The sequence below is a fragment of the Pseudomonas sp. PS02288 genome, assembly GCF_029959715.1.
In the GTDB taxonomy this organism is placed as follows: Bacteria; Pseudomonadota; Gammaproteobacteria; order Pseudomonadales; family Pseudomonadaceae; genus Pseudomonas_O; species Pseudomonas_O kuykendallii.
The window spans coordinates 1-46,567 of the sequence record NZ_JASCPA010000040.1; the positions used below are offsets into that span (position 1 = coordinate 1).

Genomic DNA, 46,567 nt, shown 5'->3' on the forward strand with positions numbered 1-46,567 from the left:
CCCACGGGCGATGCCCGGGGGCGCGTAGCCAGTGCTTATGGCTTGAGGCAGGTTACTGCGATTTGCGCACCCGCAGATACCACTCGGAGAGCAGGCGCACCTGCTTCTCGGTGTAACCGCGCTCGACCATGCGTCTTACGAAATCGCTATGTTTCTGCTGATCTTCCTTGCTTGCCTTGGCGTTGAAGCTGATGACGGGCAGCAGGTCCTCGGTGTTGGAGAACATCTTCTTCTCGATCACCACCCGCAGTTTCTCGTAGCTGAGCCAGGTCGGGTTCTTGCCGTTGTTGTTGGCGCGGGCGCGCAACACGAAATTGACGATCTCGTTGCGGAAGTCCTTCGGGTTGCTGATGCCGGCGGGCTTCTCGATCTTCTCCAGTTCCTCGTTGAGCGCCACGCGATTGAGGATCTCGCCGGTTTCCGGGTCGCGGTATTCCTGATCCTGGATCCAGAAGTCCGCGTACAGCACGTAGCGGTCGAAGATGTTCTGCCCGTACTCGCTGTAGGATTCGAGGTAGGCGGTCTGGATTTCCTTGCCGATGAACTCGATGTAGCGCGGCGCCATGTACTCCTTGAGGTAGCGCAGGTAACGCTCGCGCACCTCGGCGGGGAACTGTTCCTGCTCGATCTGCTGCTCGAGGACGTAGAGCAGATGCACCGGGTTGGCCGCCACTTCGTTGGGATCGAAGTTGAACACCTTGGAAAGAATCTTGAAGGCGAAGCGCGTGGACAGGCCGGTCATGCCCTCGTCCACGCCCGCGCTGTCGCGGTACTCCTGAATCGACTTGGCCTTGGGATCGGTGTCCTTGAGGTTTTCCCCGTCGTAGACCCGCATCTTCGAATAGATGTTGGAGTTTTCCGGCTCCTTCAGGCGCGACAGGGTGGAGAACTGCGCCAGCATTTTGAGCGTGTCTGGCGCGCAATGGGCCTTGGACAGCGAGCTGTTGATCAGCAGTTTGTCGTAGATCTTGATTTCGTCGGACACGCGCAGGCAGTACGGCACCTTGACGATGTAGATGCGGTCGATGAATGCCTCGTTGTTCTTGTTGTTGCGGAAGGTGTGCCACTCGGATTCGTTGGAGTGTGCCAGCAGGATGCCGTTGAACGGGATCGCGCCGAGGCCCTCGGTGCTGTTGTAGTTGCCTTCCTGGGTGGCGGTCAGCAGCGGGTGCAGCACCTTGATCGGCGCCTTGAACATCTCGACGAATTCCATCAGGCCCTGGTTCGCCCGGCACAGGGCGCCCGAGTAGCTGTAGGCGTCGGCGTCGTTCTGCGGGAATTCCTCCAGCTTGCGGATATCCACCTTGCCCACCAGCGCGGAGATGTCCTGGTTGTTCTCATCGCCCGGCTCGGTCTTGGCCACGGCGATCTGGTTGAGAATCGAGGGGTAGAGCTTGACCACGCGGAACTGGCTGATGTCACCGCCGAATTCCTGCAGGCGCTTGGTCGCCCAGGGGGACATGATGGTGGACAGGTAGCGGCGCTGGATGCCGTAGTCCTCTTCGAGGATGTCGCCATCCTCCGTGGCGTTGAACAGGCCGAGGGGTGACTCGAAAACCGGCGAGCCCTTGATCGCGTAGAACGGCACCTTCTCGATCAGTTGCTTGAGTTTTTCCGCCAGGGAGGATTTACCGCCGCCGACCGGGCCGAGGAGGTAGAGGATCTGTTTCTTCTCTTCCAGGCCCTGGGCCGCGTGACGGAAGTAGGAAACGATCTGTTCGATGCAGTCTTCCATGCCGTGGAAGTCGGCGAATGCCGGGTAGCGGCGGATGACCTTGTTGGAGAATATCCGCGACATCCGCGAGTCCACCGAAGTATCCAGCACCTCCGGTTCGCCGATGGCCATGAGCATCCGTTCCGCCGCGCTGGCGTAGGCGCTTTTGTCCTGCTTGCACAGGTCGAGGTATTCCTGGAGGGACAGCTCCTCCTGGCGCGTGGATTCGAAGCGTTGTTGGAAGTGGCTGAATATACTCATTACATCACCTCGCTCGATGCTCGGAGCCGATGCGAGCTCGCTCTTGCGGGCGCTGGCAATCAGTCGACAAGTCGGCCGATCAATCCCCCAGTACACCTAAAAGGTCGCTCCCGCTCCGGTAGCCGGTGGGCCGGCTTTTCCCCTGATTTGGATGGCCTGCAGTGAAGGATAGTTCGATATCGCGATGATCAAGAACGCTGAAGCTTGTCCTCATATTGCGCTCCTTCCCCGCGCAGCGGAAGACCAGGCGGGACAAGGCATTGCGTCATTGCAAAAAAATTATTCAGCGTGCGCCTGGGAGGTTTGTTCGGGATAGGTAAGCCGCCAGAGCTCGAATCCGCCATCCAGACTGTACACCTCGGCGAAGCCCTGGTTGACCAGATAGGCGGCCGCGCCCTGGCTGGAGTTGCCGTGGTAACAGGTGACGATCAGGGGCTTATCGAGATCGGCCTGGGCGATGAAATCGGCCAGGGAGTAGTTGTCCAGATGCCGCGAGCCGCTGATGTGGCCGGCCGCGAAGCTCTGCGGATCGCGCACGTCGACCACCACCGCGCCCTGTTCGCGAAGCGTCTGTGCCTGTTGCGGGGGAATGCGTTTGAACTCGGTCATAGGAGGCTCGCTGACGGTTACTGACAATCGCAATGATGGCGCTGGCCGCTGCTCAGGTCGAGTAGCGTCAGACTGCCACCCCAGACGCAGCCGGTGTCCAGGGCGAACAGGCCCGGCTCGTCGCAGCGCCCTTCGAGCGCCGCCCAGTGGCCGAATATCAGCTTCTGGCCGAGGGTCTTGCGCTCCGGAAAGCTGAACCAGGGGGCGAAGCCGGGCGGCGGGTTGTCGGCGCTTTCCTTGCTGTTCAGGTCCAGCGTACCGTCCGCGGTGCAGAAGCGCATGCGGGTGAAATAGTTGGTGATAGTGCGCAGCCGGGCGACGCCTTCGAGGCCGCTGTTCCACTTCGCCGGCTCGTTGCCATACATGCCGTCGAGGAACAGCGGCAGCAGTTGGTCGTCACGCATGACCTCCTCGACCTCGGCCGCGCGCTTGAGCGCCTTCTTCAGCGTCCATTGCGGCGGAATGCCGGCATGGACCATGGCGAAGCCGAGCGCCGGATCGTGGTGGACGAGCTTCTGCCGACGCAACCAGTCGATCAGATCCTGACGGTCGGGCGCGTCGAGGATTTCGCGCAGGGTGTCCTGCTTCTTCAGCCGCTCGACGTTGTGCGCGACCGCCAGCAGGTGCAGGTCGTGGTTGCCTAGGACGATCACCAGCGCGTCGCGCATGGCGTACAGGTAACGCAGCGTCTCCAGCGATTGCGGACCGCGGTTGACCAGGTCGCCGGCCAGCCACAGGCGGTCCTTGAGCGGGTCGAAGGCAACCCGTTCGAGCAGGCATTTCAGCGGATCGAGGCAGCCTTGCAGGTCGCCGACGGCATACACCGCCATCAGTGCAGGGCTCCGGGCACCGCCAGGCGGAAGGGCGCGATCGGTGCATCGAAGCGCGTGCCGTCATCGGCCAGCATCTGATAGCTGCCGTGCATGTTGCCGACCCGCGTGGTCATCATGGTGCCGCTGCTGTAGGTGTGGCTCTGTCCGGGTTCCAGGCGCGGCTGCTGGCCGATGACTCCGGAGCCGCGCACTTCCTGCACATTGCCGTTGCCGTCGGTGATCACCCAGTGACGCGAGAGGAGCTTGGCCGGCAGCTCGCCGGCATTGCTTAGGGTGACGGTATAGGCGAAGGCGAAACGCTCCTGCTCCGGCTGGGACTGCTCGGGGAGGAAGCGCGAAATCACCGTGACGTCGATGTGGTAACGCGGATCGGGCATGCGGAAGAACTCGAAGGTGTCTCTGGCGAGTCTAGGGTGTTAGGCGGTGCTTGTCTGCTCGCAGAGCTTGTCGGCGAGGCGAACGAAGGCGGCGAGGTCGAGCTGCTCCGGGCGCAGGCTGCCATCCACGCCGGCGGCTTCGATCGCCTGGGCATCGAGCAGGCCCTTGAGCGTGTTGCGCAGGGTCTTGCGGCGCTGGTTGAAGGCGTCGCGGACCACGCGCTCGAGCTGGCGATGATCCCTGGCCGGGAACGGCAGGACGTCGTGCGGCACCAGGCGAACGATGGCGGAGTCGACCTTGGGTGGCGGGTTGAAGGCTCCTGGGCCGACGTTGAACAGGTGCTCCACGCGGCAGTGGTACTGCACCATGATCGACAGCCGGCCCCAATCGCCGCCGCCGGGGCCGGCGGCGAGGCGCTCGACGACCTCCTTCTGCAGCATGAAGTGCATGTCGCGGATCAGCCCGGCGTGATCGAGCAGGTGGAAGATCAGCGGGGTCGAGATGTTGTAGGGCAGGTTGCCGACCACGCGCAGGCTGTGCGGCTGATCGCTCAGGCGGGCGAAGTCGAACTTCAGCGCGTCGCCCTGGTGCAGGCTGAAGTTCGGCAGGCTGCCGAAGCGCTCGCGCAGGATCGGGATCAGGTCGAGGTCCAGCTCGACCACGTCGAGCTGCGCGCCGCTGCCGAGCAGGCCTTCGGTGAGGGCGCCCTGGCCGGGGCCGATCTCCACCAGGCGCTCGCCTTCGCGGGGATGAATGCCGCGCAGGATGCGGTGGATTACCCCGGCATCGTGCAGGAAGTTCTGGCCGAAGCGTTTGCGGGCGCGGTGTTGGTACTCGGACATTGCGAAAAGGCTCCAGGCTTCGGCTGCAGGCGACAGGCCAGAGCGGAAGCGAAACGACAAAGGCGCGCAGTTTAGCAGCATTGCCCCGGGCGCCGATTCGCCGGGGCGCAGCCCGCCGGAAACGGCCTGCTCAGCGCCCCGCGGCGCGGGCTTCAGCCATCTGGTAGGCGGTTTCCAGCGCGACTGCCAGGCTGCCGCTGTCGATCCGGCCGCTGCCGGCGAGGTCCAGCGCGGTGCCGTGGTCGACCGAGGTGCGGATGATCGGCAGGCCCAGGGTGACGTTCACGGCCGCGCCGAAGCCCTTGTACTTGAGCACCGGCAGGCCCTGGTCGTGGTACATGGCGAGTACCGCGTCGCACCGCTCGAGGTGCTTGGGCGTGAACAGCGTGTCGGCGGGCAGCGGGCCGATCAGGTCGATCCCTTCCGAGCGCAGCTGCTCCAGGGTCGGTTCGATCACCTCGATTTCCTCGCGCCCGAGATGACCGCCTTCGCCGGCATGGGGATTGAGGCCGCACACGAGGATGCGCGGCCGGACGATGCCGAACTTGTCGCGCAGGTCGGCATGCAGGATGCGCGTGACGCGCGTCAGGCGCTCCGCGGTGATTGCATCGGCGACCTCCCTGAGCGGCAGGTGAGTGGTCACCAGCGCTACCCGCAGGCCGTGCGTGGCCAGCAGCATCACCACCTGCTCGGTGCCGGTAAGGTCGGCGAGAAACTCGGTGTGCCCGGAGAATGCGATGCCGGCGTCATTGATCACGCCCTTGTGCACCGGCGCCGTGATCATTCCGACGAAGTCGCCCGTCAGGCAGCCCTGGCCGGCGCGGGTCAGGGTTTCCAGCACGTAGGTCGCATTCGCGGCGTCGAGCAGGCCCGCACTCACCGGGGCGCGCAGCGGCGTATCCCAGACGTAGAGGCTGCCGGCCGGCGCGGCTTTTTTCGGCCATTGGCCCGGCCCGACGGGAATCAGCTCGACGTTCAGCGCCCGCTGGAGCGCACGTTCGCCAAGCAGCGCGAGGCTGGCGATGGCCACCAACGGATGTGGCTGCGCCTGCCCGGCCAGCAGCAGGCAGAGGTCCGGGCCGATGCCGGCGGGTTCGCCCGGGGTAAGCGCAAAAACGGGTTGAGCGGTCATTGGAGGACTCTCCGGTGGCAGGGGCACTACTGTAAACCCGAGGGCCGCGAAAACGAAAAAGCCCGGCGGCTGCCGGGCTTTCTCAACGCTGCGGGTTGCCCCTCAGAGTTTGATTTCCACGTAAGCCTCGTCGCGGATCTGCCGCAGCCAGGCTTGCAGTTCCTCGTCGTACTTGCGGTTGCGCAACGCGTTCATCGCCTGTTGCTCGCGGAACTGCGCGCTGTTGTCGGTGGCGCGGCGTCCGAGGACTTCCAGCACGTGCCAGCCGTACGGGCTCTTGAACGGTTTCGACACCTGACCGCTGGGCGTGTCCGTCATCACCTGACGGAATTCGGGAACCAGCGCGTTGGGGTCGACCCAGTTCAGGTCCCCGCCGTTGAGCGCCGAGCCCGGGTCCTCGGAGAAATTCTTCGCCAGCTCTGCGAAATCCTCGCCCGCGCGGATGCGCTCGTAGAGACGCTCGGCGAGGCGCTGGGTCTCGGCTTCGCTGCGGATTTCGCTGGGCTTGATCAGGATGTGGCGGACATGCACTTCGTCACGGACCTGGGTGTCGCCACCGCGCTTCTCGACCAGCTTGAGGATGATGAAACCGCCCGGCGTGCGCAGCGGTTCGGTGACTTCGCCCGGGTTCATCGCACCGATCATGGTGTCGAACGGCTGCGGCAGCTGGGCGGCCTTGCGCCAGCCCATGTCGCCACCTTCCAGCGCGTTCTCGCTGGCGGAATGGGCGATGGACAGCTGGGCGAAGTCGGCCCCCTTGAGCAGTTGCGCGTGCAGATCCTGGGCCTGGCGCTCGGCGGCCTGGATGGCGTCCGCCGACGCGGCGTCGGGAACCGGAATCAGGATGTTGGCCAGGTGGAGCTCTTCGGACAGCTGCATCTTGCCCATGTCGGAGGCAAGGAAGTTCTGCACTTCCTGGTCGGTGACCTGGATGCGCTCAGCCACGCGACGTTGCCGCACGCGGCTGATGATCATCTCGCGACGGACCTGCTCGCGGGCGTCGTCGAACGACAGGCCATCCTGCTTCAGCGCGGCGCGGAACTGGTCGACGGTCATGCCATTACGCTGGGCGATGGTGGTGATCGCGTCGTTCAGTTCGTCGTCGCCGATGCGGATGCCCGAGCGTTCGCCCATCTGCAGCTGCAGGTTCTCGATGATCAGCCGATCGAGCACCTGCGGGTCCAGCACGTTCTCGGGCGGTAGCTGGCCGCCCCGTTTGGTGATGGTCTGCTCGACTTCCCGTACGCGCTGGTCCAGCTGGCTCTTCATGATCACGTCGTTGTCGACGATGGCGACCACGCGGTCCAGCGATTGCACCTGGGCGTGTGCCAGGGTACCGACAAACACTGCGCCCAACAGCAGCGGGCGCAGACACTCAGAAAGCTTGGTCTTCACGTTCACGATAACCTTCGATGCCTTTGTCGAGGAAAGTCTCGACACCATTGCCAAGTACCCCACCGAGGCCCTTGAACACGATCTGGAGGAAGATGCCGCGGTCCGCTTCGTCGTTGCGGTCCGGGTTCAGGCTGGCTTCGTCGTAGTCGATCCAGTAGCGATTGACCAGACGCAGCTTCCAGCAGCAGCTGTCGTATTCGAAGCCGCCGAATGCCTCCAGCGTACGGTTGCGGTTGTAGTCGTACTGCCAGCGCGCGATGACACTCCACTGCGGGACGATCGGCCAGATGGTCGAGAAGTCGTGCTGGCTGATCTTGTAGTAGTCCTTGATGTAGTTGGCGCTGCCAGGCGTGCCGAAGTCCTGCGAGTAACCCCAGGTGCCCGACGCCTGGTCGAAGCGCACGGTGTCGGCGCGGTAGCGGTAGCCGGCGTTGATCACCTTGTTCGGGTTGTCTTCCGGCTGGTAGTGGAACATCGCGCTGCCGGAGCGGGTTTCACGCGAATCCGGGTCCCAGTTGAAGTCCGAGGTCAGGCGCCAGTCGCGGTTGAAGCGGTACATGTACTCCAGGGCGTAGGGCGATACCGAGGACTGCGATTCGTTGCGGTCGCGGTAGTCGATGCCCGGCATCTGCACCTTGCGGTCGGCGAAGTAGATCGCCTGGCCGATGCTGAAGCGCTGCCGCTCGAAGCCGTTCGGCTCGATCCAGCGGTTGGTCACGCCCAGCGACAGCTGGTTGGCGTCGCCGATGCGATCGCTGCCGGAGAAGCGGTTTTCGCGGAACAGCGAGGCATAGTTGAAGGTGCTCTCGCTGGTGTCGAACACCGGAATGTCGGTCTGGTCTTCCTCGGGTACGTAGAGGTAGAACAGGCGCGGTTCCAGGGTCTGGCGGTAGGAATTGCCGAACAGCTGGGTATTGCGGTCGAAGTAGAGGCCGCTGTCCACGCTGTAGATCGGCACGCTGCGGCTGACGCTGTCGTGGAAGCTTTCCCCGGCAAGCAGTGTGTCCCGACCCTGCTGGTCAATGTCCAGATCGTAGCGGGTATAGGCGTACTTGACCGACGGTTTGACATAGCCGAAGGCCCAGTTCAGCGGCAGGCTGACACCTGGCTCGACATGCATCCGGGTGCCGTCGGAACGGGCTAGACCTTTAAGGTTGTTGTCGTACCAGGCTTCGGGTTGGTCATCGCGGTTGGTAAAGAAGCCGCTACGCAGATCGCGGTCGAAACGGACGATTTCGGTGTTGTACGAGAAGTTCAGGCCCGCCGGCTGGAACGGCAGGGTGCCGTTCAGGGTGAGTTGCGGCAGACGCTCGTACGGGGTGATGTCGGTGACGGTCGCGCGCTCGTAGCCCTGCACGTTGAGGCGGGCGGTGTAGCTGTCGCCGCGCCAGGTCAGGGTGCCACGCTTGTCGAGGTAGTCGCCGGTGTTGATGCCGAGCTGGGTTTCCAGATCCTGGAAGTAGTAGGGGTCGCTGATCTCGGTGTAATCGACTTCGCTCAGCAGGCGAGTATCCAGGCCGCCCTTGTGCTGCCAGCTGTACATCCAGCGGGTGTCTTCGTATTCCGACTGGTTCTTGCGCTGGTCCTCCTCGTCGTTGAGGAAGGAGGCGCCGACCTGGCCCTCGGTGCTCTTGGTCAGGTAGCGGACCTCGCCTTCCATCTGCAGACCGCGCTTGGTCATCAGGGTCGGATAGAGCGTGGCGTCGTAGTTGGGCGCCAGGTTGAAGTAGTACGGCGCGAGCAGCGAGAAACCGGTGTCGCTGGAATTGCTGATGCTCGGCTGGAGGAAGCCGGACTGGCGACGGTCGTCGATCGGGAACTGGATGTACGGCGTGTAGAACACCGGCAGGTCTTTCACCCGCAGGGTCACGTTGGTCGCCGTGCCGAAACCGGATGCCGGGTTCAGGGTGATGTTGTTGCCCTTCAGGTACCAGGTGTTCTCGCCCGGTTCGCAGCGGGTGTAGGTACCGTCCTTCAGGCGGATGATCGCGGTCTCTTCACGCTTGGCGTACTGCGCGCTGCCGCGGATGTGCGACTTGTGCAGCACGTACTCGGCGTTCTCGATCTTGGCTTCGCCGTTGTCCAGCTGCAGCTCGGCGCGATCGCCGACCACCAGGGCACCGTTGTCGCGCAGGCGGACGTTGCCGACCAGCTCCCCCTTGTTTTCCAGCTGTCGCAGGTTGGCCTCGTCGGCCTCGACCTGCAGGTGGCTCTGGCGCAGCACGACGTCGCCGGCGAGGGTCGCGACCTGTTCGTTCTGCTCGTAGCGCGAGGCCTTGGCGGAAACGAACAGCGGCGCTTCGCTCAGCGGCGTCTTGTCATCCATGCCCGGGCGCAGCGGCTCGACATAGGCGCCGGCGCAGTAAGGACCGGCTTCGGCCAACTGGGCAGGCGTGAGCTTTTCACGCGGCACCCAGTCGATATGGCTGTAGTCCGCACTGCGCGCCGTCAGCACCTTGCCCTTGTTCTCCGTTACCAGGCGAGTGCTCGCGGGTTGCGCCGCAGCGGCCGTCGCGGGCTCGGCGGCCGTGGTGCCGACGGTGGAGCTGACCGCCGAGTTGCTGTGCACCGGGCGTGGAGGCAGGTTCGCCGGCTCGCTTTTGGGTGCGCAGGCCCAACTACCGGCGGAAGCCTGGCAATCGTATTGCTCGGCGGCGACAACGTATTGGGTAGCGACGGGCTGCAGGGCCAACAGGCTTGCGGACACCAACAGAGGAAACTTCTTGCGAAACGCGGGGGACTTTACTGCCATCTTATTAATCCAGGCTTCCTGCGCGCCATCGGCCGCGGGGGGCCGCACGCCTCTCGATGGGCTGAAAAAGATGCTGGATAATAAAGCATGACCCGCGCAACGGCTAGCGCCGTCGGAGAGCCCTGCAATGCCCGATGAAGATGTACGTCTGCAACAAATAAGCGCCTGGCTGGATCAGTGCCTTCCCGGGGCCTGCGCCCACCTGGGCTGGGCTCCTCCGGGAGGAGGACGGCTAACGCCCGCCAGCAGCGACGCCAGTTTTCGGCGTTACTTTCGCTGGGAAAGCGAGGGGCGCAGCCTGATCCTGATGGACGCTCCGCCGCCACAGGAAGACTGCCGGCCCTTCGTACGGATGGCGCAAATGCTCGCCGGAGCCGGTGTTCACGTGCCGAAGATTCTCGCCGCCGACCTCGAGCGTGGCTTCCTGCTGCTCGACGATCTCGGCCGGCAGACCTACCTCGAGGTGATCGACCCGGACAACGCCGACGCGCTGTTCGAGGATGCCCTGCAGGCCCTGCTGGCGCTCCAGCGGCTGCCCCTGGACGGCGATCTGGCGCACTACGACGACGCCCTGCTGCGCCGCGAGCTGCAGCTCTTCCCTGACTGGTACCTGCAGCACGAGCTGGGCGTGAGCCTCGACGGCGAACGCCTGGCGGCCTGGCAGCGCATCAGCGCGCTGCTGATCGACAGCGCCCTGGCGCAGCCGAAGGTGCTGGTGCACCGCGATTTCATGCCGCGCAACCTGATGCTCAGCACGCCCAATCCCGGTGTTCTGGATTTCCAGGACGCCGTCTATGGCCCCGTCACCTACGACATCACCTGCCTGTTCAAGGACGCCTTCCTCAGCTGGCCGGAAGCACGCGTGCGCGGCTGGCTGGAGGATTACTGGCAGCGCGCCCGCGCCGCCGGCATCCCGGTGCAGGCCGAGCTGGACGACTTTCTGCGCGCCAGCGACCTGATGGGCGTGCAGCGTCACCTGAAGGTGATCGGCATCTTCGCGCGCATCTGCCACCGCGACGGCAAGCCGCGCTACCTCGGCGACGTGCCGCGCTTCTTCCGCTACATCGAGGCGGTGGTCGCGCGGCGACCGGAACTGGCCGAACTCGGCGAACTGATCGCCAGCCTGCCGAACCCGGAGACGCGCCAATGAGGGCGATGATCCTCGCCGCCGGCAAGGGCGAGCGGTTGCGTCCGCTGACCCTGCACACGCCCAAGCCGCTGGTGCGTGCCGGCGGCGTGCCGCTGATCGAGTACCACGTACGCGCGCTGGCGGCTGCCGGTTTCCGCGAACTGGTGATCAACCATGCCTGGCTCGGCCAGCAGATCGAGGACTACCTCGGCGACGGCGCGCGCTTCGGCGTGACGATCCGCTATTCCGCCGAGGGCGAGCCGCTGGAAACCGGTGGCGGCATCTTCCGTGCGCTGCCCCTGCTGGGCGATCGTCCCTTCATGCTGGTCAACGGCGACGTCTGGGGCGACTTCGATTTCGCCGCCCTGCGCAAGCCGCTCGACGGCCTGGCCCACCTGCTTCTGGTGGACAACCCGGCGCACCATCCGCAGGGCGATTTCAGCCTGCACGACGGCCTGGTCGGCGACGCGCAGGAGGGCGAGAGCCTGACCTACAGCGGCATCGCGGTGATCGACCCGCAGCTGTTCCTCGGTTGCGAGGACGGCGCCTTCAAGCTGGCGCCGTTGCTGCGCCAGGCGCTGCGCGAGGGGCTGGTCACGGGCGAGCGGCACGCCGGAAGCTGGGTCGACGTCGGCACCCACGAGCGCCTGGCCGATGTCGAGCGTCTGCTTGCGGCGCGGGGCTGAGGTGTTCTTCTGGCCGATCACCTTTCTGGGCGCCGGCGTCGGCTGGGCGGTGGCGAGCATTCCGGGCGCGCTGCTCGGCGCGGTTCTCGGCCAGGTGCTGGACCGGCGCCTGAAGATCGACTCCTGGGCCGGCCTGCGCGAGCATCTCGGCGGCGCGGCGCTGCCACCCGAGGAGCTGCTGTTCGTCCTGCTCGGGCGGCTGGCGAAGAGCGAAGGCCGCGTGCTCGAAGTGCACATCGAGCAGGCGCGGGCGGAGATGCGCCGGCTGGGGCTGGACGCCGCGGCCTTGAAACGGGCGATCGCCGCGTTTTCGCGGGGTAAGCGCGACGAGCTGGGCCTGCGCAAACCGCTGATGCGCTTGCGCGGCGACCAGGAACGGGTGCGCGAGCTGCTACGCGCCTGCTGGCGCATGGCGCTGGCCGACGGCAAGCTCGGTGAGCGCGAACGCGAGCTGATCCTGCTCTGGGGGCGCTGGCTCGGGTTGTCCGCCGCCGAGGTGGAGGACCTGCAGCCGCCGCGCAAGACGCGTGCTCCCGGTGGCGTTTCGCCGCGCACGTTGAACACCTACGAAAGCGCCCTGAAGCTGCTCGGCATTCCCGCCGACAGCGACCTGGCGGTGATCAAGCGCGCCTACCGCCGGCTGCTCAGCCAGCATCACCCGGACAAGCTGGCCGGTGGCGGCGCCAGTGAGGCCCAGGTTCGCCAGGCCACGGAAAAGACCCGCGAGTTGCATGCGGCCTATGCGCTGCTGCGCGAGCGGCAGGGACTTCGTTAGGCGAGTTTCGCGCTGCTTCGGTGTGTGCGTTACGGTGCGCGCGGCGCACCCTACCGCTCAGTCGTTGACGGAGCGTCGCATATCGACTGCCGTGATAGGGAGGGCGCGGCGCACCCTACGGCGCGGCGCTACTTGGCCTAGGGTGCGCGCCATGCGCACCCATCAGAACGCACGCCTCACTTCTTGGCTTCCCCGACATTGCGCGTCAGCCAGCCGCGGATGCGTCGGGCGAGCTGCTCCTGCTCGGCGTCGGGGTTGGCCGGCAGGGCGTCCAGGCCGATCAGCGCGTAGGCCGGATGCTGCAGGCGCTTGCTGGCCTGGCGCCGCACGAGGGCGGCGTCGGCGTAACGGTCCTTGTAATAGATGTCGCCAGTGGCGAGCTTGAGCGGCGGCACCAGTTCCTCCAGCGGCGGTGCGTAGCCGGCCGGGACCGAGGCTTCCACCATCAGCAACTGATGGATCTGCGCCGGCTTGCGTTCGGCCAGGAAACTCGCCGCCCAGAAGGCGCCACTGCCGTGCCCGAGTAGGACGACGGTCTTCACCTGCTTGCCGGCAGCGAAGTCGAGGGCCGCCTGGATGCGGGCCATGACCCGCTCGCCGTGCGCCTTGCGCTGATCCTCCGCGGAGGCGGCGGGCGGCGTTTCCCCGGTGGCGGGCGGTGGGTCGGTTTTTGCCGCCTCGCCTTCCTTCGCCGGCTCGATGGCTTCGGGCACGCGCGCCGGCAACGGGTCGCCAAGCGGATCGGGCAGGCTCAGGCTGAGGGTGTGCCAGCCGGCGTCGGCCAGCTTGCTGCGCAACGGACCGATCACCCGCGGCCAGTCGGGGTGCTCGCCCTCGCCGGGCAGGAGGATCACCAGGCCGCTCGGGGTGGCGCTGTTGGCCGGCTTCCAGAGCGCGAGGAAGCGCTCGCCGCCAGCCTCCAACTGCTGCTGCTCTGCCGTCGGCAATTGTCGTTGCAGGGCGATGGCCTCGTCCTGGCTGCGTTCTTCCAGGGACGCGCGCTCCACCGGCGGGGCGGGCGCGGCCGCGGGTTCCGCGCCGCGAACGGCACTGGCGCCGAGCAGCAGGGCGATGCACAAGGGGGGCAGGATCGAGCGCGACATCGGCGGTCCGGACGGGCGAGTGGGTGATGCCCCAGCGTACTGGCGCGCCGGTGATTTGTCAGGCGCAGCGGCCTCTGGAGTAATCTATGCCGGCTGCCCGTCCTGGTAACCCGCGCATGATCCGCCTGCTTTCGCTGCTCCTTGTCCTCTGCCTGCCGCTTTCCGCGATCGCCGCGGCGGCGCCGGCGCACCCGCCGCTGAGCGCCGCGCAGCGCGACTGGCTGGGCGAGCATCCGCAACTGCGCGTCGGCATCGTGCTGCAGGCGCCGTATGCCGAGCTGGATCGCCGCCGCCAGCAGCTGTCGGGGCTCAACGTCGAGCTGATGAACCAACTGGCGGCGGCGTTGCAGGTGCAGTTGAGCTGGCGCAGCTATCCGGACGCCGCGGCCCTGGAGCGCGGCCTGCGCTCTGGGCAGATCGACATCGCGCCGGGCCTCAGCCAGACGCCGGCCGGGCTGCGCCTGTGGCTGTTTTCCGATCCCTACCTGCGGGTGCCGCAGCTGTTGGTCGGCGAGCGCGAGGGCGGCGCGGCGGTGGACATGGAGCAACTGGTCGGCGTCAGCGTGGCGCTGCGCCAGCCGAGCGCGGTGAGCGATTACCTGCGCGACACCTATCCCGCCATCGCCCAGGTCGCGGTGAACAACGAGCGCCAGGCGTTGCGGGCGCTGCTCGAGCGGCAGGTGGACTACGCCGTGGTCGACGAGGCCCAGCTCGGCCGGCTGTCCCGCGAGGCGGAGTTCGCCGGGCTCGCGGTGGTCGGCGATGTCGGCTTTCCGCAGTTGCTGCGCGTCGCCAGCCGGCGCGACTGGCCGCAGCTCTCGGCGATCGTCGACGCCGGGCTGCGCAGCCTGCCGGCCAAGGATCTGGAGCAGCTGCACGAACGCTGGCTGCAACCGCGCTATGCGCGGCTCGGCGAGTCGCCCGGCTTCTGGCAGAACCTCAGCCTGCTGCTCGGCATCCTGTTCTGCTGCGCGGCTTTTCTCGTCTATTGGCAGCGTCGCCAGCAGCGCGGGCTGGAGAAACGGCTGGCCGAGGCACGCCTGGCGATCCAGTTGCGCGAAGCCGCCGAGGAAGCGCTGCGCCTCACCCAGTTCTCCATCGACCAGAGCACGGTCGGCATCCTCTGGGTGAACTGGGACAGCCACATCCGCTACGCCAACCGCGCCGCCGAGGCGATGCTCGGTTATCCGCCCGGCGCCCTGCTGGAGCGCCCGCTGGGTGATTTCGATCCGCAGTTGAACATGGACCGCTGGCTCGGCCTGTGGCGCCGTGCGCGCAGCGACGAAGGCGGCGGCCTGAGTTTCGAGACCGCCTGCCGCCGCGCGGATGGCGGCTGGCTGCCGACCGACGTGTCGCTGAGCTTCCTGCGCTTCGCCGATTCGGAATACCTGGTGGTGTTCCTCAGCGACGTCACCGAGCGCCGCCGGGCCCTCGCCGCATTGCAGGAGAGCGAGGCGCGGCTCAAGGGCATCGCCTCCAACGTGCCGGGCCTGGTGTTCCGCCTGGAGCGCCCGCACGCCCAGGCGCCGGCCGCGTTCGCCTTCATCGGCGAGGGCAGCGAGGCGCTGGTCGGCTACGCGGCGAGCGAGCTGATCGAGCGCGGCCGGGGGATTCGCGGGCTGGTGCATCCCGATGACCTCGACGACTACCGCGCGACGCAGAAGGCGGCGCTGGACAACGACCGCGACTGGCACTGGCAGGGACGCATCCTGACCCGCGACGGCTCGCTGCGCTGGGCCGACATCAAGGCCGGCGCGCGCTTTTTCGAGGACGGTCGCGCCGTGTGGGACGGCGTGGTCTGGGACATCAGCGCGAACAAGCGTATCGAGCTCGAACTGGCCGAATCCCGCGCCCAGCTGCGCCAGTTGTCGGCGCACCTGGAAAGCGTGCGCGAGGAGGAAAAGGCGCGCATCGCCCGCGAGGTGCACGACGAGCTGGGGCAGATGCTCACCGTGCTCAAGCTGGAAACCTCGATGTGCGAACTGGCCTACGCCGACCTCGACAGCGGCCTGCGCGAGCGGCTGCAGAGCATGAAAAAGCTGATCGCCCAGCTGTTCCAGCTGGTGCGCGACGTGGCCACCGCGCTGCGCCCACCGATCCTCGATGCCGGCATCGCCTCGGCGATCGAGTGGCAGGCGCGGCGCTTCGAGGCGCGCAGCGGAATTCCCTGCCTGGTCGAGGTGCCCGAGCACCTGCCGCCGCTGTCCGACGCCAAGGCCATTGGCCTGTTCCGCGTGTTGCAGGAAGCGCTGACCAACGTCATGCGTCACGCCCGCGCGCATACCGTCGAGGTGCGCCTGAGCGTCGAGCAGGGCTGCCTGTGCCTGCGCGTCAGCGACGACGGCCAGGGCTTCGGCGAGAATGCCGGGCAGGGCAAATCTTTCGGCCTGGTCGGCATGCGCGAACGTATGCTGATCCTAGGCGGCCAGTTGCACATCGACAGCAGCCCCGGCGAGGGCACGACCCTCAGCGTGCGGGTCGCTTTGGACGAGGAAATCGCATGATTCGGGTTCTGGTGGCTGAAGACCACACCATCGTCCGCGAGGGCATCAAGCAGCTCATCGCCCTGGCCAGGGACCTGCAGGTGGTCGGCGAAGCGGGCAACGGCGAGCAGTTGATGGACGTGCTGCGGCAGACGCCCTGCGAGGTGGTGCTGCTGGACATCTCGATGCCCGGCGTCAATGGCCTGGAGGCGATCCCGCGGATTCGCGCACTGGCCAGGCCGCCGGCGGTGCTGGTGCTGTCGATGCACGACGAGGCGCAGATGGCCGCGCGGGCGCTGAAGATCGGCGCCGCCGGCTACGCCACCAAGGACAGCGACCCGGCGCTGCTGCTCACGGCGATCCGCAAGGTCGCCGCCGGCGGGCGCTACATCGACCCGGAGCTGGCCGACCGGATGGTCTTCGAGGTCGGCCTGACCGATTCGCGACCACCGCACGCGCAGTTGTCGGAGCGCGAGTTCTCGGTGTTCGAGCGCCTGGCGCGCGGCGAAGGCGTCAACGAGATCGCCCAGCACCTGGCGGTCAGCGGCAAGACGGTGAGCACGCACAAGGCGCGGCTGATGCAGAAGCTCGGCGCGCATTCGGTGGCCGACCTGGTGCGCTACGCGATGGAGCACAAGCTGGTCTGACGCCGGCTTGGGGCCTGCTCGCACACCGACCCACCCGATGCCCCTTCCGATGCAGGGTAGATCGGGGCGCGCAGCCCGGGGCGCGTAGCCGGTGATCTTCATCCGCCGTCGCACCGCCCGGTGGATCGATGAAGCGCGATCCACCCAACGGCCTGCTCGGCCGTACCAATCTGGCGGGTAACGGTAGGGTGGGCTTCAGCCCACGCGATACGCCGATGTCCTTGTGAGAGGTGGGCTGAAGCCCACCTGCGGGAGAGCGGTGCGGCGGTGGCTGCGCGGTATTCGCCGTGCGTCGATTGTCCTTTCGTACTGTAGGGCGATGCCTACAAGGCCTCTTCCGCGCGGCTGATGCGAATCTCTCCTGGAGCCCGATTTTTCCGCGCGGCGCGCTTCTCTAGTCTCTGCTCACGGCATACGACAGAGAGAAGGGTGCGGTTCATGGCCGAGATTCAAGGCAGCGACACACTGGTCAGTTTTCGCGGTGTGCAGAAGAGTTACGACGGCGAGTCGCTGATCGTCAAAGACCTCAACCTGGACATTCGCAAAGGCGAATTCCTCACCCTGCTCGGGCCGTCCGGCTCCGGCAAGACCACCAGCCTGATGATGCTGGCCGGCTTCGAGACGCCCACCAACGGCGAGATCCTCCTCGCCGGGCGCAGCCTGAACAACGTGCCGCCGCACAAGCGCGACATCGGCATGGTGTTCCAGAACTACGCGCTGTTCCCGCACATGACGGTGGCCGAGAACCTCGCGTTCCCGCTCTCGGTGCGCGGCATGAACCGCAGCGATGCCAGCGAGCGGGTCAAGCGCGCGCTGTCGATGGTGCAGCTCGACGCCTTCCGCCATCGCTACCCGGCGCAGCTCTCCGGCGGCCAGCAGCAGCGCGTGGCCCTGGCCCGAGCGCTGGTCTTCGAGCCGCAGCTGGTGCTGATGGACGAACCGCTCGGCGCGCTGGACAAACAGCTGCGCGAGCACATGCAGATGGAGATCAAGCACATCCACGAGCGCCTCGGCGTCACCGTGGTCTACGTGACCCACGACCAGGGCGAGGCGCTGACCATGTCCGACCGCGTGGCGGTGTTCCATCAGGGCGAGATCCAGCAGATCGCCCCGCCGCGCGAACTCTACGAATTCCCGCGCAACACCTTCGTCGCCAACTTCATCGGCGAGAACAACCGGCTCAACGGCAAGCTGCTCAGCCGCGAGGGCGATCGCTGCACCGTGGCCCTGGCACGCGGCGAGAAGGTCGAGGCGCTGGCGGTGAACGTCGGCGAGCCCGGCGAGCCGGTCACCCTGTCGATCCGCCCGGAGCGGGTTCGCCTGAACGGCACCAGCGAAAACTGCGCGAACCGCTTCTCCGGTCGCGTGGTGGAGTTCATCTATCTCGGCGATCACGTGCGCATCCGCCTGGAGGTCTGCGGCAACGCCGACTTCTTCGTCAAGCAGCCGATCGCCGAACTCGACCCGAGCCTGGCCGTGGGCGACGTGCTGCCGCTGGGCTGGCACGTCGAGCATGTCCGCGCCCTGGACCCGCTCGCCGCCGAGTAGCGGTGAGGCGTCACGTTTCATCCCACTAGCAGCTAGGAGAGAAGAAGAACATGTCCAACCGCCTGAAACTGACTGCCCTCGCCCTCGGCATGACCTGTGCGGCCCACGCGATGGCTACCGACCTCACGGTGATTTCCTTCGGCGGGGCGAACAAGGCCGCGCAGGAAAAAGCCTTCTACGCGCCCTACCAGAGCAGCTCCGGCAACAAGATCATCGCCGGCGAGTACAACGGCGAAATGGCCAAGGTGAAAGCCATGGTCGACACCAACAGCGTGTCTTGGAACCTGGTGGAAGTGGAGTCGCCGGAACTGGCCCGCGGCTGCGACGAGGGCCTCTTCGAGGAGCTCGATCCGGCGCAGTTCGGCAAGGCCGAAGACTTCGTTCCCGGCGCCATCCAGCCGTGCGGCGTGGGCTTCTTCGTCTGGTCCACGGTACTCGCCTACAACGCCGACAAGTTGAAGAGCGCGCCGACCGGCTGGGCGGATTTCTGGGATACCAAGAAATTCCCCGGCAAGCGCGGCCTGCGCAAGGGCGCCAAGTACACCCTGGAATTCGCCCTGATGGCCGATGGCGTCGCTCCGGCAGACGTCTACAAGGTGCTCGCCACCAAGGAAGGCCAGGACCGCGCCTTCAAGAAACTCGACGAGATCAAGTCGAGCATCCAGTGGTGGGAAGCCGGCGCCCAGCCGCCGCAATTCCTCGCCTCCGGCGACGTGGTGATGAGTTCCGCCTACAACGGCCGCATCGCTGCCGTGCAGAAGGAGAGCAACCTGCAGGTGGTGTGGACCGGCGGTATCTACGACTTCGACGCCTGGGCTATTCCGAAAGGCGCGAAGAACCAGGACGAAGCGGCCAAGTTCATCGCCTATTCGGTGCAGCCGGCGCAGCAGAAGACCTACTCGGAAAACATCGCCTACGGCCCGGCCAACACCCAGGCGGTGCCGCTGCTGGACAAGGCGCTGCTGAAGAACATGCCGACCACGCCTGAGAACATCAAGGATCAGGTCGCCATGGACGTCGCCTTCTGGGCCGACTTCGGCGAGCAACTGGAACAGCGCTTCAACGCCTGGGCCGCGAAGTAAGCGGCGAGTGCCTGCGTAGGATGGGTTGAGCGTGCGATACCCATCGTGGTGGCGGCACGGGTATCGCTGCGCCCGACCCATCCTGCAACTGCATTCCACGCCGGCGGTTAGCGCCGCCGGCGTCATTCATCGCGCAAACCCTGTGGAGTAACCATGGCCATCGCCGTACCCCTGACCGAGGCCACCGGGCCAACCCTGAAGCAGCGCCTGGCGCGTGCCGAGCGGATGAACCGCCTGAAATCCCAGGCGCTGATCCTGCCGCTGCTGATCTTTCTGCTGCTGACCTTCCTGGTGCCGATGGTCGCGCTGCTCTACCGCAGTCTGAACAACCCGGAAGTGGTTGGCGCATTGCCGCGCACCGTCGAGGCCATCGCCAGCTGGGACGGCAAGGCGCTGCCCGATGAGCCGGTTTACCAGGCGCTGGCCACCGACCTCGCCGAGGCGCGCAAGAACCAGACCATCGGCGATCTCTCCAAGCGTCTGAACATGGAGCTGGCCGGCTACCGCAGCCTGATGGCGAAGACCGCCCGCGCACTGCCGCTCAAGAGCGAGCCGGCCTCCTACAAGGACGCCCTCGAGGCGCTCGACGAGCGCTGGGGCGACCCGGCCTACTGGCAGGCGATCCGTCGCAACGCCAGCAGCCTGACCCCGTTCTACCTGCTCGCCGCGGTCGACCACCGCATCGACGACCTCGGCGAAGTGGCGCCGGCGACGCCGGACCAGGCGATCTACCTGGACATCTTCGCGCGGACCTTCTGGATGGGCGCGGTGATCACCGCGATCTGCCTGGCGCTGGCCTATCCGCTGGCGTACCTGCTGGCCAACCTGCCGACGCGCACCAGCAACCTGCTGATGATCCTCGTGCTGCTGCCGTTCTGGACCTCGATCCTGGTGCGCGTCGCCGCCTGGATCGTGCTGTTGCAGTCGGGCGGGCTGATCAACGGCGCGCTGCTCAAGCTGGGCCTGATCGATCAGCCGCTGCAACTGGTGTTCAACCGTACCGGCGTGTACATCGCCATGGTCCACATCATGCTGCCGTTCATGATCCTGCCGATCTACAGCGTGATGAAGGGCATCTCGCCGACCTACATGCGCGCGGCGATCTCGCTGGGCTGCCACCCGTTCGCCAGCTTCTGGCGGGTGTACTTCCCGCAGACGGTCGCCGGGATCGGCGCCGGCTGCCTGCTGGTGTTCATCCTGTCCATCGGCTACTACATCACCCCGGCGCTGCTCGGCAGCCCGAACGACCAGATGGTCAGCTACTTCGTCGCGTTCTTCACCAACAGCACCATCAACTGGGGCATGGCCACGGCGCTCGGCGGCCTGCTGCTGTTCGCCACGCTGATCCTGTACGTCGTCTACAGCTGGCTGGTCGGCGCCGGTCGCCTGCGCCTGGGCTGAGGAGAAAGAAATGCTGAGTCCCTACATGTCCCCCGTCGAGCGCGTCTGGTTCTACACCCTGCGCCTGCTCTGCGGCCTGGTGCTGTTGTTCCTGATCCTGCCGGTCCTGGTGATCATCCCGCTGTCGTTCAACGCCGGGACCTTCCTGGTCTATCCGCTGCAGGGCTTCTCGCTGCGCTGGTACGCCGATTTCTTCGGCTCCAGCGAGTGGATGCGCGCGCTCTCCAACAGCCTGATCGTGGCGCCGGCGGCGACCCTGCTGGCGATGCTCTTCGGCACCCTGGCGGCGATCGGCCTGACCCGCGGCGAGTTTCGCGGCAAGGCGCTGGTGATGAGCCTGCTGATCTCGCCGATGGTGGTGCCGGTGGTGATCGTTGGCGTCTCCAGCTACCTGTTCTTCGCCCCGCTCGGGCTGGGCAACAGCTACCTGTCGCTGATCCTGGTGCATGCGGTGCTCGGCGTGCCCTTCGTCATCATCACGGTGTCGGCAACCCTGCAGGGCTTCAACCACAACCTGGTGCGCGCCGCCGCCAGTCTCGGCGCCTCGCCGCTCACCGCATTCCGCCGGGTGACCCTGCCGCTGATCGCGCCGGGGGTGATCAGCGGCGCGCTGTTCGCCTTCGCCACCTCCTTCGACGAAGTGGTGGTGACGCTTTTCCTCGCCGGCCCCGAGCAGGCGACGCTGCCACGGCAGATGTTCAGCGGCATCCGCGAGAACCTCTCTCCGACCATCGCCGCGGCGGCGACTCTGCTGATCGGCTTCTCGGTGGTGCTGCTCCTGACGCTGGAATGGCTGCGCGGGCGCAGCGAGAAACTGCGCACGGCGGTCGCCGAGTAGCGCTTTGTGCTCGGTGCGCGCGGCGCACCTACGGCAGGCCCGCGGCGCAAGCGGGTAGGGCGCGCCGTGCGCACCGCGTGTCTACTGCTCGCTTCGGCCGGTACACTCTGCGGCTTTTCCGCCCGCCCGGCAGGAGAGGCCGCATGGACCTCAACGATCCCAGTTTCGAAGAGTTGCTCGACGCCCTGCACGACGGCGTCTACATCACCGACGCCGCCGGCACCACGCTGAAGATCAACCGTGCCTACCAGCGCCTGACCGGGCTGAGCAGCGATGAGCTGGTCGGCCGCAACATGCAGGATCTGGTGCGCGAGGGCGTGATCTCGCAATCCGCTTCCCTGCGCGTGCTCAAGGAAGGCAAGCCGTTCTCGGTGATGCAGAGCCTGGGCAACGGCAAGCAGCTGCTGGTCAGCGCCTCGCCGATCCTCGAGGCCGACCGGCGCATCCGCTACGTGGTCAGCGCGGTGCGCGACATGACCGAGCTGCTGCGCATGAAGCACGAGCGGGACGAGTTGCAGCAGCTCAAGCAGTTGCGCAGCAGCACCGCGCAGTTGCACGCCGGGCCGCGCGACGACCTGCTGCACTCGCCGCTGGTGGCCAGCCAGGAGGTCGCCGGCGCGGTTTTCGCGTTGGCGCGGCAGGTTGCCGCCAGTGACGTGAAAGTGCTGCTGCAGGGCGAGACCGGGGTCGGCAAGACGCTGGTCGCACAGTTCATCCACAACGCCAGCGCGCGCGCCGCCGAACCCTTCCTCTCGCTGAACTGCGGCGCGCTGCCCGAGCATCTGGTCGAGGCCGAACTGTTCGGCTACGCGCCCGGTGCCTTCACCGGCGCCTCGGCGAAGGGCAAGCGCGGCCTGCTGGAGCTGGCCAACGGCGGCACCCTGTTCCTCGACGAGATCGGCGACCTGCCGCTGGCGCTGCAGGTGAAGCTGCTCAAGGTGCTGGAAGAGAACCGCTTCATCCCGGTCGGCGGCCTGGAGCTGAAGGAAGTCGACGTGCGCGTGATCACCGCCACCCACCGCGACCTGCGGCGGATGGTGGCCGAGGGCGGCTTTCGCGCCGACCTGTTCTACCGGCTCAACGTGGTGCCCATCGGCATTCCGCCGCTGCGTGAGCGCCGCGAGGAAATCCGCCCGCTGCTCGACTATTACCTGGAGCACTTCAACGCACGGCACCGGCGCGAGCTGCAGTGGAGCCTGGAGGCGGTCGACCTGCTGCTCGATTACCCCTGGCCGGGAAACATCCGCGAGCTGATCAACGTCGTCGAGCGCCTGGTGGTGACCTGCTCCGGCGCGCGCATCGAAACCCTCGACCTGCCGGAGGAATGCCGCGCGGGGCTGCTGCCGGCCGAGGGCGCCGACCTCGACCTGCGGCGCATCGTCGAGCGCGCCGAGCGGCTGGCGATCCGCCAGGCGCTGCAGCGCCACAAGACCACCCGGCTGGCGGCCAAGGCGCTGGGCGTGAGCCAGGCGACGGTGGTGCAGAAGATGAAACGCTGGGAGCGCAGCGATTAGCTTTTCAATCAATGCCCGCTTCAGCGAGTAGAAAACCAATCATGTCCCTTCGTTCGCGAGGGGCTTGAGAGGGCCGCGCGCCAGGCGCAGCGCGGTCTGCGACAATCTGGCACAGCTTTGGCAATGGTCGGCGTCCACCTCCCATAACGAACAACAAGGTGAAGCCGATGACCATCGCCGCATTCAAGATCGCCAACAAGCTGCTGACCGGGCGCTCCGCCGTCGAGCAGCTGGATGCCGAACTGACCCGCCTGAACATCCACAACCCGCTGATCGTCACCGACGCCATCCTCGTGCAGTCGGGCACCGTCGACCAGGTGCTCAGCCAGCTCGGCGGGCGCCCCTACGGTCTCTTCGATCAGGTCAAGCCCGAGCCGGAAATCGCCATCGTCGAAGACTGCACCCAGGCCTATCGCCAGGGCGGCCACGACGGGCTGATCGGCGTCGGCGGCGGCAGCGCCATCGACATCGCCAAGAGCGTCGCCGCCTACGCCGGCCACGAGGGCAGGCTGGAAGAACTCTTCGGCGTCGACCAGGTGAAGCGCAAGGGCCCGCCGCTGATCGCCATCCCGACCACCGCAGGCACCGGCTCGGAAGTCACCAATGTGGCGATCCTTTCGGATAAGGAAGCGCAGCTGAAGAAGGGCATCGTCTCCGACTATCTGCTGCCCGACGTGGCGCTGGTCAGCCCGCTGATGACCCTGACCTGCCCGCGCGGCGTGACCGCGGCCAGCGGCGTCGATGCGCTGGTGCACGCGATCGAGTCCTACCTGTCGCTGAACGCCTCGCCGATCACCGATTCGCTGGCCATCGGCGCGATCAGGCTGATCGCCAAGTCGCTGCCCAAGGCCTACGCCAACCCCAACGACATCCAGGCCCGCGAAGACATGGCCACCGCCAGCCTGATGGCCGGGATGGCCTTCGGCAACGCCGGCGTCGGCGCGGTACACGCGCTGGCCTACCCGCTGGGTGGCCGCTTCAACATCGCCCACGGGGTGAGCAACGCGCTGCTGCTGCCCTACGTGATGGCCTGGAACAAGCTGGCCTGCGTCGAGCGCTTCCGTGACATCGCCGAAGCCATGGGCGAGCCGGTTGCCGGGCTGTCCGACCTCGACGCCGCCGAGCGCGCGGTGCAGGCGATGGCCGCGCTGTGCGCCGCGGTGGAGATTCCCAAGGGCATGCGCGCCTTCGGCGTACCCGAGGATGCGATCCCGCAGATGGCCGAAGAGGCCAGCAAGATCGACCGCCTGATGCGCAACAACCCGCGCAAGTTCAACGCCCGCGACATCGAGCAGATCTACCGCGCCGCCTACTGAGTCACGTGAAATCCGGCCGCCAGCGAGGGGCTGCCGCGCTGCACCGTCACCATCAATACCAATAAAAGGTGTTCCACCATGTCGCAAAACGAAGACCTGGGCGTCGAGGCGCCCTACATCCCGCTGGGCCTGTTCAAACTGCGCCTGCCGTTCATCCACTACCGTTTCGAGCTGCCGGACTACCTGCAGGGGCTGCTGATGTGCGCGGTCGACCTGGCCGCCATCCCGATGATGACCGAGTTCCTCGGCATGCCCTTCGAGGTGGCGCTGGCGGTGGTCATGCTCAACGGCCTGCTCTACCTGCTGCACCATCTGCTCGGCGATCCGGTGGTGCCGGGCTGGATCACGCCGGCGATCCCGCTGCTGATGACCTACTGCACGCAGTTCCCGGAGGGCCCGGAGCGCATCCACGCGCTGATTGCCTTCCAGCTGACGCTCGGGGCTTTTTCCATATTGCTCGGGGTGACGGGCTCGGCGCGCAAGGTCGTCGCGCTGGTGCCCTCGGCGCTCAAGGCCGGGATCATCATGGGCGCCGGCCTGTCCGCGGTGGTCGCGGTATTCAAGGAAGGTGGGCGCTTCGATAGCTTCCCCTGGACCATCTCGATCGCCATCGGCCTGGCCTTCTATCTGATCTTCTCGCAGCACTTCCAGCAACTGAAGAAGAGCAGCACCTTCTGGTGGAACTTCGCCAAGCTGGGGATCTTCCCGATCATCATCCTCGCCGTGCTGGTTGCGCCGCTGTTCGGCGAGGCGCCCTGGCCGAGCCTGCAGTGGGGCATCAGCAAGCCCGACTTCGCCACGCTGTGGAGCCAGTACACCGTATTCGGCCTCGGCATGCCGCCGCTGATGATGTTCGTCACCGCCATCCCGACGGTGCTGGCCGCCTACCTCGTGGTGTTCGGCGACGTGCTCGGCGCCCGGGCGATCCTTGCCGAGGCCGACCACGTGCGGCGTGACGAGAAGGTCGATTTCAACCCGAACCGTTCGCACCTGATCTTCGGCGGGCGCAACGCGCTGATGAGCATCCTTGGCCCGGACATCGCCATGTGCGGCCCGCAGTGGTCGGCGATGCAGGTGGTGATCACTGAGCGCTTCAAAGGCGGCGCCAAGGCGATGAAGTCGATCTACGGCGGCACCGGCTCGTTCCGCTGGGGCACCAACACCGGCCTGCTGCTGTTGCCAGTGGTGACCTTCGTGCAGCCGATTCTCGGTGTGGCGCTGGCGCTGACGCTGCTGATCCAGGGCTACGTCAGCGTGCGCCTGGGCATCATGGAGGCGCGTAGCCAGCGCGACCTGGGCATCGCCGGAGTGATCGGCGCGGTGCTGGCGATCAAGGGCGCCGGCTGGGCCTTCGCCATCGGCGTCGGTCTCTGCCTGCTGATCTACGGCGCGCGCTTCTTCAAGGGCGAGAACGACGGCACCTTCACCAAGGACCTGCCGGCGCCCGGCGAGCTGCCTTTCGACGACACTCCCGATCCGGCGGCGCCGACGCCGGCGCTGAGCCTGGAACCCAAGATTTAGGAACCGCTATGAGCATCGAACTGAACGACCCGGCCCTGCTGCGCCAGCAGGCCTACCTGAACGGCGAATGGTGCGAGGCCGACGCCGGCGAACGCACCGAAATCCTCAACCCGGCGGACGCCTCACCGGTGGGCGCGGTGCCGAACATGGGCGGCGCCGAAACCCGCCGTGCGATTCTCGCCGCCCAGGCCGCGCAACCGGCCTGGCGCAAGCTCACCGCCAAGGAGCGCTCGCTCAAGCTGCGCCGCTGGGGCGAGCTGATGCTGGAAAACCAGGAAGACCTGGCGCGCATCATGACCGCCGAGCAGGGCAAGCCGCTGAGCGAGGCGCGTGGCGAAGTGCTCTACGCCGCGTCCTTCCTCGAGTGGTTCGGCGAGGAAGCCAAGCGCGTCTACGGCGACACCATTCCCGGCCACCAGCCGGACAAGCGCATCATCGTCACCAAGGAGCCGGTGGGCGTCACCGCGGCGATCACGCCGTGGAACTTCCCGGCGGCGATGATCACCCGCAAGGTCGGCCCGGCGCTGGCCGCGGGCTGCGCGATGGTGCTCAAGCCGGCGCCGCAGACGCCGTTCAGCGCCCTGGCGCTGGCCGAGCTGGCGCAGCGCGCGGGCATTCCGGCCGGGCTGTTCAGCGTGATCACCGCCGATGCGCAGCGCTCGCGCGAGGTTGGCGCCGAGCTGTGCGCCAACCCGATCGTGCGCAAGCTGTCGTTCACCGGCTCCACCGGCGTCGGCATCAAGCTGATGGAGCAGTGCGCGCCGACCCTGAAGAAGCTCTCGCTGGAGCTGGGCGGCAACGCGCCCTTCATCGTCTTCGACGACGCCGATCTGGACGCGGCGGTCGAAGGGGCGATGATCTCCAAGTACCGCAACGCCGGGCAGACCTGCGTCTGCGCCAACCGCATCTACGTGCAGGCCGGCGTCTACGACGCCTTCGCCGAAAAACTGGCCGCCGCGGTTTCGCGCCTGGTGGTCGGCGACGGCACCCGCGAGGGCGTCACCACCGGTCCGCTGATCGACGCCAACGCGGTGGCCAAGGTGCAGCGCCATCTGGCCGATGCCACCGCCAAGGGCGCGCGGATACTGGCCGGCGGCAAGGCGCTGGGCGGCAACTTCTTCGAGCCGACCATCCTCACCGGCGTCACCGCGCAGATGGACGTGGCCCGCGAGGAAACCTTCGGCCCGCTGGCGCCGCTGTTCCGCTTCGATGACGAGGCCGACGTGGTACGCCAGGCCAACGACACCGAGTTCGGCCTGGCGGCGTACTTCTACGCCCGCGACCTGTCGCGCGTGTTCCGTGTCGCCGAGGCGCTGGAGTACGGCATGGTCGGGATCAACACCGGGCTGATCTCCACCGAGGTGGCGCCGTTCGGCGGCATGAAGTCCTCCGGCCTCGGCCGCGAAGGCTCCAGGTACGGCCTCGACGAGTACCTGGAGATCAAGTACCTCTGCCTGGGCGGTATCTGAAACGTCGGTCATGGTGCGCGGCGCATCCTACGCTCGTCCGTAGGTTTCGCCATGCGCACCGCGAGGTGGCGCACGATGTCTTGCGCTGCTTCCGCACCGAAGCCTGGGTATCGGTGCGCGCGGCGCACCCTACGTTGGAGTCTGCGCTCCGTATGGGGTGCCATGCGCACCACCGGCCTACGTCTGCCCGGGCGGAGCGGGTACAATGCGTGCCTTCCGTGACGAGCCCAGCAGGTGCCCCATGCAACCCTACGCCATCGCCCCGTCGATCCTTTCCGCCGACTTCGCCCGCCTGGGTGAAGACGTCGACAAGGTGCTCGCCGCCGGTGCCGACATCGTTCACTTCGATGTGATGGACAACCACTACGTGCCCAACCTGACCATCGGCCCGATGGTCTGCGCGGCGCTGCGTAAGTATGGCGTCACCGCGCCGATCGACGCGCACCTGATGGTCAAGCCGGTGGATCGCATCATCGGCGACTTCATCGAGGCCGGCGCCAGCTACATCACCTTCCACCCGGAAGCCTCCGAGCACGTCGACCGTTCGCTGCAGCTGATCAAGAGCGGTGGCGCCAAGGCCGGCCTGGTGTTCAACCCGGCGACTTCGCTGGACGCGCTGAAGTACGTGATGGACAAGGTCGACATGATCCTGCTGATGAGCGTGAACCCCGGCTTCGGCGGGCAGAAGTTCATCCCCGGCACGCTGAACAAGCTGCGTGAAGCACGCGCGCTGATCGATGCCAGCGGCCGCGACATCCGCCTGGAGATCGATGGCGGGGTGAACGTCGCCAACATCCGCGAGATCGCCGCCGCCGGAGCTGACACCTTCGTCGCCGGCTCGGCGATCTTCAGCCAGCCCGACTACAAGGCGGTGATCGACGCGATGCGCGCCGAGCTGGCCCAGGCCCGCGGATGAACGGACTGCAGCGGCTGTTCCCCGATGCGTTGCCGCGACTGGTGATGTTCGACCTCGACGGCACGCTGGTCGACTCGGTGCCCGACCTCGCCGCCGCGATCGACAGCATGCTGGCCCAGCTCGGCCGCGCGCCGGCAGGCGTCGAGCGGGTACGCGACTGGATCGGCAACGGCGCGCCGGTTCTGGTGCGCCGCGCCCTGGCCGGGCAGATGGATCACGCCGGCGTCGATGCCGGCGAGGCCGAGCAAGCGCTGGGACTGTTCATGCAGGCCTATGCCGGTGGCCACGCGCTGACCACCGTCTATCCCGGCGTGGCGCACACCCTGGCCTGGCTCAAGGCGCAGGGCGTGGCGCTGGCGGTGATCACCAACAAGCCCGAGCGCTTCGTCGAACCGTTGCTGGGTGAGCTCGGCCTGGGCGGGCATTTCCGCTGGATCGTCGGCGGCGACACGCTGCCCCGGCAGAAGCCCGACCCCGCCGGCCTGCTGCATGTGCTGCGCCTGGCCGAGGTCGAGCCGGCGCAGGCGCTGTTCGTCGGCGACTCGCGCAACGACATCCGTGCCGCGCGCGCGGCGGCGGTGAGCTGCGTCGGCCTGCGCTACGGCTACAACCACGGCGAGCCGATCGAGAACGAAAACCCGGACCTGGTGCTGGATGACCTGCGCGAACTGCTGCCGAGTTGATTCGCCCATGGCCCTGCGCTAACGTGGCCGCTCGTTTCAATCCCCCCGCCTTGCGAGATCAGAACGTGGTGGTCACCGGCAAACTCTGGATGAAAGTGATCAAGGCTCTGGCCCGTTGGCGCTGGCGCGCCTGATCCGTTCCGGCCGGTCCTTCCGGCGTTTGCTGCGACCTTCTTACCTAGTTTTGCCACGAGACTGATCATGACCCGCGAAGAATTCCTGCGTCTGGCCGCTGCCGGCTATAACCGCATTCCCCTGGCCTTCGAAACCCTGGCCGACTTCGACACGCCGCTGTCGCTGTACCTGAAGCTGGCCGATGCGCCGCACTCCTACCTGCTGGAGTCCGTGCAGGGCGGCGAGAAATGGGGCCGCTACTCGATCATCGGCCTGCCGTGCCGCACCGTGCTGCGCGCCCACGGCAACCAGGTCCGGGTCAGCAAGGACGACCGCGAGGTAGAGGCGCTGGAAAGCGACGACCCGCTGGCCTTCGTCGAGCAGTTCAAGGCGCGCTACCGGGTGCCGACGCTGCCCAACCTGCCGCGCTTCGACGGCGGCCTGGTCGGCTACTTCGGCTACGACAGCGTGCGCTACGTGGAGAAGAAACTCGCCCACTGCCCGAATCCCGACCCGCTGGGCACGCCGGACATCCTGCTGATGGTTTCCGACGCGGTGGTGGTGTTCGACAACCTGGCCGGCAAGCTGCACGCCATCGTGCTGGTCGATCCGGCCGAGGAGGGCGCCTACGAGAAGGGCCTGGAGCGCCTGAAGGTCCTGCGCGCCACGCTGCGCCAGCCGATCGCGCCGCGCCTGGGGCTGGACTTCAACGCCGCCGCCGGCAGCGAGCCGGCGTTCCGCTCCAGCTTCAGCCGCGACGACTACGAACGCGCGGTGGGCGCCATCAAGGACTACATCCTCGCCGGCGACTGCATGCAGGTGGTGATCTCGCAGCGCATGTCGATCCCGTTCAAGGCCGCGCCGATCGACCTGTACCGCGCGCTGCGCTGCTTCAACCCGACCCCGTACATGTACTTCTTCAACTTCGGCGACTTCCACGTGGTGGGCAGTTCGCCGGAGGTGCTGGTGCGTGTCGAGGACGGCCTGGTCACCGTGCGCCCGATCGCCGGCACCCGCCCGCGCGGCGCCAACGAGGAAGCGGACCTCGCGCTGGAGAAAGACCTGCTCTCCGACGCCAAGGAAGTCGCCGAGCACCTGATGCTCATCGACCTCGGCCGCAACGACGTCGGCCGCGTTTCTGACACCGGCACGGTGAAGGTCACCGAGAAGATGGTGATCGAGCGCTACTCCAACGTCATGCACATCGTCTCCAACGTCACCGGCCAGCTGAAGAGCGGCATGAGCGCGATGGACGCGTTGCGCGCCATCCTCCCGGCCGGCACCCTGTCCGGCGCGCCCAAGGTGCGCGCCATGCAGATCATCGACGAGCTGGAGCCGGTCAAGCGTGGCGTCTACGGCGGCGCGGTAGGCTACCTGGCGTGGAACGGCAACATGGACACCGCCATCGCCATCCGTACCGCGGTGATCAAGGACGGCGAGCTGCACGTGCAGGCCGGCGCCGGGATCGTCGCCGACTCGGTGCCGGCACTGGAATGGGAGGAGACGCTGAACAAGCGCCGCGCCATGTTCCGCGCCGTCGCCCTGGCCGAACAAAGCGTCGACGACGGCGTCTGATCCGGAGAAGGGGCCAGGGTTTCGCCACTACCGGCGGAACCTCCCGGCCCCCGTATCGACAAGGACTCAGACGATGCGAAAGACCCCCCCACTCCGCACCCTGTTTTTCCTCTTCGCCGCCGCGCTCCTGCTCGGCGGATGTGCGTCCACACCCATTGCCCACTTGCCTGCGCCGATCAGCGAGGGCGAAGCGCGCCAGGTGATCGAGCAGGTGGTGCGCGCCAATCGCCCCGGCCTGCGCGCCGACGCCCTGGAATTCACCCAGACCTACCTGTGGTTCGGCAACGGTATCATCGCGCCGGTCACCGGCTTCGGCTCGGCGGCCTCGCTGGGCTCGGCTGCACTGGCCTCTGACGTCGCCGGCGCGGAGCCGGCGGACAGCGAGCGCCTGTATTTCGGCAACCTCGGCGAGGCGCGACTGCTCGGCGGCGCGCGGAACTACGAGGTCCTGCTGATCAACACCGACGGCGCCGCGCTGAGCGCCTTTCAGGTGGAAAACCGCGCCCAGGGCGAACGCTTCATCGATGCCCTGTACTTCTTCCGTGGCCGCGCGCGCGCCGTTCAGGACGCCTGATGAGCGTGTCGCGGCGGCCCGTTCGCCCACGGCGTTATTGCAGCGAAGGCCCCGGCTGGGCTACTGTGCGGGCAGCTAAATCCGAGACAAGCCCGTGACATCCAGCACCCTCCTGATGCGAGTCATCAAAGCCCACGCCCGCTGGCGCTGGCGCGCCTGATTCCGTTCGCCCGGACACTGCCGGGCTGCAACTCCTGCCTCCGCAAGACGATACCCACCGGCACCTTCGCTGCTTCAGCAAGCCGGTACATCGATTCCCCTTGCCGAGGCGCGATCCGAATCCAGAGGTGGGCTCCATGCTTTTAATGATCGATAACTACGACTCCTTCACCTTCAACGTGGTGCAGTACCTCGGCGAACTGGGTGCCGAGGTGAAGGTCGTGCGCAACGACGAACTGACGCTGGCCGAGATCGAGGCGCTGAACCCCGAACGCATCGTGATCTCCCCCGGTCCCTGCACGCCGACCGAGGCCGGCGTGTCGCTCGAGGTGATCCGCCATTTCGCCGGCAGGCTGCCGATCCTCGGCGTGTGCCTCGGCCACCAGGGTATCGGCCAGGCCTTCGGCGGCGACGTGGTGCGCGCGCGCCAGGTCATGCACGGCAAGACCAGCCCTGTCTACCACGAGCACCAGGGTGTGTTCGCCGGGCTCAACGACCCGCTGACCGTGACCCGTTACCACTCGCTGGTGGTCAAGCTCGAGACCCTGCCCGAGTGCCTGGAAGTCACCGCCTGGACGCGTCTGGACGACGGTTCGGTGGACGAGATCATGGGGCTGCGGCACAAGACGCTGAACGTCGAAGGCGTGCAGTTCCACCCCGAATCGATCCTCTCCGAGCAGGGCCACGAACTGTTCGCCAATTTCCTCAAGCAGACCGGCGGGGTACGCGGGTGAACATCAAGGAAGCCCTCGACCGGGTGGTCAACCAGCTCGACCTGAACACCGCCGAGATGCAGGACGTGATGCGCCTGATCATGACCGGCCAGTGCACCGATGCGCAGATCGGCGCGTTCCTCATGGGCATGCGCATGAAGAGCGAGACCATCGACGAGATCGTCGGCGCCGCGCAGGTGATGCGCGAGCTGGCCTCGCCGGTGCAGATCGACGCCGAACGCCTGGTCGACACCTGCGGCACCGGCGGCGATGGAATGAACATCTTCAACGTCTCCACCGCCGCGGCCTTCGTCGTCGCGGCGGCCGGCGGGCGCGTCGCCAAGCACGGCAACCGCGCGGTATCCGGCAAGAGCGGCAGTGCCGATCTGCTGGAGGCCGCCGGGGTCTACCTCGACCTCAAGCCGGAACAGGTGGCGCGCTGCGTCGAGACCGTCGGCGTCGGCTTCATGTTCGCCCCGTCGCACCATGGCGCGATGAGGCACGCCATCGGCCCGCGCCGCGAGCTCGGCCTGCGCACGCTGTTCAACCTGCTCGGGCCGATGACCAACCCGGCCGGCGTGCAGCGCCAGGTGGTCGGCGTGTTCAGCCAGGCGTTGTGCCGGCCGATGGCCGAGGTGCTGGCGCGCCTGGGCAGCGAGCACGTGCTGGTGGTGCACGCGCAGGACGGGCTGGACGAGATCAGCCTGGCCGCGCCGACCTACGTCGCGGAGCTGTTCGAGGGATCGGTGCGCGAATACCAGATCCAGCCGGAAGACTTCGGCATCAAGAGCCAGAGCCTGATCGGCCTGACCGTGGCCAGCGCCGCCGAGTCGCTGGCGCTGATCCGCGACGCCCTGGGCCGCCGCAAGAGCGACAACGGCCACAAGGCCGCAGAGATGATCGTCCTCAACGCCGGCGCCGCGCTCTACGTGGCCGGGCATGCGAGCAGCCTCGAGGACGGCATGCGCCTGGCGCACGACGCCGTGCATACCGGCCTGGCCTGGGAAAAACTGAACGAGCTGGTCGCCTTCACCGGCATATTCAAGCAGGAGAACGAAGCATGAGCGTGCCCACCGTGCTGGAGAAGATCCTCGCCCGCAAGGCCGAGGAAGTCGCCGAGCGCCGCGCGCGCGTGAGCCTCGCCGAGCTGGAGCGACTGGCCGCCGCTGCGGATGCGCCGCGCGGTTTTGCCGAGGCCCTGAAAGCGCGGGTCAAGCGCAAGGAAGCGGCGGTGATCGCCGAAGTGAAGAAGGCGTCGCCGAGCAAGGGCGTGATCCGCGAGCAGTTCGTCCCGGCCGAGATCGCCAGCAGCTACGAAGCCGGTGGCGCGACCTGCCTGTCGGTGTTGACCGACATCGATTTCTTCCAGGGCGCCGATGTCTACCTGCGGCAGGCGCGCGCCGCCTGCAGCCTGCCAGTGATCCGCAAGGACTTCATGATCGATCCCTACCAGGTGGTCGAAGCCCGCGCGCTGGGCGCCGATTGCATCCTGCTGATCGTCTCCGCGCTCTCCGATGCGCAGATGGCCGAGCTGGCGGCGACGGCCAAGGGCGTCGGCCTCGACGTGCTGGTGGAAGTCCACGACGGCGACGAGCTGGACCGCGCGCTGGCCACACTGGACACGCCGCTGCTGGGCATCAACAACCGCAACCTGCACACCTTCGAGGTGAGCCTGGAAACCACCCTCGACCTGCTCCCGCGAATTCCCCGCGAGCGTCTAGTGATCACCGAGAGCGGCATCCTCAACCGTGCCGACGTGGAACTGATGCAGATTAGCGAGGTGCACGCCTTCCTGGTCGGCGAGGCGTTCATGCGCGCTGACGATCCGGGCATCGAGTTGCAGCGCCTGTTCTTCCCCGAGCGCAGCCGCGGATTGGGCAGCGACGCCTCCTGAGCGATTCGCGCGCATGAAAAAGCCGGCCAAGCGCCGGCTTTTTCATGCGCCGGATTCAGCGTGTGCCGAACACCACCATGGTCTTGCCCTTCACGTGGACCAGGCCCTGTTCCTCGAGGCTCTTGAGGACGCGACCGACCATCTCGCGGGAGCAGCCGACGATGCGGCCGATTTCCTGCCGGGTGATCTTGATCTGCATGCCGTCCGGATGGGTCATCGCATCCGGCTGCTTGCACAGCTCCAGCAGCGTGCGCGCGACGCGGCCGGTGACGTCGAGGAAGGCCAGGTCGCCGACCTTGCGCGTGGTCGCGCGCAGTCGCTCGGCCATCTGCCCGCCGAGAATGTAGAGGATCTCCGGGTCGCGTTCGGACAGTTCGCGGAACTTGGCGTAGCTCAGCTCGGCGACCTCGCACTCGGTCTTGGCGCGGACCCAGGCACTGCGGGCCTTTTCCGCATCGTCCTTCTCGAACAGGCCCAGCTCGCCGAAGAAATCCCCGGCGTTGAGGTAGGCGATGATCATCTCGCGACCGTCGTCGTCCTCGATGAGGATGGTGACCGAGCCCTTGATGATGAAGAACAGGGTTTCGCAGCGGTCGCCGGCATAGATGATGGTGCTCTTGGCGGCGTAGCGGCGGCGATGGCAATGCGAGAGGAGTCTGTCGAGGTTCTTGATCTTTGGAGCGAGGGTGATTGCGACCATGCCTGATTTCCGAGAGAGGGATGAGCTGTCCAGACGCCGTGAGAATATCCGAAGCGGCAGGTTATCGAGGCAAGGTTGATACACGTAGCCGCGCCCGAATCGTTCCAGGCCGCCGGCTTCCGCGGGGTTGACCGGCAATAATGCGCCAATCGATGCAGCATTCCGCCTCGCCATGGCGAGTGCAGAGGTCCGCGCGGTCCTGTCGTGTTTGCAGGCAGATTCTTTGGAATACGTCCCGGCGTCGAGCCGGTGGTCTGGCGCCAGCTTAACAGAGGTCCCGGAGCGGGCAATCCGTTTTCTGGCCGCCCAGGCGTCACCCGTTGTCCAGGCTCGCGCTGCGGCGTCGCGGAGGCGGCATGCTAAGCTGGCGCACTTTTCAGCAGCGGAGCGCGGCGATGAAAGCACGCATTCAGTGGGCCGGTGAGGCCATGTTCCTCGGTGAGTCCGGCAGCGGCCATGTGGTGGTGATGGACGGCCCGCCGGAAAATGGCGGCCGCAACCTGGGTGTCCGGCCGATGGAGATGGTGCTGATCGGCCTGGGCGGCTGCAGCAACTTCGACGTGGTCAGCATCCTGAAGAAGTCGCGCCAGCCGGTAGAAAGCTGCGAGGCGTTCCTCGAGGCCGAGCGCGCCAGCGAAGACCCGAAGGTGTTCACCAAGATCCACCTGCATTTCGTGGTCAAGGGCCGCGGCCTGAAGGAGGCGCAGGTCAAGCGTGCCATCGAGCTGTCGGCGGAGAAGTACTGCTCGGCGTCGATCATGCTCGGCAACGCCGGCGTCGAGATCACCCACGACTACGAGATCGTCGAGCTGGGCTGACGGGCGAACGCATCGGGCAAAAAGAAAGGGCGCCTCGGCGCCCTTTTCTTCGTCTGCATCGAGGATCAGATGCGGTAGGTGCTTTTCGTCATCACCTTGGACAGCAGGGTCATGCCGAACTTCACCGGCGCCGGGAAGCGGAACCCGCCGGCGGCGATGGCATTGGTCGAGTGCTGCTCCTCGTCGATGCGCATCTGCTCGAGGATCGAGCGGGATTTCTGGTCTTCCGGCGGAATCTGCTTGAGGTGCTCGTCGAGGTGCTTGCAGACCTGGTCCTCGGTGGCGGCGACGAAGCCCAGGCTGACCTTGTCGCTGATCAGCCCGGCGACCGCGCCAACGCCGAACGACAGCCCGTAGAACACCGGGTTGAGCACGCTGGTGTGGCTGCCCAGCTCGCGGATGCGATGTTCGCACCAGGCAAGGTGATCGATTTCTTCCTCGGCGGCGTGTTCCATCGCCTTGCGGATCGCCGGCAGCTTGGCGGTCAGCGCCTGGCCCTGGTAGAGGCCCTGGGCACAGACCTCGCCGGTGTGGTTGATGCGCATCAGACCGGCGACATGGCGGGTCTGGCTGGGTTCGAGGGCCACTTCGTCCTTGAGCAGGGCCGGCGACGGGCGATACGGCTGCCCGGTGAACGGCAGCAGGGTGCGCAGGGCGGTGTTGGCCTGCAGCAGCAGGCGATCGACCGGGGTGTAGTGACGCGCATCGGACATGACGAACTCCAGAACGAACGAGGGCGGCAAGTTTAAGCCGCGGGGCTTGGCGCCGGGTTGGGACAGATCAACGCAGAGGCCGTTGGCTAGCCCGGCGGCCAGCGCATCGGGCGTTTGCCCAGTACGTGCATATGAATGTGGTAGACGGTCTGGCCGCCCAGTTCGTTGCAGTTCATCACCACCCGGAAACCCTCGTCGCAGCCCTGCTCGCGGGCGAGTTTCTGCGCGGTGAAGAGGATGTGCCCGGCGAGGGCCTTGTCCTCCTGCTCGCCGAGGTCGTGCAGGGTGGCGATGTGTTTCTTCGGGATCACCAGAAAGTGCACCGGCGCTTTCGGGTCGATGTCGTTGAAGGCGATCACCTGGTCATCTTCGTAAAGCTTGCGCGCGGGAATCTCACCGGCGACGATCCTGCAGAATAGGCAGTCCACGGACGGCTCCAGGTCTGATGGAAGAGCGAGGAGTGTAACCACGCGCGCAGGACCGGCCAACCCGCGCGCCACAAGGAGTCAGTGTGAAGAACGATATCCACGATCTCGGCCTGGTGCTGGAATCCAAGGTCAAGTTGATCGTCATCGAGTCCTGGGACGAGCCGCGGGTCCTGCAGACGCTCACCGGCCTGGCGGTGCGGCGCAATCTCGGGCTGTTCCTCTGGTCGATCACCGAAGGCCTGCAACGCCTGGGCTTCGGCGCGGCGCCCGCGAACGAGGAACCGACCCAGGAGCCGGAGGAGGCGCTGAAGCTGATCAAGGCTGATCCCCAGCCGAACCTCTACGTGCTCTGCGACCTGCATCCGTTCCTCGACGACAACCCGAAACTGGTGCGCCTGCTCAAGGAAATCGCCATGGCCGAGGGCGCGCAGCGGCTGACCCTGGTGCTGGTCTCCCACGCGCTGAAGCTGCCGCCGGAAGTGCAGCGCTACGCGGCCCGCTTCGACCTGGCGCTGCCGTCGGAGGAGGAACTGCTGGCGATCGTCCGCGACGAAGCCACGCGCTGGAGCGAGCGCAATCGCGGCGCCCGCGTGCGCACCGACAACCGCACACTGCAGCAGGTGGTGAACAACCTGCGCGGGATGAGCCACGGCGAAGCCCGCTCGCTGGCGCGCAACCTGATCTGCGACGACGGCGCAATCACCCAGGAAGACCTGCCGGAGCTGAACAAGGCCAAGTTCCAGCTGCTCGACCTGGAGGGCGTACTGAGTTTCGAGAACGACACCGCACGCTTCGCCGAGGTCGGCGGGCTGGCATCGCTCAAGCGCTGGCTGGCCGAGCGCCAGGACGCCTTCCTCAACGACAGCGTCATCGGGCGCCCCAAGGGCATGCTGCTGGTCGGCGTGCAGGGTGGCGGCAAGAGCCTGGCGGCGAAGGCGGTGGCCGGACTCTGGGGCCTGCCGCTGCTGCGCCTGGACTTCGCCTGCCTGTACAACAAGTTTTTCGGCGAGACCGAGCGCAACCTGCGCGAGGCGCTGAAGATGGCCGAGCAGATGGCGCCTTGCGTGCTGTGGATGGACGAGATCGAGAAGGGCCTGGCCAGCGGCGATCAGGACGGAGGCGTCAGCCAGCGCGTGCTCGGCACGCTGCTGACCTGGATGGCCGAGCACAAGGCGCCGGTGTTCATGGTCGCCACCGCCAACGCCATCCAGCGCCTGCCGCCCGAGTTGGTGCGCAAGGGGCGCTTCGACGAGCTGTTCTTCGTCGACCTGCCGGATGCGAGCGTGCGCGCGGATATCTTCCGCATCCACCTGCAGCGCCGCGAGCTCGATCCGGAGACGTTCGACCTTACGGCTCTGGCTTCGGCCAGCGCCGGTTTCTCCGGTGCGGAAATCGAACAGGCGGTGGTCAGCGCGCTGTACGCCGCGCAGGCGCGTCAACAGGTGGTCGATCAGAACCTGCTGCTGACCAGCCTGCAGAGCACCTCGCCGTTATCGGTGGTGATGAGCGAAGACCTCGCGGCGCTGCGCGCCTGGGCCCATGGGCGGACGGTGGCTGCGGACTGAGTCTCAGCCGGGGAGCAGGCCGCGATTGATCCGCGCCGCGAGCTTGCGCACCAGCCAGCGCGGCGCGAAGCGCGGGCCCAGGGTGGCCAGGCGGTTGCGCCAGCCGGGGATGATCAGCGCGCGGTTCTTCTCCAGCGCCCGCACGGTGTGGAGCGCCACTTCCTCCGCGCTCATCATCAGTTTGCTGCCGCTCAGATGTCCGATTTCCAGCTGCGCCGAGCGCCAGAACGCGGTGCGAATCGGCCCCGGACAGAGCACCGATACCTTGATCCCGCGGTCGCCGAGTTCCTCGCGCAGCCCCTCGGAAAAATGCAGGACGTAGGCCTTGCTCGCGTAGTAGTTGCTCATCCAGGCGCCCGGCTGGAAGGCCGCGACCGAAGCGACGTTGAGAATCTGCCCGCCACCGTTCGCCAGCATGTGCTGGCCGAGCGCATGGCACAGGCGTGCCAGGGCCAGCACGTTCACTTCGATCAGGGTTTTCTCGCGGCTCCAGTCCTGCTCCAGATAGGCGCCGCCGGAGCCGATCCCGGCGTTGTTCACCAGCAGGTCGATACGCCGCTCGCTCTGCTCCAGTTCGTGGAGCAGCCCGGACAGCTGGATCGGCTCGGCGAGATCGCAGGTGCGGAACAGCACGTCGACGCCGAAGCGCTGCGTCAGCTCGCAGGCGATGCTTTCCAGCGCATCGCGCTGCCGCGCCACCAGGATCAGCTTGCGCCCGCGCCGTGCCAGGGCTTCGGCCAGGGCCAGGCCTATGCCGCTGGAGGCACCGGTGATGAGGACGTAATGGGGCATTTGAATCTCCACGCAGGAGCCGTTTGGACAGCCGGCTCCCGGGGTTGGTGCGGCGCGCGTCAGCTGCCGAGGGCGGCCCAGTACATGGCGAGCATGGCAAAACCGCCGAAGGCGAACATCATCAACAGCGACAACAGCAGAATGGCGATGAGTACGCCGGAAATGACTTTCACCGACAAGCTGTTGGCCGGCGGCGGCGGGCCATAGCGGTTGACGCCTTCGCTGCCAGGCACCACCAGCATCAGCAGAGCGAACACGTTGCCGACCACGGGAATCAGGTTGATCAGCAGCAGCCAGCCGGTCCAGCCGATGTCGTGCAGGCGCTGGACGGCGATCATCACGCTGGTGACGGCGACGCCGATCATCACGACGATGATCAGCAGCGCGCCGACGATCTCGGAGAGATTGCTGCCGAGCGCGGCGACGCCCAGCAGCCCAAGAGAGCAGAAGATCATCACCAGCGACCAGGCCAGGTAGCGCAGGCGCCCGATACGGCCGCTGATGCTGAACACCTTGAGTTCGCCGAACTCGGGAAGCGTCTCGCCGACGTCCGCGCGGGGCGGTGCGTAAGGCGTGGCCGCGGGTGCCGTGGCGGGTTTCTCCGCGGCGGCGGGGGCGGGCAGTTCGCCGCTCGCGGCGAGCTGTGCCTGGCGCGCGAGGTACTTCTCGATGACGACACCACAGGCGCTGCACTCGATCGCCTTGGCCTGCGGGTGGCCGCACTTGGGGCAAATCATGTCGCCGCTGGCGGCGAGCGCGGCGGCATCGCTCGCCTCTTCGACTTCGACCAGGCTCAGCTCCGAGCTCTGCTCGCGCTCCTTGCGGACCTGCGCACCGGCGCGCTGAAGGGCGCCCAGATACTTGTCCGCCAGGTCCTCGGTGAGGTCGCGCTTGATGGCCTGGGGCCGACCGCCGAACAACGCCTCGATGCGTTCGCGATCGCTCTTGAACAGTCGGGCGAGGTTGTCCTTGACGGTCTCCAGCGTCGTGTCCGGCATGATCTGGCCATCGAATACGATCTTGTAACGCGCTTCGGTCATGCGGGGCTTCCTTGTCACGAGCTGGGAACCGGCACAGCGTAATAACCGGCCGACGGCTGCACAAGCGGACTCGCACGAAGGCAGGCCCGGCAGTGCGATTGCGCTCCGGGCCCGTGTGCTGCGTCACACGCGGGGTCAGCGCGGCCAGCGTTGGCCGAGTTGAGCGCAGCGCGACAGCGAGTCGCGGTACTCCTGGTCCAGGCGCGCGATCAATTGATCGACGCTGGGCAGGTCCGCGATGTCGCCGGCGCCCTGGCCGGCGGACCAGACGGTTTTCCAGGCCTTGGCTTCGTCGTTGATCGGCTTGAGTTTCTCACCGTAGTCGACCGCGCTTTTGTCGTTGAGTCGCTTTAGGTCATAGCCGGCGCGCTCCAGGCTCTGGCGCATGAAGCTCGCCGGTACGCCGGACACCGCCGGGGTGTGGACGATATCGGCGGCGCGGGCGTCGACGATCATCTGCTTGTAGTCAGCGCCGGCATCGCTTTCGGCGGTGGCGATGAAACGCGTGCCCAGGTAGGCGAGGTCGGCGCCGAGCAGTTGCGCGGCGAGAATCTCGTGGCCGTGGTTGAGGCAGCCGGCGAGCAGCAGTGTCTTGTCGAAGAACTGCCGGATTTCCGCGATCAGGGCAAACGGACTCCAGGTGCCGGCGTGACCACCGGCTCCGGCGGCCACCGCGATCAGCCCGTCGACGCCGGCTTCGGCGGCTTTCTCGGCGTGCCGACGGGTGGTGACGTCGTGGAACACCAGGCCGCCATAGCTGTGCACGGCGTCGACCACGTCCTTCACCGCGCCCAGGCTGGTCACCACGATGGGCACCTTCTTCTCGACGCAGATCGCCAGGTCCGCCTGCAGGCGTGGGTTGGTCTGATGGACGATCAGGTTGACGGCGAAGGGTGCCGGTTCCTGCTGTCCTGCCAGGCCTGCCTGGATCTCTTCCAGCCAGGCGCGAAAGCCCTCGCTGTCACGCTGGTTGAGCGCGGGAAAGCTGCCGATGATGCCATTGCGGCAGCAGGCGAGGACCAGCGCGGGATTGGACACCAGGAACATCGGCGCCGCCATCAGGGGCAGGCGCAGGCGTTGATCGAGCGAGGCGGGCAGGGACATGGCGTTTTCTCTTGTTATGGGTCAGAAGGGTTTGACCACCACTAGGATCACTATGGCGATCAGGAACAGTACCGGAATTTCATTGAACCAGCGGTAGAAGGTCTCGCTGCGGCCCGGTTCGCCGCGGGCGAAGCGTTTGATCTGCGCGCCACAGACATGGTGGTAGCCGATCAGCAGGACCACCAGGGTCAGCTTGGCGTGCAGCCAGCCGGCGCCCTTGAGCAGGCCCGGGTTCATCGACAGCAGGCCGATGCCGAACACCAGGGTGGCGATCATCGCCGGCAGCATGATGCCGCGGTAGAGCTTGCGCTCCATGACGCAGAAGCGTTGGCGGCTGGCCGCATCCTCGCTGCTGGTGTGATAGACGAACAGCCGGGGCAGGTAGAACAGCCCGGCGAACCAACAGACGATGGAAATGATGTGCAGCGCTTTGATCCAGAGATAGAGCATCGGAGTGCTTCCAGGTAGTCACGGTGCGCAGATAGTAGTTGCACCGCTCCCGCCCGTCACCACGCCGGTTGGCCGCGGAATGTGCACGGACGTATCATCGAAAGAAGCTCCTTCTTCATACGGCAAGTGGGGCAGATCGCAGAATAGTTGACCGATTTTCTGGGGTAAGCGGATAATGGCAGGCCCCAATGCAGTTCAGGCAGCGTAACGCCGGGAGATATGCAACATGAGCGTCGAAACCTTCACCCCTACTGCCATGCTGTTTTCGCAGGGTGCTGCGAGCAAGGTGAAGAACCTCATCGATGAGGAAGGCAACCCTCGTCTGAAGCTGCGCGTTTTCGTGACGGGTGGCGGCTGTTCCGGTTTCCAGTACGGTTTCACCTTCGATGAAGACACCGCGGACGATGACACCATCATCGAGCGCGAAGGGGTAAGCCTGGTGGTCGATCCGATGAGCTTCCAGTACCTGGCCGGCGCCGAAGTGGATTATCAGGAAGGCCTGGAAGGGTCGCGATTCGTCATCAACAATCCCAACGCTGCCACCACCTGCGGCTGTGGCCAATCCTTCTCGATCTGACGCCGCTTCGCCTTGTCGACGCCGTGCACTGCACGGCGTTTTCGTTTCTGCGATTCAGGCCGGATAGATCGCGCCCAGCACACGCGGACCGCGTGCCCCGGTGACTTCGGGGCGGTTGCCTGGAATCCGCTCCAGGCAGCAATGCGCCAGCCAGGCGAACGCCATCGCTTCGACCCAATCCGGCGACACGCCATAGGCTTCGGTGCTAGCCACCGTCGTTCCGCGAAGCAATTGCGCCAGGCGCTGCATGAGTGCCCGGTTGTGCGCACCACCACCGCAGACCAGTAGTTCATGCGTATGCGGCTGGGCGGCGCGCAGCGAGTCGACGATGCTCAGGGCCGTCAGTTCGAGCAGCGTGCGCTGCACATCGGCGGCTGCGACGGCGGGGTGCTGCGCCAGGTGGTCTTCCAGCCAGGCCAAGTTGAACAACTCGCGCCCGGTGCTTTTCGGCCCCCGGGCCTGGAAGAATTCGTTGGCCAGCAGCTGTTCGAGCAGTGCCTCATCCAGCGTGCCGCTGGCGGCCCAATCGCCGTCGGCATCGAAGGCGTCGCCGCGTTGCCGACCGATCCAGGCATCCATCAGCACATTCCCCGGACCGCAGTCGAAGCCGCTCACCGAGCCGTCCGCATGCAGCAGGCTCAGGTTGCTGAAACCACCGACGTTGAGCACCGCGCGCGGATGTCCAAGGTCGCTGAACAGGCTCTGATGGAAGGCCGGAACCAGCGGTGCGCCCTGACCGCCGGCGGCGACGTCGCGCCGGCGGAAGTCGCCGATCACGGTAATCCCCGTCAGCTCGGCGAGCAGCGCCGGATTGCCGATCTGCACGCTGAAGCCGCGAAGCGGTTCGTGGCGAACCGTCTGCCCATGGCTGCCTATCGCACGGATGTCGGCGGCGTCGAGTTTCTGCTCGGCGAGCAGTTGCTGAATGCCCTGGGCCGCCAGCTCGACCCACTGATTCTCCGCCAGCGAGGCGCGCGCCAGTTCGTCGACCCCTGAGGTGCAGAGGCTAAGCAGATCGCTGCGAAGGGAAGGCGGCATCGGGATATAGAGGCAAGCGAGCAGCCTGGGCTGGGTGTGCTGCTCGATCAGCGCGATGTCCAGACCATCGAGGCTGGTGCCGGACATCACGCCGAGGTAAAGCGCCATTGCTCAGCGCTTGTTGTTGAGGGCCAGCATGGTGGCTTTTTCCTGCTCCATGCGGGCGAGCAGTGGCTTGCTTTGCTGCAAGAAGCGCTGCTTCTCGCCGCTGCTGATGGGGTCGGCCATCGCCATCTTGATGCTCAGGGGGTCGACCTGGGTTCCGTCGACCTGGAATTCGTAATGCAGGTGCGGGCCGGTGGATAGCCCGGTGGTGCCGATGTAGCCAATCACCTGGCCCTGCTTCACGGTAACGCCGTTGCGAATACCCTTGGCGAAACCCTGCATGTGGCCGTACAGCGTGCGATAGCGCTGGTTGTGCTGGATGATCACGGCATTGCCGTAGCCGCCCTTGCGCCCGGCGAGGAGGACCTTGCCATCGCCGGCTGCCTTGATCGGCGTGCCGCGCGGCGCGGCGTAGTCGACGCCCTTGTGCGCGCGGATCTTGTTGAGGATCGGGTGTTTGCGGCCCATCGAGAAGCGCGAGCTGATTCGCGCGACATCCACCGGAGTGCGGATGAAGGCCTTGCGCATGCTGTTGCCGTCGGCGGTGTAGTAGCTGCTTACACCCTGTTTGTTGGTGTAGCGAATGGCGCTGAACGTCTTGCCGCGGTTGACGAAGCGCGCTGCGAGGATGCTGCCGGTGCCTACGCGTTTGCCGTCGAGCATCTTCTCTTCGTAGATGGCTTCGAATTCGTCGCCCTCGCGCAGATCCTGGCCGAAGTCGATGTCGTAGCCGAAGATGTTTGCCAGGTCCATGGTCAGGTCGTGGGAGAGGCCGGCGCGCTTGGCGGACATGAACAGCGAACTGTCGATCACGCCATGGGCATAGACGCTGCGCACGTCGGGCTTGGCCAGCTCACGCTTGAACACGTAACCACTGGCGCTCTTGGCGAGGCTGACGCGCTCCATGTCCGAAAGCTGGGAGTGCAGGCTTTCCAGTTGGCCGTCAGGGGTGAGCTTGAATTCCAGCGCTTGGCCGACCTTCAAACGGCCAAGGGTCTTGGCATCCTTGCTGCTGTCGAGCACTTCGTGCAGCGCGGTGGCGGACAGGCCGACCTTGGCGAACACGGTGGACAGGGTATCGCCATTGCCTACCCTGACGACCTTGATGGAAGAGTCGGCAGTCGCCTCGTTGCTGGCCGCGGAGGTGTCGTCAGACTCGCTCGACTCGGCATCAGCGCTCTGTTCGGAGTCCGCCGTTTCGATTTCGGCGAAAGGCGATGCGGCTACTTGCTGTTCGTCGGCGACTTCCGACTGCAGGGTGGCATCTTCCTGAGGAATTTCCTGGCTGGGAGTAGTGAGCTCCAGGTCCAGATTCGTCCTTTTCGCTTCAACTTCGCGAGAAGGGAATACCAGCAGTGCCAGGCTAAGCAATGCGGCTATACCACTGGCAGCCAGGATGTGGCTTTTCGGGTAGAGCTCTGCTTTGGAAACGTTATGCGTCATATGGCGTCTGGTGATTTTGGCTACGAAATAACTGTCTAAAATATAACCAAAATTTCCTCGAGGCAACCCTGAATGCTGTGGTCTTTTGCCCGGCCATCACGCTGCCACCAGGGTGAAATTTGTTTTTCGGAGCTGATCTTGTATGGTTGCTCCCCTTCGTCAAACACCTATCGAGTCATGCCATGAAGTCTGTGGAAGAACAGCTCGCGCAGATCAAGCGCGGCGCGGAAGAGATCCTTGTTGAAGCCGAGCTGATCGAGAAGCTCAAGTTGGGGCGTCCGCTGAGGATCAAAGCCGGTTTCGACCCGACTGCTCCTGATCTGCACCTCGGTCACACCGTGCTTATTAATAAGCTGCGGCAGTTCCAGGCGCTGGGTCACCAGGTGGTCTTCCTTATAGGTGACTTCACGGGGATGATCGGCGACCCCAGTGGCAAGAGCGCCACTCGTCCACCGTTGACGCGCGAGCAGGTGCTCGAAAATGCCGAGACCTACAAGGCTCAGGTGTTCAAGATTCTCGACCCGGCGCGCACCGAGGTGGCTTTCAACTCCACCTGGATGGATCAGTTGAGCCCGGCCGATTTCATCCGCCTGGCCTCGCAGTACACCGTGGCACGGATGCTCGAGCGCGACGATTTCAGCAAGCGTTACTCGACCAACCAGCCCATCGCGATCCATGAGTTCCTCTATCCGCTCGTACAAGGCTACGACTCCGTCGCACTGAAGGCTGACGTCGAGCTCGGTGGCACCGATCAGAAGTTCAACCTGCTGATGGGGCGCGAGCTGCAACGTGCCTATGGCCAGCCGGCGCAATGCATCCTCACCATGCCTCTGCTCGAAGGGCTGGACGGGGTGAAGAAGATGTCCAAGTCGCTGGGTAACTATGTCGGCATCCAGGAAGCGCCGGGAGTCATGTACAGCAAGCTGGTCTCGATTCCCGATGCGCTCATGTGGCGTTACTTCGAGCTGTTGAGCTTCCGCAGCCTTGAAGAGATCGAGGCGTTTCGCAGTGACATCGCGCGCGGTGCAAATCCCCGCGACATCAAGATCAAGCTGGCCGAAGAGATCGTCGCCCGCTTCCATGGTGAGGAAGCTGCTGCAGGCGCACATCGTTCCGCAGGTAACCGTATGAAGGATGGCGAGCTACCGGAAGATCTGCCGGAAGTGGTCCTGTTCTCCGCCGAGGACCTCCCGATCGCTGCCGTCCTTAATAAGGCAGGCATGGTGAAGAACGCTGCAGGTGCCCGCGACCTGCTCGGTGCGGGAAGCGTGAAGGTGGATGGCGAAGTGGTTTCCCGAGACTTCGTCTTCAAGCTGGGTGCAAGCCACGTCTGCCAGGCCGGCAAGAAGGCATTCGCACGTGTCGTTGTTAAAGTTGAGTGAAACCTTGAAAAAGCGGTTGACGTGAGTTTTGGGCTGTCTATAATGCGCACCACTTCCGGCGCAGTCCTCAAGTAAAACCTCTTGTAAATCAAAGGGTTGAGCGAATAAAGAGGGTTGCATCGGTGGCGGATTCGAGTAGAATGCGCCGGGCTAGCAGGGTGGTGGTTTGATCCTGTTGGTGGCTTCGGTCGAAATGATCGGAAGCGGAAAAAGAGGTGTTGACAGTGGTTTTGAACGCTGTAGAATTTGCCTCCCGCTGACGAGGGGTTTGAAAGATCGGAAGCGGCAAGCGGTTGAGTAGAAAAGAAATTTTCGAAAATAAGCTTGACAGATTGAAAGGCTGCTGTAGAATGCGC

Annotated in this window: 41 protein-coding genes and 2 pseudogenes; 24 read left to right on the plus strand and 19 right to left on the minus strand. The window is 66.0% G+C overall.

The genetic code is table 11. The features are described from left to right. Nucleotides 1-52: 52 nt before the first annotated feature. From QMX85_RS15630 to QMX85_RS15665, 8 genes are all read right to left on the minus strand, one after another. A complete protein-coding gene (locus tag QMX85_RS15630; RefSeq protein WP_273234167.1) occupies nucleotides 53-1,975 on the minus strand; it encodes a PrkA family serine protein kinase in 1,923 nt (640 codons plus the stop codon). A gap of 279 nt (nucleotides 1,976-2,254) precedes the next feature. Continuing rightward, nucleotides 2,255-2,584 carry a thiosulfate sulfurtransferase GlpE gene (gene glpE, locus QMX85_RS15635; RefSeq protein WP_090225076.1) on the minus strand — a complete coding sequence of 110 codons (330 nt, stop codon included), beginning with the start codon at nucleotides 2,582-2,584 and terminating at the stop codon, nucleotides 2,255-2,257. 17 nt (nucleotides 2,585-2,601) lie between these two features. Further along, on the minus strand, nucleotides 2,602-3,414 hold the full coding sequence (locus QMX85_RS15640; RefSeq protein WP_282342364.1) for a symmetrical bis(5'-nucleosyl)-tetraphosphatase: 813 nt from the start codon (nucleotides 3,412-3,414) through the stop codon (nucleotides 2,602-2,604). Continuing rightward, nucleotides 3,414-3,794, minus strand: coding sequence for a Co2+/Mg2+ efflux protein ApaG (apaG, locus tag QMX85_RS15645; protein WP_273234171.1), 381 nt, complete (start codon nucleotides 3,792-3,794; stop codon nucleotides 3,414-3,416). The genes QMX85_RS15640 and apaG overlap by 1 nt, the downstream gene beginning before the upstream one ends. Before the next feature lie 39 nt (nucleotides 3,795-3,833). After that, complete coding sequence (rsmA, locus tag QMX85_RS15650) at nucleotides 3,834-4,637, minus strand: 16S rRNA (adenine(1518)-N(6)/adenine(1519)-N(6))-dimethyltransferase RsmA (protein ID WP_282342368.1); 804 nt, start codon at nucleotides 4,635-4,637, stop codon at nucleotides 3,834-3,836. A gap of 130 nt (nucleotides 4,638-4,767) precedes the next feature. After that, nucleotides 4,768-5,769, minus strand: coding sequence for a 4-hydroxythreonine-4-phosphate dehydrogenase PdxA (gene pdxA, locus QMX85_RS15655; protein WP_282342370.1), 1,002 nt, complete (start codon nucleotides 5,767-5,769; stop codon nucleotides 4,768-4,770). A 102-nt stretch (nucleotides 5,770-5,871) separates the two neighbouring features. Next, nucleotides 5,872-7,164, minus strand: coding sequence for a peptidylprolyl isomerase (locus QMX85_RS15660; RefSeq protein ID WP_282342427.1), 1,293 nt, complete (start codon nucleotides 7,162-7,164; stop codon nucleotides 5,872-5,874). Then, nucleotides 7,145-9,916: an LPS-assembly protein LptD gene (locus QMX85_RS15665; RefSeq protein ID WP_282342372.1), complete on the minus strand. Its 2,772-nt coding sequence runs from the start codon at nucleotides 9,914-9,916 to the stop codon at nucleotides 7,145-7,147. The genes QMX85_RS15660 and QMX85_RS15665 overlap by 20 nt, the downstream gene beginning before the upstream one ends. 127 nt (nucleotides 9,917-10,043) lie before the next feature. On the opposite strand from QMX85_RS15665, the gene QMX85_RS15670 reads away from it, so the two are divergent. From QMX85_RS15670 to QMX85_RS15680, 3 genes are read left to right on the plus strand one after another with little or no spacing between them, the layout of a single operon-like run. Continuing rightward, entirely contained in the window at nucleotides 10,044-11,066 is a 1,023-nt protein-coding gene (locus tag QMX85_RS15670; RefSeq protein WP_282342374.1) for a phosphotransferase, read from the plus strand. Further along, nucleotides 11,063-11,731, plus strand: a complete 669-nt coding sequence (gene murU / locus QMX85_RS15675; RefSeq protein WP_282342376.1) for an N-acetylmuramate alpha-1-phosphate uridylyltransferase MurU — start codon at nucleotides 11,063-11,065, stop codon at nucleotides 11,729-11,731. The genes QMX85_RS15670 and murU overlap by 4 nt, the downstream gene beginning before the upstream one ends. Then, the gene (locus QMX85_RS15680) at nucleotides 11,700-12,506 is read left to right on the plus strand and encodes a TerB family tellurite resistance protein (protein WP_282342378.1); all 807 of its coding nucleotides are present in this window, start codon (nucleotides 11,700-11,702) and stop codon (nucleotides 12,504-12,506) included. The genes murU and QMX85_RS15680 overlap by 32 nt, the downstream gene beginning before the upstream one ends. A gap of 176 nt (nucleotides 12,507-12,682) precedes the next feature. On the opposite strand, the gene QMX85_RS15685 is transcribed toward QMX85_RS15680, so the two are convergent. After that, entirely contained in the window at nucleotides 12,683-13,609 is a 927-nt protein-coding gene (locus QMX85_RS15685; protein ID WP_282342380.1) for an alpha/beta hydrolase family protein, read from the minus strand. Nucleotides 13,610-13,725: 116 nt separating this feature from the next. On the opposite strand from QMX85_RS15685, the gene QMX85_RS15690 reads away from it, so the two are divergent. From QMX85_RS15690 to trpC, 17 genes and pseudogenes are all read left to right on the plus strand, one after another. Continuing rightward, complete coding sequence (locus QMX85_RS15690) at nucleotides 13,726-16,113, plus strand: transporter substrate-binding domain-containing protein (protein ID WP_282342429.1); 2,388 nt, start codon at nucleotides 13,726-13,728, stop codon at nucleotides 16,111-16,113. Then, nucleotides 16,110-16,739 carry a response regulator transcription factor gene (locus QMX85_RS15695; RefSeq protein WP_282342382.1) on the plus strand — a complete coding sequence of 210 codons (630 nt, stop codon included), beginning with the start codon at nucleotides 16,110-16,112 and terminating at the stop codon, nucleotides 16,737-16,739. The genes QMX85_RS15690 and QMX85_RS15695 overlap by 4 nt, the downstream gene beginning before the upstream one ends. Nucleotides 16,740-17,177: 438 nt before the next feature. Further along, nucleotides 17,178-18,287 carry an ABC transporter ATP-binding protein gene (locus QMX85_RS15700; protein WP_282342384.1) on the plus strand — a complete coding sequence of 370 codons (1,110 nt, stop codon included), beginning with the start codon at nucleotides 17,178-17,180 and terminating at the stop codon, nucleotides 18,285-18,287. 50 nt (nucleotides 18,288-18,337) lie between these two features. Then, nucleotides 18,338-19,369: an ABC transporter substrate-binding protein gene (locus tag QMX85_RS15705; RefSeq protein ID WP_282342387.1), complete on the plus strand. Its 1,032-nt coding sequence runs from the start codon at nucleotides 18,338-18,340 to the stop codon at nucleotides 19,367-19,369. A gap of 153 nt (nucleotides 19,370-19,522) precedes the next feature. Further along, nucleotides 19,523-20,770, plus strand: a complete 1,248-nt coding sequence (locus QMX85_RS15710; protein WP_282342389.1) for an ABC transporter permease — start codon at nucleotides 19,523-19,525, stop codon at nucleotides 20,768-20,770. A 10-nt stretch (nucleotides 20,771-20,780) separates the two neighbouring features. Then, nucleotides 20,781-21,608, plus strand: coding sequence for an ABC transporter permease (locus QMX85_RS15715; protein WP_282342391.1), 828 nt, complete (start codon nucleotides 20,781-20,783; stop codon nucleotides 21,606-21,608). Nucleotides 21,609-21,751: 143 nt separating this feature from the next. Then, nucleotides 21,752-23,122 carry a sigma 54-interacting transcriptional regulator gene (locus tag QMX85_RS15720; RefSeq protein ID WP_282342393.1) on the plus strand — a complete coding sequence of 457 codons (1,371 nt, stop codon included), beginning with the start codon at nucleotides 21,752-21,754 and terminating at the stop codon, nucleotides 23,120-23,122. A gap of 167 nt (nucleotides 23,123-23,289) precedes the next feature. Next, nucleotides 23,290-24,438: an iron-containing alcohol dehydrogenase gene (locus tag QMX85_RS15725; protein WP_282342395.1), complete on the plus strand. Its 1,149-nt coding sequence runs from the start codon at nucleotides 23,290-23,292 to the stop codon at nucleotides 24,436-24,438. Between the two features lie 78 nt (nucleotides 24,439-24,516). Then, nucleotides 24,517-25,959 (plus strand): hypothetical protein, encoded by a 1,443-nt coding sequence (locus QMX85_RS15730; RefSeq protein ID WP_282342396.1) that lies wholly within the window; start codon nucleotides 24,517-24,519, stop codon nucleotides 25,957-25,959. A gap of 14 nt (nucleotides 25,960-25,973) precedes the next feature. Then, nucleotides 25,974-27,428, plus strand: a complete 1,455-nt coding sequence (gabD, locus tag QMX85_RS15735) for an NADP-dependent succinate-semialdehyde dehydrogenase (protein ID WP_282342431.1) — start codon at nucleotides 25,974-25,976, stop codon at nucleotides 27,426-27,428. A 241-nt stretch (nucleotides 27,429-27,669) separates the two neighbouring features. After that, entirely contained in the window at nucleotides 27,670-28,344 is a 675-nt protein-coding gene (gene rpe / locus QMX85_RS15740; RefSeq protein WP_273234208.1) for a ribulose-phosphate 3-epimerase, read from the plus strand. Beyond that, a pseudogene (locus tag QMX85_RS15745) lies at nucleotides 28,341-29,161 on the plus strand (phosphoglycolate phosphatase). The gene rpe and the pseudogene QMX85_RS15745 overlap by 4 nt, the downstream one beginning before the upstream one ends. A gap of 67 nt (nucleotides 29,162-29,228) precedes the next feature. Beyond that, complete coding sequence (trpE, locus tag QMX85_RS15750; RefSeq protein ID WP_282342397.1) at nucleotides 29,229-30,716, plus strand: anthranilate synthase component I; 1,488 nt, start codon at nucleotides 29,229-29,231, stop codon at nucleotides 30,714-30,716. Between the two features lie 73 nt (nucleotides 30,717-30,789). Then, nucleotides 30,790-31,290: a hypothetical protein gene (locus tag QMX85_RS15755; protein ID WP_282342399.1), complete on the plus strand. Its 501-nt coding sequence runs from the start codon at nucleotides 30,790-30,792 to the stop codon at nucleotides 31,288-31,290. Nucleotides 31,291-31,586: 296 nt separating this feature from the next. Continuing rightward, nucleotides 31,587-32,183 (plus strand): aminodeoxychorismate/anthranilate synthase component II, encoded by a 597-nt coding sequence (locus QMX85_RS15760; protein WP_090225114.1) that lies wholly within the window; start codon nucleotides 31,587-31,589, stop codon nucleotides 32,181-32,183. After that, nucleotides 32,180-33,226 carry an anthranilate phosphoribosyltransferase gene (trpD, locus tag QMX85_RS15765; protein WP_282342403.1) on the plus strand — a complete coding sequence of 349 codons (1,047 nt, stop codon included), beginning with the start codon at nucleotides 32,180-32,182 and terminating at the stop codon, nucleotides 33,224-33,226. The genes QMX85_RS15760 and trpD overlap by 4 nt, the downstream gene beginning before the upstream one ends. Beyond that, on the plus strand, nucleotides 33,223-34,056 hold the full coding sequence (gene trpC, locus QMX85_RS15770) for an indole-3-glycerol phosphate synthase TrpC (RefSeq protein WP_282342404.1): 834 nt from the start codon (nucleotides 33,223-33,225) through the stop codon (nucleotides 34,054-34,056). The genes trpD and trpC overlap by 4 nt, the downstream gene beginning before the upstream one ends. A 55-nt stretch (nucleotides 34,057-34,111) precedes the next feature. Here the strand turns inward: trpC and crp are convergent, their stop codons facing one another. Continuing rightward, on the minus strand, nucleotides 34,112-34,756 hold the full coding sequence (crp, locus tag QMX85_RS15775; protein WP_090225118.1) for a cAMP-activated global transcriptional regulator CRP: 645 nt from the start codon (nucleotides 34,754-34,756) through the stop codon (nucleotides 34,112-34,114). Nucleotides 34,757-35,151: 395 nt separating this feature from the next. On the opposite strand from crp, the gene QMX85_RS15780 reads away from it, so the two are divergent. Next, the gene (locus QMX85_RS15780; RefSeq protein WP_090225120.1) at nucleotides 35,152-35,574 is read left to right on the plus strand and encodes an OsmC family protein; all 423 of its coding nucleotides are present in this window, start codon (nucleotides 35,152-35,154) and stop codon (nucleotides 35,572-35,574) included. A 65-nt stretch (nucleotides 35,575-35,639) separates the two neighbouring features. Here the strand turns inward: QMX85_RS15780 and coq7 are convergent, their stop codons facing one another. Further along, on the minus strand, nucleotides 35,640-36,287 hold the full coding sequence (coq7, locus tag QMX85_RS15785; RefSeq protein ID WP_282342409.1) for a 2-polyprenyl-3-methyl-6-methoxy-1,4-benzoquinone monooxygenase: 648 nt from the start codon (nucleotides 36,285-36,287) through the stop codon (nucleotides 35,640-35,642). 86 nt (nucleotides 36,288-36,373) lie between these two features. Continuing rightward, nucleotides 36,374-36,715 (minus strand): histidine triad nucleotide-binding protein, encoded by a 342-nt coding sequence (locus tag QMX85_RS15790; RefSeq protein ID WP_282342411.1) that lies wholly within the window; start codon nucleotides 36,713-36,715, stop codon nucleotides 36,374-36,376. A gap of 83 nt (nucleotides 36,716-36,798) precedes the next feature. Here QMX85_RS15790 and QMX85_RS15795 point away from each other — a divergent pair, with 83 nt between their 5' ends. Then, nucleotides 36,799-38,280, plus strand: coding sequence for an AAA family ATPase (locus tag QMX85_RS15795; protein WP_282342413.1), 1,482 nt, complete (start codon nucleotides 36,799-36,801; stop codon nucleotides 38,278-38,280). 3 nt (nucleotides 38,281-38,283) lie between these two features. On the opposite strand, the gene QMX85_RS15800 is transcribed toward QMX85_RS15795, so the two are convergent. From QMX85_RS15800 to hemJ, 4 genes are all read right to left on the minus strand, one after another. Continuing rightward, the gene (locus tag QMX85_RS15800; RefSeq protein WP_282342415.1) at nucleotides 38,284-39,072 is read right to left on the minus strand and encodes an SDR family oxidoreductase; all 789 of its coding nucleotides are present in this window, start codon (nucleotides 39,070-39,072) and stop codon (nucleotides 38,284-38,286) included. A 59-nt stretch (nucleotides 39,073-39,131) separates the two neighbouring features. Further along, nucleotides 39,132-40,112 (minus strand): DUF805 domain-containing protein, encoded by a 981-nt coding sequence (locus tag QMX85_RS15805; protein ID WP_282342416.1) that lies wholly within the window; start codon nucleotides 40,110-40,112, stop codon nucleotides 39,132-39,134. Between the two features lie 135 nt (nucleotides 40,113-40,247). Continuing rightward, a complete protein-coding gene (locus QMX85_RS15810) occupies nucleotides 40,248-41,216 on the minus strand; it encodes a nitronate monooxygenase family protein (protein WP_282342417.1) in 969 nt (322 codons plus the stop codon). 21 nt (nucleotides 41,217-41,237) lie between these two features. Beyond that, on the minus strand, nucleotides 41,238-41,666 hold the full coding sequence (gene hemJ, locus QMX85_RS15815) for a protoporphyrinogen oxidase HemJ (protein WP_282342419.1): 429 nt from the start codon (nucleotides 41,664-41,666) through the stop codon (nucleotides 41,238-41,240). 226 nt (nucleotides 41,667-41,892) lie between these two features. On the opposite strand from hemJ, the gene erpA reads away from it, so the two are divergent. Next, nucleotides 41,893-42,243 carry an iron-sulfur cluster insertion protein ErpA gene (erpA, locus tag QMX85_RS15820; RefSeq protein ID WP_090225132.1) on the plus strand — a complete coding sequence of 117 codons (351 nt, stop codon included), beginning with the start codon at nucleotides 41,893-41,895 and terminating at the stop codon, nucleotides 42,241-42,243. A gap of 54 nt (nucleotides 42,244-42,297) precedes the next feature. On the opposite strand, the gene QMX85_RS15825 is transcribed toward erpA, so the two are convergent. Both QMX85_RS15825 and QMX85_RS15830 read right to left on the minus strand, forming a co-directional pair. Beyond that, nucleotides 42,298-43,389, minus strand: a complete 1,092-nt coding sequence (locus tag QMX85_RS15825; protein WP_282342422.1) for an anhydro-N-acetylmuramic acid kinase — start codon at nucleotides 43,387-43,389, stop codon at nucleotides 42,298-42,300. Nucleotides 43,390-43,392: 3 nt separating this feature from the next. Beyond that, entirely contained in the window at nucleotides 43,393-44,829 is a 1,437-nt protein-coding gene (locus QMX85_RS15830; RefSeq protein ID WP_282342423.1) for a peptidoglycan DD-metalloendopeptidase family protein, read from the minus strand. A 182-nt stretch (nucleotides 44,830-45,011) separates the two neighbouring features. On the opposite strand from QMX85_RS15830, the gene tyrS reads away from it, so the two are divergent. Next, nucleotides 45,012-46,211 carry a tyrosine--tRNA ligase gene (tyrS, locus tag QMX85_RS15835; protein WP_282342425.1) on the plus strand — a complete coding sequence of 400 codons (1,200 nt, stop codon included), beginning with the start codon at nucleotides 45,012-45,014 and terminating at the stop codon, nucleotides 46,209-46,211. A gap of 88 nt (nucleotides 46,212-46,299) precedes the next feature. Here the strand turns inward: tyrS and QMX85_RS15840 are convergent. After that, nucleotides 46,300-46,567, minus strand: a pseudogene (locus QMX85_RS15840) (hypothetical protein); the annotation flags it as partial.

Excerpts from the sequence above, each read along its gene's own strand:
- QMX85_RS15685 (WP_282342380.1), bottom strand. The coding sequence starts at position 13,609 with ATGTCGCGCTCGATCCTGCCCCCCTTGTGCATCGCCCTGCTGCTCGGC.
- trpE (WP_282342397.1), top strand. The coding sequence starts at position 29,229 with ATGACCCGCGAAGAATTCCTGCGTCTGGCCGCTGCCGGCTATAACCGC.
- murU (WP_282342376.1), top strand. The coding sequence starts at position 11,063 with ATGAGGGCGATGATCCTCGCCGCCGGCAAGGGCGAGCGGTTGCGTCCG.
- QMX85_RS15780 (WP_090225120.1), top strand. The coding sequence starts at position 35,152 with ATGAAAGCACGCATTCAGTGGGCCGGTGAGGCCATGTTCCTCGGTGAG.
- QMX85_RS15720 (WP_282342393.1), top strand. The coding sequence starts at position 21,752 with ATGGACCTCAACGATCCCAGTTTCGAAGAGTTGCTCGACGCCCTGCAC.
- QMX85_RS15705 (WP_282342387.1), top strand. The coding sequence starts at position 18,338 with ATGTCCAACCGCCTGAAACTGACTGCCCTCGCCCTCGGCATGACCTGT.
- tyrS (WP_282342425.1), top strand. The coding sequence starts at position 45,012 with ATGAAGTCTGTGGAAGAACAGCTCGCGCAGATCAAGCGCGGCGCGGAA.
- coq7 (WP_282342409.1), bottom strand. The coding sequence starts at position 36,287 with ATGTCCGATGCGCGTCACTACACCCCGGTCGATCGCCTGCTGCTGCAG.
- QMX85_RS15700 (WP_282342384.1), top strand. The coding sequence starts at position 17,178 with ATGGCCGAGATTCAAGGCAGCGACACACTGGTCAGTTTTCGCGGTGTG.
- apaG (WP_273234171.1), bottom strand. The coding sequence starts at position 3,794 with ATGCCCGATCCGCGTTACCACATCGACGTCACGGTGATTTCGCGCTTC.
- QMX85_RS15760 (WP_090225114.1), top strand. The coding sequence starts at position 31,587 with ATGCTTTTAATGATCGATAACTACGACTCCTTCACCTTCAACGTGGTG.
- QMX85_RS15830 (WP_282342423.1), bottom strand. The coding sequence starts at position 44,829 with ATGACGCATAACGTTTCCAAAGCAGAGCTCTACCCGAAAAGCCACATC.
- crp (WP_090225118.1), bottom strand. The coding sequence starts at position 34,756 with ATGGTCGCAATCACCCTCGCTCCAAAGATCAAGAACCTCGACAGACTC.
- QMX85_RS15715 (WP_282342391.1), top strand. The coding sequence starts at position 20,781 with ATGCTGAGTCCCTACATGTCCCCCGTCGAGCGCGTCTGGTTCTACACC.
- hemJ (WP_282342419.1), bottom strand. The coding sequence starts at position 41,666 with ATGCTCTATCTCTGGATCAAAGCGCTGCACATCATTTCCATCGTCTGT.
- QMX85_RS15810 (WP_282342417.1), bottom strand. The coding sequence starts at position 41,216 with ATGTCCCTGCCCGCCTCGCTCGATCAACGCCTGCGCCTGCCCCTGATG.
- QMX85_RS15800 (WP_282342415.1), bottom strand. The coding sequence starts at position 39,072 with ATGCCCCATTACGTCCTCATCACCGGTGCCTCCAGCGGCATAGGCCTG.
- QMX85_RS15695 (WP_282342382.1), top strand. The coding sequence starts at position 16,110 with ATGATTCGGGTTCTGGTGGCTGAAGACCACACCATCGTCCGCGAGGGC.
- QMX85_RS15805 (WP_282342416.1), bottom strand. The coding sequence starts at position 40,112 with ATGACCGAAGCGCGTTACAAGATCGTATTCGATGGCCAGATCATGCCG.
- trpC (WP_282342404.1), top strand. The coding sequence starts at position 33,223 with ATGAGCGTGCCCACCGTGCTGGAGAAGATCCTCGCCCGCAAGGCCGAG.
- rsmA (WP_282342368.1), bottom strand. The coding sequence starts at position 4,637 with ATGTCCGAGTACCAACACCGCGCCCGCAAACGCTTCGGCCAGAACTTC.
- QMX85_RS15630 (WP_273234167.1), bottom strand. The coding sequence starts at position 1,975 with ATGAGTATATTCAGCCACTTCCAACAACGCTTCGAATCCACGCGCCAG.
- QMX85_RS15690 (WP_282342429.1), top strand. The coding sequence starts at position 13,726 with ATGATCCGCCTGCTTTCGCTGCTCCTTGTCCTCTGCCTGCCGCTTTCC.
- QMX85_RS15680 (WP_282342378.1), top strand. The coding sequence starts at position 11,700 with ATGTCGAGCGTCTGCTTGCGGCGCGGGGCTGAGGTGTTCTTCTGGCCG.
- rpe (WP_273234208.1), top strand. The coding sequence starts at position 27,670 with ATGCAACCCTACGCCATCGCCCCGTCGATCCTTTCCGCCGACTTCGCC.
- glpE (WP_090225076.1), bottom strand. The coding sequence starts at position 2,584 with ATGACCGAGTTCAAACGCATTCCCCCGCAACAGGCACAGACGCTTCGC.
- QMX85_RS15725 (WP_282342395.1), top strand. The coding sequence starts at position 23,290 with ATGACCATCGCCGCATTCAAGATCGCCAACAAGCTGCTGACCGGGCGC.
- QMX85_RS15670 (WP_282342374.1), top strand. The coding sequence starts at position 10,044 with ATGCCCGATGAAGATGTACGTCTGCAACAAATAAGCGCCTGGCTGGAT.
- QMX85_RS15755 (WP_282342399.1), top strand. The coding sequence starts at position 30,790 with ATGCGAAAGACCCCCCCACTCCGCACCCTGTTTTTCCTCTTCGCCGCC.
- QMX85_RS15710 (WP_282342389.1), top strand. The coding sequence starts at position 19,523 with ATGGCCATCGCCGTACCCCTGACCGAGGCCACCGGGCCAACCCTGAAG.
- QMX85_RS15825 (WP_282342422.1), bottom strand. The coding sequence starts at position 43,389 with ATGGCGCTTTACCTCGGCGTGATGTCCGGCACCAGCCTCGATGGTCTG.
- erpA (WP_090225132.1), top strand. The coding sequence starts at position 41,893 with ATGAGCGTCGAAACCTTCACCCCTACTGCCATGCTGTTTTCGCAGGGT.
- QMX85_RS15730 (WP_282342396.1), top strand. The coding sequence starts at position 24,517 with ATGTCGCAAAACGAAGACCTGGGCGTCGAGGCGCCCTACATCCCGCTG.
- QMX85_RS15665 (WP_282342372.1), bottom strand. The coding sequence starts at position 9,916 with ATGGCAGTAAAGTCCCCCGCGTTTCGCAAGAAGTTTCCTCTGTTGGTG.
- pdxA (WP_282342370.1), bottom strand. The coding sequence starts at position 5,769 with ATGACCGCTCAACCCGTTTTTGCGCTTACCCCGGGCGAACCCGCCGGC.
- QMX85_RS15640 (WP_282342364.1), bottom strand. The coding sequence starts at position 3,414 with ATGGCGGTGTATGCCGTCGGCGACCTGCAAGGCTGCCTCGATCCGCTG.